Annotated in this window: 60 protein-coding genes (1 of these 60 only partly in view); 20 read left to right on the top strand and 40 right to left on the bottom strand. The window is 62.5% G+C overall.

Annotation, left to right across the window (positions count from 1 at the left end; translation table 11 throughout):
- Positions 1-360 precede the first annotated feature (360 nt).
- Together CO671_RS16030 and CO671_RS16035 are read right to left on the bottom strand one after the other, a co-directional pair.
- Positions 361-960, bottom strand: a complete 600-nt coding sequence (locus CO671_RS16030; RefSeq protein WP_097606756.1) for a transglutaminase-like cysteine peptidase — start codon at positions 958-960, stop codon at positions 361-363.
- 148 nt (positions 961-1,108) lie between these two features.
- Entirely contained in the window at positions 1,109-1,951 is an 843-nt protein-coding gene (locus CO671_RS16035) for an alpha/beta hydrolase (protein ID WP_097606757.1), read from the bottom strand.
- A gap of 178 nt (positions 1,952-2,129) precedes the next feature.
- On the opposite strand from CO671_RS16035, the gene infC reads away from it, so the two are divergent.
- From infC to pheT, 5 genes are all read left to right on the top strand, one after another.
- On the top strand, positions 2,130-2,666 hold the full coding sequence (infC, locus tag CO671_RS16040) for a translation initiation factor IF-3 (RefSeq protein ID WP_082928759.1): 537 nt from the start codon (positions 2,130-2,132) through the stop codon (positions 2,664-2,666).
- A 310-nt stretch (positions 2,667-2,976) separates the two neighbouring features.
- Positions 2,977-3,180 (top strand): 50S ribosomal protein L35, encoded by a 204-nt coding sequence (rpmI, locus tag CO671_RS16045; protein ID WP_003570998.1) that lies wholly within the window; start codon positions 2,977-2,979, stop codon positions 3,178-3,180.
- 38 nt (positions 3,181-3,218) lie between these two features.
- Positions 3,219-3,623 carry a 50S ribosomal protein L20 gene (gene rplT, locus CO671_RS16050; RefSeq protein ID WP_064681475.1) on the top strand — a complete coding sequence of 135 codons (405 nt, stop codon included), beginning with the start codon at positions 3,219-3,221 and terminating at the stop codon, positions 3,621-3,623.
- A 248-nt stretch (positions 3,624-3,871) separates the two neighbouring features.
- A complete protein-coding gene (gene pheS, locus CO671_RS16055; protein WP_097606758.1) occupies positions 3,872-4,954 on the top strand; it encodes a phenylalanine--tRNA ligase subunit alpha in 1,083 nt (360 codons plus the stop codon).
- Positions 4,955-4,970: 16 nt separating this feature from the next.
- Positions 4,971-7,394 carry a phenylalanine--tRNA ligase subunit beta gene (pheT, locus tag CO671_RS16060; RefSeq protein ID WP_097606759.1) on the top strand — a complete coding sequence of 808 codons (2,424 nt, stop codon included), beginning with the start codon at positions 4,971-4,973 and terminating at the stop codon, positions 7,392-7,394.
- A 54-nt stretch (positions 7,395-7,448) separates the two neighbouring features.
- Here the strand turns inward: pheT and CO671_RS16065 are convergent, their stop codons facing one another.
- The gene (locus CO671_RS16065; protein ID WP_064681472.1) at positions 7,449-7,808 is read right to left on the bottom strand and encodes a nuclear transport factor 2 family protein; all 360 of its coding nucleotides are present in this window, start codon (positions 7,806-7,808) and stop codon (positions 7,449-7,451) included.
- Between the two features lie 90 nt (positions 7,809-7,898).
- Positions 7,899-8,894 carry an aldo/keto reductase gene (locus CO671_RS16070; RefSeq protein ID WP_097606760.1) on the bottom strand — a complete coding sequence of 332 codons (996 nt, stop codon included), beginning with the start codon at positions 8,892-8,894 and terminating at the stop codon, positions 7,899-7,901.
- 130 nt (positions 8,895-9,024) lie between these two features.
- On the opposite strand from CO671_RS16070, the gene CO671_RS16075 reads away from it, so the two are divergent.
- On the top strand, positions 9,025-9,921 hold the full coding sequence (locus CO671_RS16075; protein WP_097606761.1) for a LysR family transcriptional regulator: 897 nt from the start codon (positions 9,025-9,027) through the stop codon (positions 9,919-9,921).
- Between the two features lie 39 nt (positions 9,922-9,960).
- On the opposite strand, the gene CO671_RS16080 is transcribed toward CO671_RS16075, so the two are convergent.
- Positions 9,961-10,458: a ferritin-like domain-containing protein gene (locus CO671_RS16080; protein WP_097606762.1), complete on the bottom strand. Its 498-nt coding sequence runs from the start codon at positions 10,456-10,458 to the stop codon at positions 9,961-9,963.
- A gap of 146 nt (positions 10,459-10,604) precedes the next feature.
- On the opposite strand from CO671_RS16080, the gene CO671_RS16085 reads away from it, so the two are divergent.
- Complete coding sequence (locus tag CO671_RS16085) at positions 10,605-11,222, top strand: hypothetical protein (protein WP_097606955.1); 618 nt, start codon at positions 10,605-10,607, stop codon at positions 11,220-11,222.
- Here CO671_RS16085 and CO671_RS16090 read toward each other — a convergent pair.
- Positions 11,212-11,655 (bottom strand): GNAT family N-acetyltransferase, encoded by a 444-nt coding sequence (locus tag CO671_RS16090; protein WP_097606763.1) that lies wholly within the window; start codon positions 11,653-11,655, stop codon positions 11,212-11,214. The two genes, CO671_RS16085 and CO671_RS16090, sit on opposite strands and share 11 nt — an antisense overlap.
- A 12-nt stretch (positions 11,656-11,667) precedes the next feature.
- Positions 11,668-12,615, bottom strand: coding sequence for an aldo/keto reductase (locus tag CO671_RS16095; RefSeq protein WP_097606764.1), 948 nt, complete (start codon positions 12,613-12,615; stop codon positions 11,668-11,670).
- A gap of 237 nt (positions 12,616-12,852) precedes the next feature.
- Here CO671_RS16095 and CO671_RS16100 point away from each other — a divergent pair, with 237 nt between their 5' ends.
- A complete protein-coding gene (locus CO671_RS16100; RefSeq protein ID WP_097606765.1) occupies positions 12,853-13,839 on the top strand; it encodes a Gfo/Idh/MocA family oxidoreductase in 987 nt (328 codons plus the stop codon).
- A 3-nt stretch (positions 13,840-13,842) separates the two neighbouring features.
- Here the strand turns inward: CO671_RS16100 and CO671_RS16105 are convergent, their stop codons facing one another.
- Positions 13,843-14,217 carry a GtrA family protein gene (locus tag CO671_RS16105; RefSeq protein WP_097606766.1) on the bottom strand — a complete coding sequence of 125 codons (375 nt, stop codon included), beginning with the start codon at positions 14,215-14,217 and terminating at the stop codon, positions 13,843-13,845.
- Positions 14,214-15,221, bottom strand: coding sequence for a glycosyltransferase (locus tag CO671_RS16110; RefSeq protein WP_097606767.1), 1,008 nt, complete (start codon positions 15,219-15,221; stop codon positions 14,214-14,216). The genes CO671_RS16105 and CO671_RS16110 overlap by 4 nt, the downstream gene beginning before the upstream one ends.
- Before the next feature lie 161 nt (positions 15,222-15,382).
- Here CO671_RS16110 and CO671_RS16115 point away from each other — a divergent pair, with 161 nt between their 5' ends.
- Positions 15,383-17,230, top strand: a complete 1,848-nt coding sequence (locus CO671_RS16115) for a hypothetical protein (protein WP_097606768.1) — start codon at positions 15,383-15,385, stop codon at positions 17,228-17,230.
- A 382-nt stretch (positions 17,231-17,612) separates the two neighbouring features.
- Here the strand turns inward: CO671_RS16115 and CO671_RS16130 are convergent, their stop codons facing one another.
- Entirely contained in the window at positions 17,613-17,855 is a 243-nt protein-coding gene (locus tag CO671_RS16130; protein ID WP_038686303.1) for a hypothetical protein, read from the bottom strand.
- 328 nt (positions 17,856-18,183) lie between these two features.
- Here CO671_RS16130 and xseA point away from each other — a divergent pair, with 328 nt between their 5' ends.
- Positions 18,184-19,764, top strand: coding sequence for an exodeoxyribonuclease VII large subunit (gene xseA / locus CO671_RS16135; protein WP_097606769.1), 1,581 nt, complete (start codon positions 18,184-18,186; stop codon positions 19,762-19,764).
- A 2-nt stretch (positions 19,765-19,766) separates the two neighbouring features.
- Positions 19,767-20,357, top strand: coding sequence for an NAD(P)H-dependent oxidoreductase (locus CO671_RS16140; protein ID WP_097606770.1), 591 nt, complete (start codon positions 19,767-19,769; stop codon positions 20,355-20,357).
- On the opposite strand, the gene CO671_RS16145 is transcribed toward CO671_RS16140, so the two are convergent.
- Positions 20,358-20,855 (bottom strand): MarR family transcriptional regulator, encoded by a 498-nt coding sequence (locus CO671_RS16145; RefSeq protein ID WP_097606771.1) that lies wholly within the window; start codon positions 20,853-20,855, stop codon positions 20,358-20,360.
- 81 nt (positions 20,856-20,936) lie between these two features.
- Between CO671_RS16145 and CO671_RS16150 the strand changes: the two genes are divergently transcribed.
- Positions 20,937-21,848 carry an EamA family transporter gene (locus CO671_RS16150; protein ID WP_097606772.1) on the top strand — a complete coding sequence of 304 codons (912 nt, stop codon included), beginning with the start codon at positions 20,937-20,939 and terminating at the stop codon, positions 21,846-21,848.
- Here the strand turns inward: CO671_RS16150 and CO671_RS16155 are convergent.
- A complete protein-coding gene (locus CO671_RS16155; RefSeq protein WP_097606773.1) occupies positions 21,796-23,049 on the bottom strand; it encodes an aminopeptidase in 1,254 nt (417 codons plus the stop codon). The genes CO671_RS16150 and CO671_RS16155 overlap by 53 nt on opposite strands.
- A gap of 122 nt (positions 23,050-23,171) precedes the next feature.
- Positions 23,172-23,855, bottom strand: a complete 684-nt coding sequence (locus CO671_RS16160; RefSeq protein ID WP_097606774.1) for a glutathione S-transferase family protein — start codon at positions 23,853-23,855, stop codon at positions 23,172-23,174.
- Positions 23,856-23,934: 79 nt separating this feature from the next.
- Here CO671_RS16160 and CO671_RS16165 point away from each other — a divergent pair, with 79 nt between their 5' ends.
- Positions 23,935-24,378 carry a MarR family transcriptional regulator gene (locus tag CO671_RS16165; RefSeq protein ID WP_097606956.1) on the top strand — a complete coding sequence of 148 codons (444 nt, stop codon included), beginning with the start codon at positions 23,935-23,937 and terminating at the stop codon, positions 24,376-24,378.
- On the opposite strand, the gene ybaK is transcribed toward CO671_RS16165, so the two are convergent.
- The 3 genes from ybaK to CO671_RS16180 all read right to left on the bottom strand — a co-directional run bounded on the left by ybaK (position 24,379) and on the right by CO671_RS16180 (position 26,365).
- Positions 24,379-24,852, bottom strand: a complete 474-nt coding sequence (ybaK, locus tag CO671_RS16170) for a Cys-tRNA(Pro) deacylase (RefSeq protein WP_010030733.1) — start codon at positions 24,850-24,852, stop codon at positions 24,379-24,381.
- A 10-nt stretch (positions 24,853-24,862) separates the two neighbouring features.
- Complete coding sequence (locus CO671_RS16175; protein WP_097606775.1) at positions 24,863-25,213, bottom strand: ArsC family reductase; 351 nt, start codon at positions 25,211-25,213, stop codon at positions 24,863-24,865.
- Between the two features lie 90 nt (positions 25,214-25,303).
- On the bottom strand, positions 25,304-26,365 hold the full coding sequence (locus tag CO671_RS16180) for a succinylglutamate desuccinylase/aspartoacylase family protein (RefSeq protein WP_097606776.1): 1,062 nt from the start codon (positions 26,363-26,365) through the stop codon (positions 25,304-25,306).
- Positions 26,366-26,704: 339 nt separating this feature from the next.
- Here CO671_RS16180 and CO671_RS16185 point away from each other — a divergent pair, with 339 nt between their 5' ends.
- Positions 26,705-27,268 (top strand): methylated-DNA--[protein]-cysteine S-methyltransferase, encoded by a 564-nt coding sequence (locus CO671_RS16185; RefSeq protein ID WP_097606777.1) that lies wholly within the window; start codon positions 26,705-26,707, stop codon positions 27,266-27,268.
- A gap of 32 nt (positions 27,269-27,300) precedes the next feature.
- Here CO671_RS16185 and CO671_RS16190 read toward each other — a convergent pair whose 3' ends face one another.
- Genes CO671_RS16190 through CO671_RS16200 form a run of 3 tightly spaced genes read right to left on the bottom strand, consistent with a single transcriptional unit; the run spans position 27,301 to position 29,341 of the window.
- A complete protein-coding gene (locus tag CO671_RS16190; RefSeq protein WP_097606957.1) occupies positions 27,301-28,035 on the bottom strand; it encodes an SDR family oxidoreductase in 735 nt (244 codons plus the stop codon).
- 42 nt (positions 28,036-28,077) lie between these two features.
- Positions 28,078-28,929, bottom strand: coding sequence for an oxidoreductase (locus CO671_RS16195; RefSeq protein WP_170964992.1), 852 nt, complete (start codon positions 28,927-28,929; stop codon positions 28,078-28,080).
- 37 nt (positions 28,930-28,966) lie between these two features.
- On the bottom strand, positions 28,967-29,341 hold the full coding sequence (locus CO671_RS16200; protein WP_097606778.1) for an Atu4866 domain-containing protein: 375 nt from the start codon (positions 29,339-29,341) through the stop codon (positions 28,967-28,969).
- A gap of 118 nt (positions 29,342-29,459) precedes the next feature.
- On the opposite strand from CO671_RS16200, the gene CO671_RS16205 reads away from it, so the two are divergent.
- The 3 genes from CO671_RS16205 to CO671_RS16215 all read left to right on the top strand — a co-directional run bounded on the left by CO671_RS16205 (position 29,460) and on the right by CO671_RS16215 (position 31,936).
- Positions 29,460-30,356 carry a LysR family transcriptional regulator gene (locus tag CO671_RS16205; RefSeq protein ID WP_097606779.1) on the top strand — a complete coding sequence of 299 codons (897 nt, stop codon included), beginning with the start codon at positions 29,460-29,462 and terminating at the stop codon, positions 30,354-30,356.
- A 141-nt stretch (positions 30,357-30,497) separates the two neighbouring features.
- A complete protein-coding gene (locus tag CO671_RS16210; RefSeq protein WP_010034350.1) occupies positions 30,498-31,349 on the top strand; it encodes a helix-turn-helix domain-containing protein in 852 nt (283 codons plus the stop codon).
- A gap of 41 nt (positions 31,350-31,390) precedes the next feature.
- Positions 31,391-31,936 (top strand): YbhB/YbcL family Raf kinase inhibitor-like protein, encoded by a 546-nt coding sequence (locus tag CO671_RS16215; protein ID WP_097606780.1) that lies wholly within the window; start codon positions 31,391-31,393, stop codon positions 31,934-31,936.
- 78 nt (positions 31,937-32,014) lie between these two features.
- Here the strand turns inward: CO671_RS16215 and CO671_RS16220 are convergent, their stop codons facing one another.
- Both CO671_RS16220 and CO671_RS16225 read right to left on the bottom strand, forming a co-directional pair.
- Positions 32,015-32,545 (bottom strand): dihydrofolate reductase family protein, encoded by a 531-nt coding sequence (locus tag CO671_RS16220; RefSeq protein WP_097606781.1) that lies wholly within the window; start codon positions 32,543-32,545, stop codon positions 32,015-32,017.
- A gap of 139 nt (positions 32,546-32,684) precedes the next feature.
- Entirely contained in the window at positions 32,685-33,083 is a 399-nt protein-coding gene (locus tag CO671_RS16225) for a VOC family protein (protein ID WP_097606782.1), read from the bottom strand.
- 102 nt (positions 33,084-33,185) lie between these two features.
- On the opposite strand from CO671_RS16225, the gene CO671_RS16230 reads away from it, so the two are divergent.
- Positions 33,186-33,887 carry a YafY family protein gene (locus tag CO671_RS16230; RefSeq protein WP_097606783.1) on the top strand — a complete coding sequence of 234 codons (702 nt, stop codon included), beginning with the start codon at positions 33,186-33,188 and terminating at the stop codon, positions 33,885-33,887.
- 49 nt (positions 33,888-33,936) lie between these two features.
- Here CO671_RS16230 and guaA read toward each other — a convergent pair whose 3' ends face one another.
- From guaA to CO671_RS16245, 3 genes are all read right to left on the bottom strand, one after another.
- Positions 33,937-35,499: a glutamine-hydrolyzing GMP synthase gene (gene guaA / locus CO671_RS16235; protein WP_038686329.1), complete on the bottom strand. Its 1,563-nt coding sequence runs from the start codon at positions 35,497-35,499 to the stop codon at positions 33,937-33,939.
- A gap of 113 nt (positions 35,500-35,612) precedes the next feature.
- Positions 35,613-36,251: a 5'-methylthioadenosine/S-adenosylhomocysteine nucleosidase gene (locus CO671_RS16240; protein ID WP_010028224.1), complete on the bottom strand. Its 639-nt coding sequence runs from the start codon at positions 36,249-36,251 to the stop codon at positions 35,613-35,615.
- Entirely contained in the window at positions 36,248-36,697 is a 450-nt protein-coding gene (locus CO671_RS16245; RefSeq protein WP_010028223.1) for a PaaI family thioesterase, read from the bottom strand. Before CO671_RS16245 ends, CO671_RS16240 begins: the two co-directional genes overlap by 4 nt.
- 221 nt (positions 36,698-36,918) lie before the next feature.
- On the opposite strand from CO671_RS16245, the gene CO671_RS16250 reads away from it, so the two are divergent.
- Entirely contained in the window at positions 36,919-37,995 is a 1,077-nt protein-coding gene (locus tag CO671_RS16250) for a DUF2252 family protein (protein ID WP_097606784.1), read from the top strand.
- On the opposite strand, the gene CO671_RS16255 is transcribed toward CO671_RS16250, so the two are convergent.
- From CO671_RS16255 to CO671_RS16305, 9 genes are all read right to left on the bottom strand, one after another.
- The gene (locus CO671_RS16255; RefSeq protein ID WP_097606785.1) at positions 37,977-39,074 is read right to left on the bottom strand and encodes a DUF1513 domain-containing protein; all 1,098 of its coding nucleotides are present in this window, start codon (positions 39,072-39,074) and stop codon (positions 37,977-37,979) included. The two genes, CO671_RS16250 and CO671_RS16255, sit on opposite strands and share 19 nt — an antisense overlap.
- Before the next feature lie 4 nt (positions 39,075-39,078).
- The gene (locus CO671_RS16260) at positions 39,079-40,179 is read right to left on the bottom strand and encodes an imelysin family protein (RefSeq protein ID WP_097606786.1); all 1,101 of its coding nucleotides are present in this window, start codon (positions 40,177-40,179) and stop codon (positions 39,079-39,081) included.
- Positions 40,179-41,912 (bottom strand): di-heme oxidoredictase family protein, encoded by a 1,734-nt coding sequence (locus tag CO671_RS16265; RefSeq protein ID WP_245424988.1) that lies wholly within the window; start codon positions 41,910-41,912, stop codon positions 40,179-40,181. Before CO671_RS16265 ends, CO671_RS16260 begins: the two co-directional genes overlap by 1 nt.
- A 47-nt stretch (positions 41,913-41,959) precedes the next feature.
- A complete protein-coding gene (locus CO671_RS16270; protein WP_097606960.1) occupies positions 41,960-43,234 on the bottom strand; it encodes an imelysin family protein in 1,275 nt (424 codons plus the stop codon).
- Positions 43,235-43,506: 272 nt separating this feature from the next.
- Positions 43,507-44,796 (bottom strand): RsmB/NOP family class I SAM-dependent RNA methyltransferase, encoded by a 1,290-nt coding sequence (locus tag CO671_RS16275; RefSeq protein ID WP_097606787.1) that lies wholly within the window; start codon positions 44,794-44,796, stop codon positions 43,507-43,509.
- A gap of 224 nt (positions 44,797-45,020) precedes the next feature.
- Positions 45,021-45,383 carry a septal ring lytic transglycosylase RlpA family protein gene (locus CO671_RS16280; protein WP_010029847.1) on the bottom strand — a complete coding sequence of 121 codons (363 nt, stop codon included), beginning with the start codon at positions 45,381-45,383 and terminating at the stop codon, positions 45,021-45,023.
- A 751-nt stretch (positions 45,384-46,134) separates the two neighbouring features.
- Positions 46,135-47,004, bottom strand: coding sequence for an SDR family oxidoreductase (locus tag CO671_RS16295; protein ID WP_097606788.1), 870 nt, complete (start codon positions 47,002-47,004; stop codon positions 46,135-46,137).
- The gene (gene queG / locus CO671_RS16300) at positions 46,995-48,155 is read right to left on the bottom strand and encodes a tRNA epoxyqueuosine(34) reductase QueG (RefSeq protein ID WP_097606789.1); all 1,161 of its coding nucleotides are present in this window, start codon (positions 48,153-48,155) and stop codon (positions 46,995-46,997) included. The genes CO671_RS16295 and queG overlap by 10 nt, the downstream gene beginning before the upstream one ends.
- A 12-nt stretch (positions 48,156-48,167) precedes the next feature.
- Positions 48,168-48,860, bottom strand: a complete 693-nt coding sequence (locus tag CO671_RS16305) for a glutathione S-transferase family protein (RefSeq protein ID WP_097579452.1) — start codon at positions 48,858-48,860, stop codon at positions 48,168-48,170.
- A gap of 235 nt (positions 48,861-49,095) precedes the next feature.
- Between CO671_RS16305 and CO671_RS16310 the strand changes: the two genes are divergently transcribed.
- The gene (locus CO671_RS16310) at positions 49,096-49,893 is read left to right on the top strand and encodes an undecaprenyl-diphosphate phosphatase (protein ID WP_097606790.1); all 798 of its coding nucleotides are present in this window, start codon (positions 49,096-49,098) and stop codon (positions 49,891-49,893) included.
- Positions 49,894-50,126: 233 nt separating this feature from the next.
- Here the strand turns inward: CO671_RS16310 and CO671_RS33760 are convergent, their stop codons facing one another.
- The 7 genes from CO671_RS33760 to CO671_RS16345 all read right to left on the bottom strand — a co-directional run.
- On the bottom strand, positions 50,127-50,279 hold the full coding sequence (locus CO671_RS33760) for a hypothetical protein (protein WP_096771293.1): 153 nt from the start codon (positions 50,277-50,279) through the stop codon (positions 50,127-50,129).
- 281 nt (positions 50,280-50,560) lie between these two features.
- Positions 50,561-51,541 carry a complex I NDUFA9 subunit family protein gene (locus CO671_RS16320; protein ID WP_097606791.1) on the bottom strand — a complete coding sequence of 327 codons (981 nt, stop codon included), beginning with the start codon at positions 51,539-51,541 and terminating at the stop codon, positions 50,561-50,563.
- 111 nt (positions 51,542-51,652) lie between these two features.
- A complete protein-coding gene (locus CO671_RS16325; protein WP_097606792.1) occupies positions 51,653-51,940 on the bottom strand; it encodes a DUF1330 domain-containing protein in 288 nt (95 codons plus the stop codon).
- Positions 51,941-51,962: 22 nt separating this feature from the next.
- The gene (gene pyrF, locus CO671_RS16330) at positions 51,963-52,670 is read right to left on the bottom strand and encodes an orotidine-5'-phosphate decarboxylase (RefSeq protein ID WP_097606793.1); all 708 of its coding nucleotides are present in this window, start codon (positions 52,668-52,670) and stop codon (positions 51,963-51,965) included.
- Positions 52,671-52,676: 6 nt separating this feature from the next.
- A complete protein-coding gene (locus CO671_RS16335; protein WP_097606794.1) occupies positions 52,677-53,258 on the bottom strand; it encodes a histidine phosphatase family protein in 582 nt (193 codons plus the stop codon).
- A gap of 1 nt (position 53,259) precedes the next feature.
- On the bottom strand, positions 53,260-53,859 hold the full coding sequence (pmtA, locus tag CO671_RS16340; RefSeq protein ID WP_064681431.1) for a phospholipid N-methyltransferase PmtA: 600 nt from the start codon (positions 53,857-53,859) through the stop codon (positions 53,260-53,262).
- 95 nt (positions 53,860-53,954) lie between these two features.
- A protein-coding gene (locus tag CO671_RS16345) for a DUF72 domain-containing protein (protein WP_170964995.1) crosses the window boundary here: on the bottom strand, positions 53,955-54,090 show its 3' end. Its footprint extends 776 nt past the window's final position; only the last 136 of its 912 coding nucleotides appear in the window; its start codon lies off the right edge, out of view — the gene reads right to left on this strand; its stop codon occupies positions 53,955-53,957.

Consider the following 54,090-nt stretch of genomic DNA (forward strand, 5'->3'; position numbering starts at 1 on the left):
AACTGTCTTCTCTCTCAGGATCGACTCTGGACCCCAAATCCACCTTGACAACCAACACAGATTCTCATCTGCCTGCCGGCATCAGCCTGGGCGAGCCACGGGTCTCGCCCGTCCTTCGGACCTCCGCTGGGGAGAAGGGGAATCGTGGCAGCCTCTGGCTCTTGCGGAAAATGAGAGCATGCGGCTTGCTCCCGCTTCTCCCCAGCGGGGAGAAGATGCCTGAAGGGCAGATGAGGGGTGAGGAGCGTGAGCGACGAACAGCTTGAGCGGAAGCGAAAGGTGGCGGTTGACGCGGTTCCAATTCCCCCAAAAGCAAAAGGCCGGCTTTCGCCGGCCTTTTTCCCGCATCCCCTGAAATCCTCAGCGCAGTGCGCCGACCAGAACGTCGCGGCCGTTCTCGATGGTGACCCAGCGGCCGGCATTGTAGCTCGACTGGCGCTTGACGAAAGAATAGGGCGTTCCGAACCACGGCTTGACGTCGGCGGCGAGGTTGTCGAGCACGAAGTCGCCCTCGGCGGTGCGCAGCGTCAGGACGGCATGGCCCTCGCCATCGGGCTTGCGCACGACGGTCATCAGCAGGTCGGCGGCCGGAACGCCGCGCTGGATCAGGATGCGGCGCTTCAGGAGCGCGAAATCCTCGCAGTCGCCGGCGGTGGTCGGATAGGCCCAGACTTCATCCTTGCCGTAGATTTCCTTGTCGGTCATCGGCGTGATCGTGCGGTTGATGGTTGCGTTGACCGAACGGACGAGCGACCACTTGGCCGGGGTCATCTCGACAGGGCCTGCATTGCGGTTTGCGCCGCATTCACTGCTGTGGGTCTGACAGAAATCATAATGGCCGATCGGCTGCGAAGTGGCGTTGCCTGTTACCATGGAAGCATTTCTGCTTGGAGCTGGGATGGCGGCAGTCGCCATCGCAAACACGGCCATCATGGCCACAAAGATACCTTTGATCCGCACGCCCGCTCTTTCCTCGATCGCCCCTTAATTATTAACAAACTGTTAATGGAGAGGGCCGAGAAGAGTCAATCGTTACTTCTTGTAAGGACGTTGCGACCCGCCGACATGGTTAAAATGCAACAAGACGGCGAGCTTGTTCAGCAGGTTATTACCCGGCCATGGAGGTGCGGATGATGCCTTTGACGGCGCTCAGAATAAGAGCGATATCGCTTGGGCGGGACAGGCGATGGTCGCCGTCGCGGATGAAGGTCAGCACCACGTCGTCGGCAGGAAGGTGCTCGACAAGTTTCATCGCATGCGCATGCGGCACGTCGGGATCCTTCATGCCCTGGAGAATATGCACCGGGCAACCCGTTTCGATCATGCCGTCGAGCACGCGGTTCTTGCGGCCATCCTCGATCAGCGCCCTGGTATAGATGTCCGGCTCCGGGCTGTATTGCGAGCGCTCTTCGAAATAGCCGCGCTCCGCCAGTGACTTACGCTCCTTGGCCGTCAGGTTCGGCTCGATCAGTTCGGAGGTGAAATCGGGCGCCGGCGCGATCAGCACCATTCCTTCGAGTTTTGGGCCTTCGAGTTTTGGGCCGGCGAACTTCGGGCCGTCCTGTCGCGCGAGCTCCTGCGCCAGCCGCAGCGCGATCCAGCCTCCCATCGAGGAGCCGACGAGAATGACCCGGTCGGGCGCGACGTGGCGGATCACGGCCAGCGCCTCCTCCAGCCAGCGTGAGATCGTGCCGTCGCGAAAGCTGCCGCCGGAAAGCCCGTGGCCGGAATAGTCGAGGCGGATGCAGGCAGTACCGAGTTCGCCCGCCAGTCCGTCGAGCTCCAATGCCTTGGTACCGCACATGTCGGAACGGTAGCCGGATAGCCAAACGAGCGTCGGGGCATTATTGCCGGCTTGCGCCGGGCGCACCAGCATGGCGATCTCACGCGCCGCCTCGCCTTCGCCGACCGTCAGGAACTGCGGCTGGACATTTGGCATCTGATCGGACATCGGGGAAACTCCTGTTGTTTTGGCCTATAAAACAGATTCTTGGCAGGCTGACAGCGGGTGATTTTTCCGCTAAAGGATGATATTGACTCCGTTGCAGCGATAACGAGATACGTTTGTGCACCCTGGTCGGGAGCGCGCGGCTGCAACATTCCGGAAACAACGCGAGGAGAATACGACCATTCGCAGACCTTTTAAGACCGATGCGCCCGTGAAGGACGGCCCGCGCTCGAACCGTGAAATCCGCATTCCCAAAGTTCAGCTGATCGCGGCTGACGGACAGAATATGGGCATCGTGCCCACCGACCAGGCCTTGAGAATGGCAGAAGAAGCCGGCCTCGATCTTGTCGAAATTTCCCCCAATGCCGAACCGCCGGTGTGCAAGATCCTCGATCTGGGCAAGCTGAAATACGCCAACCAGAAGAAGGCGGCCGAGGCGCGCAAGAAGCAGAAGATCGTCGAAGTCAAAGAAATCAAGATGCGCCCGAATATCGACACCCATGATTATGAGGTGAAGATGAAGGCGATGGGCCGCTTCTTCGACGAGGGTGACAAGGTCAAGGTGACGCTGAAGTTCCGCGGCCGTGAAATGGCCCACCAGGAGCTCGGCATGAAGCTTCTGCAGCAGGTCAAGGCCGACACGCTTGAGATCGCCAAGGTCGAAGCCGAGCCCAAGCTCGAAGGCCGTCAGATGATGATGGTGCTGGCGCCGAAGTAAGCGCCAGACACCTTTTTGCCCAAGGCCGTCCGCAAGGGCGGCTTTTGTGCTTTCGGCCCTCCCGATTTTGGGCTGGCGAAGATTCCTCCGCGGCCCCGTTGCACTTTCATGACGCTGCGGTTATAAGCGCGCGTCCGAACTGACCGGCAGGGCATGCCGTGGCAGTTTCGAATGCTTGCGGAACGGTTCGTCGCCGAAGCCGCAGATCAACAACAAACGCTCCCGCACCTTGTTGCGACGGCCGGAGAACCGGACTTCGCGAGAGGGCTTTTTTGATGAAGCGCGCAGGGAGGACAGAAGGAGTAGCAAAATGCCCAAGATGAAGACGAAGTCCTCTGCCAAGAAGCGGTTCAAGATCACCGCGACGGGCAAGGTCAAGGCTGCCGCTGCCGGCAAGCGCCATGGCATGATCAAGCGTACCAACAAGTTCATTCGCGATGCACGTGGCACGATGGTTCTTGCAGAACCGGATGGCCGCAAGGTTATCAAGAATTACCTGCCGAACGGTCTCTGAGACTCGTCCGCGAACGCTAGATTTAAGGAGATCATGATATGGCACGTGTAAAAAGAGGCGTCACCTCTCACGCCAAGCACAAGAAGGTTCTGAAGGCCGCTAAGGGCTTTTACGGCCGCCGCAAGAACACCATCCGCGCCGCCAAGGCCGCTGTCGACCGGTCGAAGCAGTACGCTTACCGCGACCGCAAGGTCAACAAGCGCAACTTCCGCGCGCTCTGGATCCAGCGCATCAACGCCGCTGTCCGCGAATTCGGCCTGACCTACGGCCGCTTCATCGACGGCCTGAACAAGGCCGGCATCGAAGTCGACCGCAAGGTTCTCTCCGACATGGCGATCCACGAGCCGGAAGCGTTCGGCGCGCTCGTCAATGCTGCCAAGAAGGCCCTTGAATACCTCAAGGAAACCGGTACGGCCAACGAGTTTGAAGGCGCGGTTCGTTGAGCCGCGCGCGTTCTTAAGAACGCGCAAAGCTGGCTCAACTGCTTAAAGTGGCGCATGTACCTTTCGAGCGGGCTTCGCCCGCACGGGACATGCGCTGCCAGCGCTTCCCAAGCTTGACGCTTTTTTGAATTTTGGGAAACCCGCGCTGGTTTGGGCTAGCGCGGGTTTTTCTTTCTTTATATCCCTTGCGCCGGTCGGCGCCGCCTGCCTCCCGATCCCCGCCTGATACTGGACGGAAAGAAGTGACAATGTCAGATATCGACCAGCTCAACTCATCGCTGCTCGCGGAAATCGCCGCCGCCAATGACGAGGCCGCCCTGGAAGCCGTGCGCGTCTCCGCGCTCGGCAAGAAGGGCTCGGTCTCGGAACTCCTGAAGACGCTCGGCGCGATGACGCCGGAGGAGCGCCAGACCCGGGGTGCTGCGATCAACGCCCTGAAGAATGCGGTGACGGATGCCGTCGCCGAACGCAAGTCGGTGCTGAAAATGGCGGCGGTCAACGCCCGCCTGAAGGCCGAAACCGTCGATGTCAGCCTGCCGGTGCGCTCCTCACCGGCCGAGCGCGGCCGCATCCATCCGATCAGCCAGATCGTCGATGAGATCACCGCGATCTTCGCCGACATGGGGTTCTCGATCGCCGAAGGTCCCGATATCGAGACCGATTATTACAATTTCACCGCGCTGAATTTTCCCGAAGGCCATCCGGCCCGCGAGATGCACGACACGTTCTTCTTCAATCCTGATGAAAACGGTGAGCGCAAGGTGCTGCGCACACACACCTCGCCGGTGCAGGTGCGCACCATGGAAGCGCAGAAGCCGCCGATCCGCATCATCATTCCCGGCAAGACCTATCGCCAGGACAGCGACGCCACGCATTCGCCGATGTTCCACCAGGTCGAGGGCTTGGTCATCGACAAGAAGGCCAATGTCGCCAATATCCGCTGGGTGCTCGAGGAGTTCTGCAAGACCTTCTTCGAGGTCGACAGCGTGACGATGCGTTTCCGCCCGTCCTTCTTCCCCTTCACCGAGCCCTCCTTCGAGGTCGATATCCAGTGCGACCGCTCTGGCCCGATCGTCAAGTTCGGCGAAGGCACCGATTGGATGGAGATTCTCGGCTGCGGCATGGTGCATCCGAACGTGCTGCGTTATGGCGGCCTCGATCCGGACGAGTATCAGGGTTTTGCCTGGGGCATGGGCCTCGATCGCATCGCCATGCTGAAATACGGCATGCCCGACCTGCGCGACTTCTTCAATGCCGACGTCCGCTGGATGACGCATTACGGCTTCCGCCCGCTCGACATGCCGACATTGTTCGGCGGCCTCAGCGCTTGAACGGAGAATTGAGACGATGAAATTCACGCTCTCCTGGCTGAAAGAGCATCTGGAAACGGATGCCACGCTCGATGAAATCTGCACCCGCCTGACCGAGATCGGGCTGGAAGTGGAGGATGTCGACGACAAGGCAGCATTCAAGCCCTTCGTCATCGCAAGAGTTGTCTCGGCGGAAAAACATCCGCAGGCCGATCGCCTGAAGGTGCTGATGGTCGACACCGGCACCGGTGCGCCGGTCCAGGTCGTCTGCGGCGCTCCCAATGCGCGCGCCGGCCTCGTCGGCGCCTTCGCCGCACCCGGAACCTATGTTCCTGGAATCGATGCGACACTTGCCGTCGGCAATATCCGCGGCGTCGAAAGCCGCGGCATGATGTGCTCCGAAAAGGAAATGCAGATCTCCGACAGTCACGACGGCATCATCGATCTGCCCGACGACGCGCCGGTCGGAAAGAGTTATGCCGCCTATGCGCATCTCGACGACCCGGTCATCGAGATCAACCTGACGCCGAACAGGCCGGACTGCACGTCGATCCACGGCATCGCCCGTGATCTCGCTGCCTCCGGCCTCGGCACGCTGAAGACCCGGGCGGCGCCGTCCTTTTCCGTCGAAGGCGAAACGCCGGTCAGGCTGACGCTCGATCTCGACGATGCCAAGCTCTGCCCCGGCTTTTCGCTCCGCCTCGTGCGCGGCGTCAGGAACGGCCCGAGCCCGCGCTGGATGCAGCAGCGGCTGACCGCGATCGGCCTGCGCCCCATCAACGCGCTGGTCGACATCACCAATTACATGACCTTCGATCAGGGCCGGCCGATGCACGTCTTCGACGCCGCCAAGGTCACGGGCAATCTCACCGTTCGCCGCGCCAGGGAAGGCGAGACCGTGCTGGCGCTCGACCAGCGCGAATACAAGCTTGGTCCGAGCAACGTCGTCATATCCGATGAAGACGGGATCGAATCGATCGGCGGCATCATGGGCGGCGAACACTCCGGCTGCGACGAGAACACCGTCGACGTGCTGATCGAATCGGCCCTCTGGGACCCGATGAACATCGCCAAATCGGGCCGCAGCCTGGGTATTATCACCGATGCCCGCTACCGTTTCGAGCGCGGCGTCGATCCGGAATATATGGTTCCCGGTCTCGAACGCACGACGGAACTGGTGCTTGAGCTCTGCGGCGGCACGGCCGCACGGGCCGAGGTCGTCGGCTACAAGTCTCACGAGCCGAAGGTCGTCGATTTCCCCTATTCGGAGGTCAAGCGCCTGACCGGCCTGGAAGTCTCGACGGAGGAAAGCAACGCGATCCTCGCCCGCCTCGGCTTCACGGTTTCCGGCTCCGGCGAACGCGTTTCCGTCTCCGTTCCGTCGTGGCGCCCCGATGTCGACGGCAAGGCCGATCTCGTCGAGGAGGTCATGCGCATCCACGGCGTCGACAAGATCAAGCCGGCGCCGCTCGAAAGCCATGCCGCCGTTAACGGCAGGATCCTGACGACGCTGCAGATCCGCACCCGCGCGGCCAAGCGCGCGCTTGCCTCGCGCGGCATGCTGGAGGCCGTCACCTGGTCCTTCATTCCGGAAGATCAGGCGAAGCTCTTCGGCGGCGGTTCGCCGGCCCTCAAGCTTGCCAATCCGATCGCCGCCGAAATGTCGGATATGCGCCCCTCGCTGCTGCCGGGCCTGCTGACGGCTGCCCAGCGCAATGCCGACAAAGGCTATGGCGACGTGGCGATTTTCGAGGTCTCGGGCACCTATGAGAATGACAGGCCGGACGGTCAGCGCCGCGTTGCCGGCGGCATCCGCCGCGGCACTGCCTCGCTCACCGGCGGAGGCCGCATGTGGTCGAATGCGGTGAAGGGCGGCGGCAAACCGGTCGACGTCTTCGACGCAAAGGCTGATGCGCTCGCCGTCATCGAAGCCTGCGGCTTGCCGATGGGCAATATCCAGATCGAGCAGGGCGGCCCGGAATGGTATCATCCCGGCCGCTCCGGCACGATCAAGATGGGGCCGAAGGTGGTGCTCGGTTACTTCGGCGAATTCCACCCGCTGACCCTGGAAGCGCTCGATGTCTCCGGCGCCCTCTGTGGCTTCGAGGTCTATCTCGACGCGATGGCCGAGCCGAAGAAGAAGGCGACCCGCACCAAGCCGGCGCTGGAACTGTCACCCTTCCAGGCGGTCAAGCGCGACTTCGCCTTCGTCGTCGACAAGACGGTGGAATCGGGCGCCATCATCAAGGCTGCGACCGGGGCAGACCGCAAGCTCGTCACCGGCGTCAACGTCTTCGATATCTTCGAAGGTGCGTCTGTCGGCGAAGGCAAGAAGTCGGTGGCGATCGAGGTTCAGATCCAGCCGGTCGAGCGCACGCTGACGGATGAGGATTTCGAAGCGCTGACGCAGAAGATCGTCGCCAGCGTCGCGAAATTCACCGGCGGCGTCCTCAGAAGCTGATCCCGCCAGTCTTCGCCAAAAACAAAGAACCGGTCGTTGCGGCGGCCGATTCGTTCACGTGTGAAGATGGTAGAGCTTGCTGACGATCACCCATCGGCCGTCGATCTTCAGCAATGAGAGATAGTCGGTAAAGCGCATTCCGGCGAAATCGTCGGTGACCTTGACGCTCGCCGCCTCACCCTCGACATCGACGCTTTGTATGTCCATGAAGGGCTGCGTGCCGGGCGGCGCCGGCTCCTCCGCCAGGATCGCGGTGATGAATTCGTCCCGGGTCAGCCATTCGACGGCGTTCTGGTAGTAGCCGATGATCGAGCTTTGCGGGTGAAAGGCCTTCTTCAAGGCTGCCGCATTGGCGAAGGCCATGCCTTCGACATAGAGATGAACCGTCTGTTCGACTGCCTGCCTGTCCGACATGTTTCCATCCCGTTCTCCGAGATGGCGTTAGATAGTTTCGCCGGCGGCGAAGGCAAGCCCGGCCGAGTGCATCAGGTCGGGCTTCTTCGATTACAGATTCGTCATCGCAAGCGAGGCGTCCGAATAGCGTTTTCCCGCCACCTGTGCGGCGGGGATCGCTTCGCCGAGCCGCTGCAGTTCGGCTGCGCTCAGCGTGATATCGGCAGCGGCGGCGTTCTGTTCGAGATGGTGAAGCTTGCGGGCGCCGGGGATCGGCACGATGTCGTCGCCCTGGCTCAGCACCCAGGCCAGCGCCAGTTGCGCGGCCGTCACGCCCTTTTCGGCTGCAAGCTCTTCGAGCGCTGCGACGAGGGCGACGTTGGCATCGAAATTTTCCGCCTGGAAACGCGGCACCTGCCGGCGGAAATCGTCGGCGGCGAGATCGTCGGCCTTGCGGATCGCTCCCGTCAGGAAGCCGCGGCCGAGCGGGCTGTAGGGCACGAAGCCAATGCCGAGTTCACGGCAGGTGGCAAGCACGTCCTCTTCGGGATCGCGGGTCCAGAGCGAATATTCGCTCTGAAGCGCCGCGATCGGATGGACCGCATGCGCCCGGCGGATGGTGGCGCTGCCGGCTTCCGAAAGGCCGAGCGCGCGGACCTTGCCTTCCCTCACCAGCTCGGCCATGACCCCGACCGTCTCCTCGATCGGCACGTTGGGGTCGACCCGGTGCTGGTAGAGCAGGTCGATGGTCTCGATGCCGAGACGTTTCAGGGAAACCTCGGCAACCGCCCTGACATGTTCGGGGCGGCTGTCGACGCCGGCGATGGCGGCAGCGCCCGCCTTACTGGTATCGATCTTGAAGCCGAATTTGGTGGCGATCACCACGCGGTCGCGAAACGGCTTCAGCGCTTTTCCGAGGAGGACTTCGTTGGTGAAAGGACCGTAGACTTCGGCAGTGTCGAAGAAGGTGACGCCGAGATCGACGGCGCGATTGAGCGTCCGGATCGATTCCGCTTCATCGCTGGCGCCATAGGCAAAGCTCATGCCCATGCAGCCGAGGCCAACGGCTGAGACGGTGAGGTCGTTTCCGAGTTTCCGGGTTTTCATGATGCGCTCCTTGTTCTGAGCTGATTGTGAACCGCTGAGGATATCGTTGCGGTACGGGCAGATGATATCGGCGGCGCATCGATCAGAAAATGCATGCAGTTTCTAACGGCCTGTTCTATCATTTCGATCAATGAACAGAACTCAGCTCTCGCAACTCGCCGTTCTCGCCGCCGTTTCCGAGCATCGCAGCTTTCGTGCGGCGGCCAGGGACCTCCTCGTCGCGCCGTCGGCCATCAGCCATGCGATCTCGAGCCTTGAGGAAAGCCTGGGCGTCAGACTTCTGGCGCGCACCACCCGCAGCGTCGCGCCGACGGAGGAGGGCCGCCTGCTCCTCGAAAGGCTCCGCCCGGCGCTGGAGGAGATCGATGTTGCCTTGGAGGCCGTCAGAGATACGCGCGGCAAGCCCGCGGGAAATCTGCGCATCACCGCGCCGCGTTTCGCCTCCGATATTTTGCTCGCCCCGCGCCTCGGCGATTTTCTCAATCTCTACCCCGACATCACTCTGGAGATCGCCAATGAGGACGGTTTCACCGATATTGTCAGGGAGGGTTTCGACGCCGGCATCCGCCTGGAGGAGAGCCTCGAGGCCGATATGATCGCCGTCAGGATCTCGCCCAAGCTGACGACTGTCATCGCGGCCTCGCCGGATTATTTCGAGCGTTACCCGAAGCCGGAGCATCCGCGCGATCTTGTCCATCACCGCTGCATCAAACGGCGCTTCACCAACGGCTCCATCTATCGCTGGGAATTCGAAAAGGACGGTCAGGAACTGATCGTTGCAGTCGATGGGCCGCTTGTTGTCAGCGAAGACCGGCTGGCCCTGCTCGCGGCGCTGAACGGTGCCGGCCTCGCCTATCTCTTCGACATGCGGGCTCATGCCGAACTGGCAGCCGGCAGACTGGTGCGGGTGCTGGAAGATTGGTGCGCGCCCTATCCCGGCCCATTCGTCTATTATCCGAGCCGGCGGCAGATGCGGCCGGCGCTGCGCGCCTTCATAGACTTCTTCAAATATGCGGGAGACGGATAAGGGTGGCCGGTCGAAATGACGGCCACCCTTCCATATGGGTCAGGCGGCCTTCGCCTTCTGGTTCGCCGCGGTGGTGGCGAGCTGCGAGAGTTTCTTGTCGGTGGCCGTCTCTTCCTGCAGCGTCTGATCGAGCAGGCTGACGACATCCTTGAGGCCGAGCGTTGCAGCCCAGGTTTTCAGCGTGCCGTAACGGGCGATCTCATAGTGTTCGACGGACTGCGCGGCCGAAATCAGACCGGCATCCAGCGCCGGCGTGCCCTTGAATTCTTCCATGATCTCTTCGCCCTCGGCGATAATGCCCTGGATCGCCTCGCAGGTCTTGCCCTGGGCGCGCTTGCCGATCTTTTCGAACACCTGCTGCAGGCGCTCGACCTGGGCTTCGGTTTCCTCGAGATGCTTCTGGAAGCCCGCCTTCAGGTCGGAGGACTGGGCGGCCCGCGCCATCTTCGGCAGGGCGCGCAATATCTGCCGCTCGGCGAAGTAAATATCCTTGAGCGTGTCGTAGAAGAGATCTTCCAACGTCTTTTCCTTGGCCATTTTCTCGATCCTTGTTTTGGGAAAGGCCGCGAACGCGGCGACACATTAAGAAGCAAGGATTGCGCAAATTGTTCCCGAGCGATTTCGGGTGGACTGGAAATCTTCGCCGGGCAATCATCCCGCCGTTGATGTCGGGAGGAAAAATGATGCGGAAGCCGGGTTCGATGAAAGGTCTGGAGGATCTGGGCCGCGTGCGGCTGTCGCAAAACTTCTTCTTCCGCGATTTCCTGCATTCCGAAATCGCCGATTTCTACCGCATCCCCAACATTCCCGTGGATCCCGACCTGGCAATCGAGGCCGGCAAAAGGCTGTGCGAGGAATTGCTGGAGCCGCTGGAGGCAACGTTCGGGCGCCTGCACATTCGCTCCGGCTATCGCTCGCCTGACGTCAACAGGTTTGGCAACGAGAACAAGCTGAACTGCTCGACCAATGCCGCCACATCAGCCCATCACATCTGGGATATCAGGGATTTCGACGGCTGCTTGGGCGCAGCCGTCTGTATTGCCGTACCGTGGATGATCGACCGCTATCGCGATGAAAGCGACTGGCAGCGGCTCGCCTGGTGGATCCACGACCACCTGCCTTATGCCTCGCTCTGTTTCTTCCCCAAGCTCTGGGCCTTCAATATCCAGTGGCACGAACGGCCGAAGCGGATCATCCAGAGCTATGTCAGCCCGCGCGGCATCCTTACCAAGCCGGGCATGGCGAACTGGGAGGGCGATCATGGCGCTTTCTACGAGGGATTTCCCGCGCTCAGAAGCTGATGCGATAGCGGATGTGGCCGTCGCTCTCGACATAGCTGTCATAGAGCGCCCGGGCGGTCTTGTTGTTTTCGCTCGTATGCCAATAAAGCCGCGACCAGCCCTTCGCCTTGCCGAGCGCGACGAGATCGTCCATCAGCGCCCGGCCGACGCCCTTGCCGCGCGCCTCGGGATCGACGAACAGGTCTTCGAGATAGCAGTCCCTGCCGCGAATCCACGTGCCCTCATGGGTGAGATAGAGCGCAAAGCCCATGATCCTGCCGTCGATCTCGGCGACGCGCATGGTGATCGCCGAGGCCGGATCGAAGACCCGGCGCCAGGTCTGGTCGGTGATATCGGCATCGACGGTCACCTGGTAAAAGGCGAGATAGGCCGCCCAGAGTTGGCGCCAGCGGGTTTCGTCTTCGGGGCGGGCATCGCGTATCGTCATGGTCATCGTCCTGTTCTCTCAGCGCCCGGCTTCGTCGAGCAACGCCATCGCGTCATCGGAAAGCGAAAGTGTCGCCGCTTTCACCAGGCTCTCGAGTTGCGAAAGGCTGGTGGCGCTGGCGATCGGCGCCGTCACGCCCTTCTTGCGCAAGAGCCAGGCAAGCGAGATTTCCGCCGGCTTGGCGCCGGTCTCGGCAGACACCTTGTCGAGCGCGGCGAGAATGCGAAGGCCCTTTTCGTCGAGATATTGCGAAACCCGGCCCTCGCGGGCGCGGCCCTGGGTATCGGCCTTGCTGCGGTATTTGCCGGTGAGGAAGCCGGCGGCGAGGCTGAAATAGGTGATGACACCGATATCTTCCTTGACGCAAAGCTCGGCGAGCGGCCCCTCGAAGCTCGCACGTGCGTAGAGATTATATTCCGGCTGCAGCACGTCGTAACGCGGCAGACCGGCCTTTTCGGCAGCGTCGAAGGAAGCCTGCAGCAGCCCCGCGTCATAATTCGAGCAGCCGATGGCGCGGATCTTGCCCTGCGCTTTCAGCTTGGCATAGGCGCCGAGCGTTTCCTCGTGCGGCGTATCGGCGTCCGGCCAATGCGAGAGATAGAGGTCGATGTAGTCGGTCTGCAGCCGGCTGAGCGACGCTTCGACCGCTTGCAGAATATAGCTCGCCTTCAGCGTCTTTCCCCGCCCCATGTCCGAGCCGACCTTGGTGATGATGACGGCTTGGTCGCGCGAAATCCTCGCCTGCTTCAGCCAGCGCCCGATGATCTCCTCGGAATCGCCGCCCTTGTTGCCGGGAGCCCAGGCGGAATAGACATCCGCCGTATCGATCGCGTTCAGGCCCGCATCGAAAAAGGCGTCGAGAATGGCGAAGGATGTTTTCTCGTCGGCCGTCCAGCCGAAGACATTGCCGCCGATGACGATCGGCGCGACCGAAAGACCTGTTTTTCCAAGCCTGCGCATTTCCATGACGCTCTCCAAAATCGTTAGGTAAGTGAAATCGCGGATACGGCAGAACGCCGCCCCGGAGCATGACGCCGAAAAGTGTAAGCGGTTTTCGGACGACATCATGCTCTAACGATCTGAGGTAAACTAGCGCGTTCTCTGCATCCGGAAAACCAAACTTCCGTGATTTCATGTCGCACCATTGCGCCGCAGCGAAGCCCTGAATATGGTTCGCGGACATCAGTTCCGGGAGGTTTGGACATGCTGCGTTTCGGTATCATTTCGACGGCGAAGATCGGTCGCGACAATGTCGTTCCCGCTATCCAGGACGCGGAAAATTGTGTCGTCACGGCGATTGCGAGCCGGGATCTCGCGCGCGCAAGGGAGATGGCCGACCGCTTCTCCGTGCCGCATGCCTTCGGCTCCTATGAGGAGATGCTGGCCTCCGATGTCATCGACGCCGTCTATATCCCGCTGCCGACCTCGCAGCATATCGAATGGTCGATCAAAGCAGCCGATGCCGGCAAGCATGTGCTCTGCGAAAAGCCCTTGGCGCTGAAGGCCGACGATATCGACGCGGTGATCGCCGCTCGCGACCGCAATAAGGTGGTGGTCACGGAAGCCTATATGATCACCTATTCGCCGGTCTGGCAGAAGGTGCGCTCGCTGATCGATGAGGGCGCGATCGGTTCGCTCCGGCATGTGCAGGGCGCGTTCACCTATTTCAACCGCGATCCCGCCAATATGCGCAACATCCCCGAGCTCGGCGGTGGCGGCCTTCCCGATATCGGCGTCTATCCCGTCATGAGCACGCGATTTTCGACCGGCAAGGAGCCGCTCCGGATCCAGGCGATTACCGAGCGCGATCCGGATTTCGGCACCGATATCTATTCGAGCGTCAAGGCTGACTTCGACGATTTCGAGCTGAGCTTCTATGTCTCGACGCAGATGGCCAACCGCCAGATCATGGTCTTCCATGGCACCGACGGTTACATCGAGGTCAAGTCGCCGTTCAACGCCAATCGCTGGGGGCCGGAAGAGATCGAACTTGCCGATCGCAGCCACAATGAATCGCGTATCTTCCGCTTCCAGGACAACCGCCAGTACAGGCGCGAGGTCGAGGCTTTCGCTCGGGCGGTAAAGAACGGCAAGGAAGAGATCGTCACGCTGGAAAATTCGAAGCTGAACCAGAAGGTCATCGATGCGATCTATCGCGCCAGCGAGAAGGACGGCTGGGAGGCGGTCTGATGATCACGCGCGGAAGACGAAGCGCGAATAGCCGAAGAAGCTGAAGACCATCGCGGCGACGCTGGCAACCACCATCGCCGCAAGCGGCTGAAGCCCGGGCAGAGAAAGCAGCAGCGCGGAATAAAGCCCGTAATTGACGAACGCCGCCGTGACGCCGACCGAGCCGTAGCGGAAGCCTTCGGCGGCGAGCGAGCGGCCGGAGCGATCGAAGGTGAAGTTCCGGTTGAAAGCCCAGGTCGCCGCCATTGCGAGGGCGATCGCGATCAGCCGCGCCAGGAAGGGCCCGAGCGGCGTCAGATCGAGCAGCGCCGACAGCACACCTGCATCGACGAGAAAGCCGATGCCGCCGGCAATCGCGAAACGGATGAGCTTCTTCACGCTGCATCCGCCTTGCCGCGGCCGGCGCGCAGCGCCGGTGCCGGCTCGCGATCAGGCAGCTTGGCAGCGCTCAGCGTTTCCAGGCTCATATAGTGGATACGCAGCTGCTCGGCGCGGGCGCGGGCGACGGAATCCAGGATGACGCCGGCGGTGAACAGCATGAAGGAGATCATCATCAGCGCCGTCGACAGAACCCAGGTCGGCATGCGGCTGACAAGACCCGTCTCGAAATATTCCGCCAGCACCGGCGTCATGAAGCCGAGGCTCGCCAGCATGAAGAGGCCGCTGATCGCGCTGAAGAAGGCGAAGGGCCGGGTCTCCTTCATCAGCATCGCAAACATCCAGAGAATCTTGGCGCCGTCGCGGAACGTCGAAAGCTTGGAGTGCGAGCCTTCCGGCCGCCGGCCATAGTCGAGTTCAAGTTCGCTGACCGGCAGCTTCAGCCGTGAGGCATGCACCGACATCTCGGTTTCGATCTCGAAGCCGCCCGATACGGCCGGGAAGCTCTTGACGAAACGGCGCGAGAAGGCGCGGTAGCCGGAAAAGATATCGGTGAAATCAGGGCCGAAGATCGTCCGGTAGAGCAGGTTGAAAAGCCGGTTGCCGACCGCGTGGCCCTGACGGCCGGCATCGGCATGCACGCCGCGCCGGGTTCCGACAACCATGTCGGCGCGCTCGGTCAGAAGTGTGCGCACCAACTCCTCGGCATCGCCTGGCGCATAAGTTCCGTCGCCGTCCGCGATGATGTAGATGTCGGCCTCGATGTCGGCGAACATCCGGCGCACGACATGACCCTTGCCCTGCCGCCGCTCGCGCACGACATGCGCACCGGCCAGCATCGCCTTCAGCGCGGTTCCGTCGGTGGAATTGTTGTCGTAGACGTGGATCGCGGCATCCGGCAGCGTTGCCCGGAAGCCCTGCACCACAGAGCCGATCGTTGCGGCTTCATTATAACAGGGAAGCAGGACGGCAATGTCCGGGTGATGGGTACGCGATCGGGCCATGACTCTACTCGTTACACTGAAAGCCGCCATCAGCCTAAATCATGCAGCGTTAATAAGACCCTATAACGCAGGCAGAATCGGCCGCGCCGGCAGCCGGCTTTACACTTTCTTGATCGGCGGCGGCTAAGGTTCGGCCATCCGGAAACGAACCGCTAACCACGATGAACGCCGTACAGCCGATCACCAACACATCATCCGCGACCGATATCCCGAGCGGCGGCATCCGCGGCCTTCTGATGCGTCTGTGGCCGACCGTCATCGCCTATAGCGTCATTCTCGCCGCCGTCATCGTCGTCACCAAGCTCTATGGCGCTACCGATTACGTCGGCCCCGACAATGACGATGGCATGCGCCTCGTCGAGGTGCGCGATTTTCTCGCCGGCCAGGGCTGGTTCGATCTGATGCAATATCGTCTCGGCCTCAATGGCGGCACGCTGATGCACTGGTCGCGGTTGATCGACCTGCCGATCGCTTCGCTGATCTGGTTCTTCGGCCTGTTTGCGCCGCGTGAGACGGCCGAGGCGATCGCGCTCGGCATCTGGCCCGTATCGCTCATCCTGCCCGCCATGCTCGCCATGGCCGTTGCCGGCCGGCGCATCGGCGGCGCTGCCGGCATGCATATCAGTCTCGGGCTGACCGCGCTCGCGATCTATACCGGCAACCGGTTCGCGCCGGGCGCCATCGATCATCACAATGCGCAACTGGCGCTGGTCGCGACAATGACGGCGATGCTGCTGGATCCGAAGCGTCGCGGCTGGAGCTATGCGGTTGCCGGCATTGCGGCCGCCATCGCCATCGCCATCGGCGCCGAGACGACGCCCTTCGTTGCCGCCGTCTGCCTGACGGTCGCCGTTCTCTGGGCATGGGAGGGCAAAGATTTTGCCGTCGCCGCCCAGTCCTTCGGGCTCGCGCTGGCGATGATGATCAGCATCCTCTTCTTCGCAACGGTGCCGCCGCGGCTCTATTCGATGGTCACCTGCGACAATCTCTCGCTCGGTTATTACAGCCTGGCGGCGATCGGCGGCGGGCTTCTGCTGTTTTGCGCGGTGTTTGCGAGCGGACTCACCAGGCCGCTGCGCTTTGCGGCGCTCGCCGTCGTCGGCGCCGGCGTCCTCGGTTCGGCTGTCGTGATCGCGCCGCAGTGCCTGAGCGATCCGCTGGCCGGTCTCGATCCCATGCTCGTCGAACTCTGGCTGCGGAATGTTTCCGAGGCGAGGTCGATCTTCGCTTTGGCGCGCAGCGAAGCTTTCGATATCGGCGCCTTCTATGCGGCCGGTCTTTTCGGCATCGCCGTCTGCATCTTCCGCATCGTTCAGCGCGACCGCGTGCAGATTCACCTTGTTCTGCTGTTCCTGCTTGCAATCAGCTGGGCGATCGCGCTCGTCCAGGTGCGCGGCTCGACCTTCTCGAACCTCATCTCCATCCTGCCGCTTGCCCTGCTGATCATCGATATCAGGCGCATCTCCAACAGTGACAGCGAAAATATCGCCGTCGCCTTCGTCTATGTGGTGACGGTGCTTGCAGGCGTCCCCGCCGCCTGGGCCGTCGGTGGTGGGCTCATCTCGCTGCAGATGCAGAATGAGGCGCAGAAGAAGGCGTCGGAACCGGCAAAGGAAAAGGCCTGTGCATCGCGAGAGGCACTGGCGCCGCTTTCCGGGCTTCCGGTCGGCCTCGTCTCCGCGCCATCGGAAATGGGCGTCGCAATTCTCCGATTTACGCCAAACCGAGTTCTTTCGGCCCCCTATCACCGCAATCAGGGCGGCATGCTGACGGAGTTGCATATCGGCATGGCTGAGCCGCAGCAGGCGGAAGCTTTTCTGAAGGGGGCAGGCGTCACGACGCTTGCCTTCTGCCCCGGTGATCCGCAGACACGGCAGCTCGCGAAACTAAAGCCGGACGGCCTCTATGCGCAGCTCGGCAAAGGAAATATTCCGCCCTATCTGGAGCCGGTTTCGAAAGCGGCGGATGCGGCTGTGCAGTTCTTTCACTATCGGCCGGCGACGAATTGACGCCGGCGATCATCGTGATGGCAAATCGTTAGAGCCTTTCCTGGTTAGATTGAAGCATTCTGCCGGAGCAGATTTTCGTCAGGGCAGAGGCGATTGGCGATGGGCATACCCCTTGGTACGTCCGAGCCGATCGCCTCTGATCCTGGCGAAAACATGCCCGGCCCACCGGCCGCATCGCTTCGCCGCGGCGAAGCGATCAGTGCGTCCGGCGCTTTTGAGTCTTGCAGATTTGCCTAGCAAATCTGCGGGAGGGTTGGCTGAAACGGGCCGTCTGATCGACCGGCCGGCTTGGCCGTAGAGCTGGGCTACGACGCGCCCCGGCCGGTCGACCATCCGACTCCGTTTGAGCCAACAGAATGCTTCAATCTAACCAGGAAAGGCTCTAATGGGAAACACGCGGCGCGCGAAAGCGTGCATGGGCATAGAGGCCGAGCACGTAAAGGATCAGGCCGCCATTGTAGCCGAGAATGGCATAGAGGAGCGCCAGGAGCGACACCGGCCCTGGCGAGGTTATCGCCGCCAGCGCGAAGGTGATTCCGATCAGCGCGGCGATCAATGCGATCGCTGCGGCCGAGCGCATTTGCGCGGCGCTGATGCCTAATGCTGCTGCTGTGAGAATAATCATTTCAGCACCTTCCCGAAGAGAACGAGGGGAAGCATAGGAAGCGCCACCTAACAAAGATTTACCGGTCATATCGGCCGAAAAGCCTTTGCATTGCGGTGGTTAGCAATCCCTTTCGACTGAAACGCACAGTCTAACTAAGCGTTCCCCCGCAAAACAGATTTACTCGATTTTGTTGCGTTTTTTTTGCGCACAACGACCGCCTGTAGGAGGGACGTAGATCAGCGCCCGCCCTGCGAAGTCATTTCACCATCGGCTCGACTGCCGGGGAAACCGGCCTTGGCGCGATCGCGACCTTCCTGTTTGCCGCCGATCGACATAGAAAGAAGGGATGAGCAACCTCTTCGACAGCGATTCGCCGACCAACCTTGCCGAATATTCGGTTTCGGAGCTTTCCGGCTCGATCAAGCGTACCGTCGAAACGGCCTTCGATCAGGTTCGCGTGCGCGGCGAAATATCAGGCTATCGTGGGCCGCACTCCTCGGGTCATGCCTATTTCGCGCTGAAGGACGATCGCGCCCGCATCGACGCCGTCATCTGGAAGACCACCTTCTCGCGGCTGAAGTTCCGTCCGGAAGAGGGCATGGAGGTGATCGCCACCGGCAAGGTCACCACCTTTCCCGGCTCTTCGAAATATCAGATCGTCATCGAGACGCTGGAGCCGGCCGGCGCCGGCGCGCTGATGGCGCTGATCGAAGAGCGCAAACGCAAGCTCGGTGCCGAGGGCCTGTTCGATGCCGCCCGCAAGAAGCGGCTGCCCTTCATGCCCAAGGTGATCGGCGTCGTCACCTCGCCGACCGGCGCCGTGATCCGCGATATCCTGCACCGGATCTCCGACCGATTTCCCGTGCATGTCCTCGTCTGGCCGGTGAAGGTTCAGGGCGAGGGGGCCGGCGAGGAGGTGGCCAACGCCATCCGCGGCTTCAATGGGCTGGAGCCGGGAGGTGCGGTTGCCCGTCCCGATGTGCTGATCGTCGCGCGCGGCGGCGGCAGCCTGGAAGATCTCTGGAGTTTCAACGACGAGATCGTCGTGCGCGCGGCGGCCGAAAGCCGGATCCCGCTGATCTCGGCTGTCGGTCACGAGACCGATTGGACGCTGATCGATTATGCCGCCGATGTCCGCGCCCCGACGCCGACCGGAGCGGCGGAAATGGCCGTGCCCGTCAAGGCGGAGCTCGAGGCGCAGCTTGCGGCCCTTGCCGCCCGCCTGCAAGGCTGCATGAGCCGGCAGATGGATCAGCGCCGCCAGTCCGTCCGTGGTTTGATGCGGGCATTGCCCTCGCTCGACCAGCTTCTCGCCTTGCCGCGCCGTCGTTTCGACGAGGCGGCGGCCGGCCTTGGCCGTGGGCTCGAACTCAACACCGTCAACAAGCGCCGCGGCTTCGAGCGTGTCGCTGCGCATCTGCGCCCTGATGTTCTGTCCAATCGTATCGCCGAGCGGCGGCAGAGGCTGAATGAGCGGATGGTGCGGGCCGAGCGTATGGTCGAGCGGCTGATCGACCGTTCGACATCGCGCGTCCAGCGCGCCGAAGCAATCCTTGCCTCGCTGCCGGCACGGTTGAAGACGCAAACCGACCGCTCCCGCGAGCGCCTCGGCAATCTTTCGCGCCATGCCGACACGGCAATTCGCCACCAATTGACGCGTGCCCGGGCCGAGCTTTCCGCACAGGATCGGGTGCTGCAGTCGCTTTCCTACAAGAATGTGCTGAAGCGCGGCTACGCCGTTATCCGCGACGAGGAGGACAGGCCGGTCTCGCAGGCGGCAGGTCTTTCGGCCGGCGCTGTGGTCTCGATCGAATTCGCCGACGGCCGCATCGGCGCCGTCACCACCGAAGGCGGCATGCCGCCCGCCAGCGCCAAGAAGCGCAGCGCAAAGCCCGCCGAGCCGACGAAACAGGGAAGTCTGTTCTGACGATGCAGATCCTGTTGGTGCTTGCCCATCCGCTGCCGGAAAGTTTTGCCGCCTCGGTGGCGCGCACGGCTCGCGAAGCCTTGGAAGGCTCCGGCCATGTCGTCGATCTGCTTGACCTCTACGCCGAGGATTTCGATCCGCGCCTGTCCGAGGCCGATCGCCGCACTTATTTCGACACGCCCTACGATACGTCGGCCGTCGCCGATATCGTTGCCCGGCTGCAGTCGGCCGACGGTCTCATCCTCGTCTTTCCGCAGTGGTGGTTCAATTTCCCGGCCATTCTGAAGGGGTTCTTCGATCGCATCTTCGCGCCAGGTGTGGCCTTCACGCATGATGCCGCCGGCGGCCGCATCGTGCCGCGGCTCACCAATATCAGGCTGCTTTATGCGCTGACGACGACGGGCTCGCCCTGGTGGCTGGTTCATCTCTATATGGGCAACCCCGTCCGCCGCCTGCTGAAGCGGGGCATTGCCAACTTCTGTTCGAAGAAGCTCGTCTTCCGCATGCTGAGCCTGCACGACATGGACCGCGCCACGGAAGCCAGGCGCAAGGCGCATCTGGAGCGCGTCCGCAAGGCGCTCGCCGCCATCTGATTATTCGAAATCCGACAGAAACTTCTTGAGCAGCCGGTCGAACGCGGCCTTGTCCTCAGCGGTCAGGTTGCGCGTCAGCCGCTGCTGGTTGGCGACATGGGCGCCGACTGCCTCTTCGACGGTCGCGAACCCCTTATCCGTCAGTGCGATCAACACGCTGCGCCTGTCGTCGGGATTGACGATGCGTTCGACGAAGCCCGCCTTCTCCAACTGATCGATGCGGTTCGTCATCGTGCCGGAGCTGACCATCGTCATCTCCAGAAGCTCGCCGGGTGAGAGCCGATGAGGCGCGCCGGAGCGGCGAAGGGTGGCCAGCACGTCGAAGGACGAAGTGGAAAGCCCGTGCTTCAGCAGCACCGCCTCCACTTCGCGGCCGAGATGCGTGCCGAGGCGCTTCAGGCGTCCGAGGATGCCCATCGGCTCGACGTCGAGGTCCGGGCGCTCGCGCCGCCATTGCGCCAGGATTCTGTCGACGTGATCTTGCTTGTCTTCATCCATTCCCCATCGATACCAGTAGATATCTTGACGTCAAGATAAAATGGGCTATTCTGGATTTATCTTGATATAGAGATTCTTGAGATGAAGACAAATCCTCGATATTTGACCGATGTGCTGATGACCGCGCTCGCACCCGCCATCTGGGGCAGCACCTATATCGTCACCACTTCCTTCCTTCCGGCAGGATATCCGCTGGCAGTCGCAATGCTGAGAGCCCTGCCGGCCGGGCTGCTGCTTCTGCTCCTGGTAAGGAAGCTGCCTTTCGGCATCTGGTGGGGAAGGGCCTTCATTCTCGGCGCGCTGAACTTCTCGTTCTTCTGGGCGATGCTCTTCGTCTCGGCCTACAGGCTCCCGGGCGGCGTTGCCGCAACGGTCGGCGCGGTGCAGCCGCTGATCGTCATCGCCCTGTCGCGGTTTTTCCTCGGCAAGCCGGTTCGGCCGCTGGCCGTGCTGGCCGGTCTTGCCGGCATGGCCGGCGTCGGATTGCTGGTATTGACGCCGAAGGCGGCGCTTGATCCCGTCGGGATCGCTGCCGGTCTCGCCGGCGCCGTCTCGATGGCCTTCGGCACGGTGCTGACGCGGCGCTGGGCGCCGCCGGTATCGAACCTCACCTTCACCGCCTGGCAACTGACGGCAGGTGGCATCCTGCTGGTGCCTGTTGCGCTTTTCCTCGAGCCGGCGCTGCCGGCACTCAGCGCCGCAAACATTGCCGGTATCGCCTATCTCGGCCTGATCGGCGCAGCCTTCACCTATCTGCTCTGGTTCCGCGGCCTGTCGCGCATCGAACCCTCGGCGGCCGCCTCGCTCGGCTTTCTGAGCCCTGTCGTCGCGACCCTGCTCGGCTGGCTGGCGCTCGGCCAGAGCCTGGCGCCGGCGCAGGTCGCCGGCTTCGCCCTGGTGCTCGCCGGCGTCTGGCTCAGTCAGCGCGCGACGATGCCGGTCAGGCCCACTCGCCCTGCCGCATCACCGCAACCCGCGAACCATCCGGCCTGAGGCCGTCGATATCGACCTTGTCCGAGCCGATCATCCAGTCGATATGGATCAGGCTGGAATTGCCGCCCTGCGCCTTGATCTCCTCCTGGCTCAGCGTCGCGCCGTTCAGGAAGCACTTGGAATAGCACTGGCCGAGCGCGATATGGCAGGAGGCGTTTTCGTCGAACAGGGTATTGTAGAACAGGATGCCGCTCGCCGAGATCGGCGAGGAATGCGGCACCAGCGCCACTTCACCGAGCCGGCGCGCGCCCTCGTCGGTATCGAGCACCTTGTTCAACACCTCTTCGCCGCGCGACGCCTTTGCCTCGACGATCCGCCCGCCCTCGAAGCGTACCTGGATATTGTCGATCAGCGTGCCCTGGTGCGACAGCGGCTTGGTGCTGGAAACATGGCCTTCGACGCGCAGCGCATGCGGCGTGGTGAACACCTCCTCGGTCGGAATGTTCGGATTGCAGGTGATGCCGTTCTTGGCGGTGGAGGCGCCGCCATGCCATTCATGCCCGTCGGCAAGGCCGACCGTCAGATCGGTGCCCGGCCCCTTGAAATGCAGCGACGCGAAGCGCTCGCCGTTCAGCCAGGCGGAGCGCTTGGCGAGATTGGCATTGTGTTCCGCCCAGGCGGCGATGGGATCGTCCACATCGACGCGCGAGGCGGCAAAGATCGCCCTGGCGAGCTTGGCGATCGCGATCGGCTCCGGATCGTCGGGAAAGACCACCTTGGCCCAGGACGGATTGGGATAGGAAACGATGTTCCAGTTGATGTCGAAATTCGAAATCTTCTCCAGCGCCGGCTTGTAGGCCGTGGAAGTGGCGCGATTGGCGCGGCCGACCTTGCCGGCATCCTCCTCGGACAGCAGCAACGGGTTGTCGCCGGCAACCGCAAGGCGGGCCGCTCCATTGGCATAGGCCTTGGCCATGCCCTCATAGAGCCAGTCGGAGGCGCGGTCGAAGCTTTCGTCGCTGCCGTACTGATAGCGCGAAAGCGTCGTTTCCTCGTCGGAATAGAAGGCGCTCACCAATCCGGCGCCGGCCTGATAGGCCTGTTTGGTGATCAGCCGCACGAGCGGCAGCGCCACGACAGGCGCGGTGACGACCAGGTCCTGACCTCTCTGCAGCTGAAGGCCGACCTTGACGGCGACTTCCGCAAGCTTCTCCAGCTTGACGGGATCAACAGCGTTCTGGCTTTGGGGCATGAAAGTCATGGTTCGACCTGCTTTCTGTCATCGATGGTGGAAAGCTGGAAGACTTAGACCCGTTTGCGGCGAAAATGAAGTGCCGCTGCCGAATTGAAGCGGCCGGTCTTGTCCGGCCGCTTGCTAGGCCTTTACGCTGCGGCAGACTGCCTGAGCAGGATCGAGGAATGTTTTTCGAGGAATTCCATCAGCCGCTGCGGGTAATCAGGGCCGACAGCCGCCCGGACACTCGCCCGCGCGGAAAGAGCCTTGCGCCAGCGCTTCACCCGCTCCAATCCATCGAATATGCCGCTGTCGCCGAGCGTGTCGAAGAGGTCGAAATAACGAAAGACCGGCGCAAAGACGGCGTCGACGAGCCCGAAGCTGCTGCCCGCGAAATAAGGCCCGTCTGTCAGTGCGCTCTCGATCGTTGCGAATTTGGCGATGAGGGCTTTGCGCTTGGCGTCGAGCTGCAGCGCATCCTGCGCCGTTTCATAACCCCAGAGGTCGGAAAGCACGGACGAGCCGAATTCCATCCAGCCGCGGTGGCGGGCGCGGGTGAGCGGATCGGCCGGATGCAGGGCGGCGCCCGCCTGCGTTTCCTCCAGATATTCGCAGATGACGCTGCTTTCGAAGAGCACCGCCTCGCTGCCGTCCTCTTCCTCGATCCGCAGCAGCGGCACCTTGCCGAGCGGTGAAATCTTCAGGAACCAATCCGGCTTGTTGGCGAGATCGATGTTGATGCGCTCGAATGGCACGCCCTTTTCAAGCAGCGTGATCGCGGCGCGCTGCACATAGGGGCAGAGATGGTGGCTGATGAGGGTAAGCCTGCTCATGGAAATCTCCTGGTCACAATCCATGCAAATGCATCTAATATCGCTTGCGGCGGAATTCAAGATAGATGTAATTGCATTTATGTCCGAGAACATGCCGAAACCGAGCGAAGCCACCACCCGTGCCTGGACGAGCATCATGCGCGCCCGCGAGCGCTTGCTTGCAGCCATCGAAGCCGAGCTGAAAGCGGCCGGCATGCCGCCGCTTGCCTGGTATGACGTGCTGTGGGAACTGGCGCGCGCCGATGATGGCAGGTTGCGCCCCTATGAGATCGAAGAGCGGACTTTGCTTGCGCAGTATAATCTTTCCCGCCTTATCGACCGGCTGGAAGGAGAGGGGCTCGTCCGGCGCGAAGTCTTAGCGGAGGATGGACGCGGTCGCTGGGTTGTCATCACCGAAGCCGGCCGGCAGCTCCGCGAACGCATGTGGGTGGTCTATGCCAGATCGATCGAGAGCCATATCGCCTGCAGGCTCACCGAAAGCGAGGCAGAGAGCATCTCGGCCTTGCTCGCGCGTTTCCTGTGATCAGGCGATCAATGGCGCGCCGACGGCCTTCAACACCGCCAGCGCGTCCTTCGGGTCGAGCCGCACCTGCAGCCCGCGCTGCCCGCCATTGATATAGACGAGCGGTTCAATAAGGGCGGTCTCCTCGATCGCCGTCGGCACGGTCTTCTTCTGGCCGAAGGGGCTGATGCCGCCGACGTGATAGCCCGTCAGCCGCTCGGCATCGGCGGGTTTCATCATATTGGCCGACTTGCCGCCAAAGGCGCTGGCGAGTTTCTTCATGCTGACTTCGCGGTCCGACGGCACCACGACGCAGACCGGCTTGCCGTCGAGCTCCGCCATCAGCGTCTTCAACACCCGATGCGGTGCTTCGCCCAAAGCCTCGGCCGCCTGCAGCCCGACGCGCTCGGCGCCGGGATCGTAATCATAGGTGTGGATGGTGAAGGCGATGCCGGCCTTGGAAAGAACCTGTGTCGCGCGGGTGGTCTTGGACATAAGAAGCCTGTCAGCCGCCAAATGTGCCGGTGTAAATTTCCGGCTTGAAGCCGATTACCAGCTTGTCCTTCGCCTCCAGCACCGGCCGCTTGATCATCGACGGCTGGTCGAGCATCAGCGCGATGGCTTTCTCCCGGCTCAGGTTCTCGCGCTCGGCATCGGGCAGTTTGCGGAATGTCGTGCCGGCGCGGTTGAGCACCGTGTCGAGGCCGGCCTGGTCGATCCAGGCTTCGAGATGGGCGCGGTCGATGCCGAGCGCCTTGTAATCGTGAAATTCATAGGCGACGTCGTGGTCTTCCAGCCAGCTGCGGGCCTTCTTCATCGTGTCGCAATTCTTGATGCCATAGATGGTAACGGCCATACCCGATCGATCTCCGTGTGATGGCAGCGGGATAGCATGCGCGAAGGCCGGCGCAAACGCCATGTGAGCTTTATTCCCGGCAGCGCCTCCTCAGCTCTCCAGCGTGCCGGCCTCGCGCGACGTCTTGCTGGGCCCGGCGCAGACGATCTTCATCAGGTCGCCGCGCCGCCGCACCAGCCGGTCCGAGGTCCGGGTCAGGATCAGCCCGTCCTGCGGCGCCTGCACATCGATGCTGCCATCAACTTGCCCCGGCCGGGTGATGATCGTCGCCAGACGCTCGCCCTCCACAACCCTGTCGCCGATCGCGCGATGGAAGAGCACGGCGCCGCCTTCGGGAGCCCGGATGATCTCGACATTGTCGAGTGGCACGGCCGGGCCGGCAAACGCGGCCGGCGCCACCGGTTCGTCGCTGACGATCCCGCGTGATGTGAGGAAACGCCAGAGCCCGTCCGCATCCCGCTTCGCCAGCGCCGGATCGACATCGCGCTTGCCGCGCAGCTCGACCGTGACCGAAAGCTTGCCCGGCAGCATGGACCGTCGTTCGCCGGGGATTTCATATTTCCATGCAAAGCCGACGGCCTCCTCGAAGGCGGAGCTTTCGCCATCCGAAAGCAGCACGGCCTCCATGTCGAGCGCGGCGGCGAGATCGGCCGCCTCCGGCCAGAACGCCTCGTCGATATAGGCATATTGCAGCGATTCGTCGTCGCAATGCAGGTCGAGGACGAGATCGGCGCCGAGCGCCATATGCAGTAGCTGCCGCTTCAACCTGTCGGTAGCCGGGTAATCGTCGAGCTCTTCGATCAGCGTCGCCCGATCGGCAATGGAGATCAGCGGGAAATCCCGGTTGAAATTGGTGCGCGAGCCAAGGTCGAAACGGCCCTGCAAATCACCGAAATGCGACTGCGCCGCACCGATCGGATTGGCCTGCGGCACGATGGTGATGCGGCCGGTGATCCCGCCTTGGCTTTCCGCCTGCCGGAGCCGCTCGCAGAGGATATGCAGCAGCGCCGTTCCCGGCAGCTCGCCGGCATGCAGTGCCGCCTGGATATAGATTGTCGGCGCCTTCGGATCGCGACCCTTGAAGCGCAGCACTGGCAGCCGCCATTCCGTTCCCGGGGTGTCGCCCGGGATGATGATCTCTGAAACGTCCATGCTGTCGTGCTCCGCGTTTGCCGACCCAACGGTTCGTCCAGCTTTATGCGCGGATATCCGGCAAGCGCAAGCCTCACCGGGCACGGACTCTCAGCCGAAAAGCGGCCAGCGATCGATGATGTGGTATCCGGTTTTTCCGAGAACGCTGTGGATCAGCAGGAATTGGTTCATGGCCTGTCAGGTCGTCATGACCGCCTCGCGCTCCAAATACGGGGCGAAAGATACGCCTGCAAGGCAGAATAGCAAAGAACAAAAAAAGAACGAGATGGGCAAGAATCGGGTTGAAACAGCGCCTGTCCCATACGATTTTGGTGTAATCGAAAACGCGGAGGCTGTGTCATGGCCCAGACGATCCACCACTATCTCATCTTCGAAACCGCGGGTGGTTTCTGCGGCATTGCCTGGAGCGATGCCGGCATCGTCCGTTTCCAGCTGCCGACGAAAACCGCGGAGGCAACCGAGCGGCTCTTGCTGCGCCGGCTGCCCGATGGCTTGCCCGGTGCGCCGACGCCTGATGTGCTCGAGACCGTGGCGGCAGTGAAGCGCTACTTCCAGGGTGAGGAGACGGATTTTTCTGGCGTGGAACTCGATCTTGCCGGCCAGGATGCCTTTTTCAGGGAGATTTATGCGGCGGCAAGGCGCATCGGCTGGGGCCGGACGACCACCTACGGCGCGCTGGCGAAAGAGCTCGGCGCCGGGCCGGAAGCGGCCCGCGACGTCGGCCAGGCGATGGCGAAGAACCCTGTCGCGCTGATCATTCCCTGCCACCGGGTGCTGGCGGCCGGCGGCAAGATCGGCGGCTTCTCCGCTCCCGGCGGTTCGACCTCGAAGACCCGCATGCTGGAGCTCGAAGGCGTCAACCTCGCCCCGCCGCCGCCCGCCCAGCAGTCGCTGGGGTTTTAGGCGGCGGGCAATTTCAATTGGATATCGGCTGCTCAATGCGGGCTGGCCGTCGGCCGGATGATGATCTCGCTGACATCGACATCGTCAGGCTGGCTGACGGCATAAAGGATCGAATTGGCGATAGAATCGGGGCTGATCGTGATCGCCCTGAAGGCTTTCATGGCGTCGCGCGCGGTCGGGTCGGTGATCGTGTCGGCCAGTTCCGATGTCGTCGTGCCGGGAGAGATGACGGTCACGCGGATGCGATCGGTCTCTTGCCGCAGCCCGTCCGAGATTGCACGGACGGCGAATTTCGTCGCGCAATAGACGGCGGCCGTTGGCGAGACGCTGTGACCGCCGATCGAAGACAGGTTGATGATCTGTCCGGATCCCTGCGCCTTCATGATCGGCAGGGCCGCGGCGATGCCGTAGAGCACGCCCTTGATGTTGACGTCGATCATCCGGTCCCATTCATCGACCTTCAGGGCCTCGAGCGGCGAGAGCGGCATCAGGCCGGCATTGTTGACGATGACATCAAGCCGGCCGAACTCGGATCTGGCAAAGCCTGCGAAGGCCTCGACCTCGGAGCGGTCGGTGACGTCAAGCTTTCGCAGCCGTACCGTTCCGCCCCTGGCTTCGATGTCGCCGGCGAGCCTCTCCAGGCGCTCAGTGCGGCGAGCGCCGATCACGATGTGGGCGCCGGCCGCAGCCAGCACCTTTGCAGCAGCCTCGCCGATGCCGCTGCTGGCGCCGGTGATGGCAATGACCTTTCCTTCGATGTTCGACATTTCAAGCTCCATTTGTCTGTTGAGTGTTTTTTCGGGCGCGGCTCAGTCGGGGAAATCGGCGCTGAGCGTTGTCTGCGCCCAGGCGTCGAAATTTGCCCGCAGCGCATCGAGCCGTTCGCGGGCAATCTTCAGGGCGGGCGCGCCGAGGAGCAGGCGCAATGGCGGCTCCTCCGCCTCGAACGCCGATATGATGGCAGCGGCGGCACGCGTGGGATCACCGGGCTGTTTGCCGGAGATTGAACGGGTGGCCTGGCGCCGCTTGCCTGAGGTTTCGGCATAATCGTCGATAAGAGTCCTGGATTCGACCATCGACCGGCCCGCCCAATCCGTGCGGAAGGCACCGGGTTCGAGGATCGTCACCCTGATGCCGAGCGGCTTGACCTCATGGGAAAGCGATTCCGACAGGGCTTCGACTGCGAACTTGGTGGCGTGGTAGTAGCCGGTCGCGGCGAAGGCGACGAGCCCGCCGAGCGACGAGACGTTGAAGACATGCCCCCGCCGGCGCGCGCGCATGCCCGGCAGGACATGCTTGGTGACGGCAATCAGGCCGAAGACATTGGTCTCGAACTGGGCGCGTATCTCTGCGTCCTCGCCCTCTTCGATCGCCGAGAGGTAACCGTAGCCGGCATTGTTGACCGTGACGTCGATCGCGCCGAAATGCGCCTCGGCGTCGTGAACCGCGCGGGCGACGGAGTGGCCATCCGTCACATCGAGGGCGAGAGCAAGGGCGCGGGCGCCGTGTTCCGTTGCGAGATCCCGGAGGGTCTCGGGTCTGCGCGCCGTCATCGCGGCGCGCCAGCCACGGGCGAGAACCGCCTCGGCGAGCGCCCGGCCGAGGCCGGACGATGCGCCTGTTATGAACCAGATGGGTGTGGTGGAAGACATGATCCTCATCCTTTCCGGCCGGATAGAGCCTTATTGAGCGAGCTTGTCATTTGCGGCGAAGCACCATGCCGCCGTGATGGAGGGTGTTACCGTCAACGAAATCACCATCGGCCGTGAAGCCGGTATCGTCCCAGTATTCGATGTGGCTTCCGACCACTTCGTAACGGCCTCGATAGGCGCTCTCCCGGTTTCCTCGGGCCTCGTCATAGCGACCGTTGGGCAGAAGCTGGTGGCGGACCCGGCCGTCGTCGGTCACCCACATGCCGACATAGGGATGTTGCTGCATCGTATTCTCGCTTGCTTGCTGACGCGTGGATTGGCGGCCGCCGACGCTATCTCCGGCTGCCGGGCTGACCGCCGTACCGGCTAAGGTGGCGGCGGCGCAAAAATGCAGAACGGATCTCATGGCAATGTTTTGCATCCTTCTTCCTTTCGAGGTCAGGACCGCTGTTTTGGCGGGCCTCGACAGAAAAGATAGGCACACGAACTGAAGTGATTAAGTTGCCAATCCGCGATGACTTGGTTAGATTTTCTAACCAATGGTCGACGATCTAGAAGGCATCTCAGTCTTTCTCGCCGTGGCGGAGGCGCGGAGCTTTCGCCTTGCAGGCGAGCGTCTCGGCGTCACCCGTTCCGCCGTCAGTCAATCCCTGCAGCGTCTGGAGGATCGTCTTGGCGTCGCGCTCGTCCAGCGCACGACGCGCAGCGTCAGCCTGACCGAAGCCGGCGAAGTGTTCTTCGCGGCGGTTCGTCCATCGGTCCGGCAGGTCACGGATGCGATGCAGACGGTGCGGGACATGCAGGCGCGCCCGAGCGGCCTGCTGAGGATCACGGTGTCTTCGATCGCCGAGAGCTTTCTGTCCGGCACGTTGCTCGCCGGCTTCATGCAGGCCTGTCCCGAAATCAAACTGGATATCACCGTCACAGATGACGAATTCGATATCGTCGAAACCGGTTTCGATGCCGCTGTCCGTCTGGGCGAAGTGATCGAGCAGGATATGATCGCGGTCCCGGTCTCAGAGCCGCAGCGGCAATGCGCGGCCGCGTCCCCCGCCTACCTCGAGCGTCACGGCAGTCCCTGCCATCCAAGCGAACTCCAGGACCATGCCTGCATCGGATGGCGACCGCGCCCGGATACGGCGCCCTATCGCTGGGAATTCACCGAGAATGATCGTGATTTCGACGTCGCCGTCGATCCCGCAGTGACGACGAACGACATGGGCATGATGATCCGCATGGCCTGCGCCGGCGCCGGGATCACCTTCGGCATGGTGGAAACCTTCCAGCCCTATATCGACCGCGGCGAACTCATGCCGCTGCTCGAAGATTTCTGCCCGCCCTTTCCGGGCTTCTATCTCTATTATCCCAGGCGCCAGCGGCAGCCGCTGAAGCTGCGGGCCCTGGTCGATCATATCAGGAAGTCCGCGAGGGGTTAGATATGGTCGACCCCTGACCGAAGGGTGCGATGGCTCCTGTCGGCATACGCCCGCCCCGGCTCAAGGTTGCCCCTGTCACGCGGTTTTGCTATTTCCCCAACGCCAAGGATCAGGGAGGGGCTCCCTGTTGCCGGAGAAGCCATGCTGGACGACGTCTTTCGCATTCCAACCAGGGCTCTGATCCGTCAGGGTGGGCGGGCCTGCTTTTTTCGTCTCGTCAATACGAGCCCCTTGCTGATCCAGGTGCAATCGGGAACGAAGATCGTCATGGCGGATGACAAGGCTTTGCGCCTTGAGGCGGGCGATTATGCGCTGCTGCCCGACTATCGGCCGTTGACGATGGAGAACATTCCAAAGGCGCCGCAGAAGTATCAGACCCTGGCGCTGCCTGTTCCAAGACAGCTGTTCGAGGATGCCTATATCGCCATGGGTTCGATCGCCGTCCCCTCGCGGCCGCTCCCGGCAAGCGCCTCGAACCTGCCGGAGGAAGCGGCGGCATTGTTTGCCTATTGCTGTCAGCCCGGCAATCTGACGAGGCTTCCCGCTGCCATTGCCAAGGCGCGTTTGATGGAGCTGATCACCTGGTTTGCGCTCTGCGGCGCGGTGCTCGGCCGATGCGAAAGTCCTCGGCTCGAGGACCGGCTGAGGCAGATGATTGAAAGTGATACGGCCTTTGATTGGACGCTGGGGCACGCGGCGCGCGCCTTCAACATGAGCGAAGCGACGCTCCGGCGCAAGCTCGCCGCCGAAAAGACAAGTTTCAGCGAGATATTGAGCGACACAAGGATGAATCGCGCCCTCGCCCTCATCCAAACCACAACCCTGCCGATGGCACAGGTGGCGCTCGAAGTCGGTTACGATTCGCCGTCGCAATTTTCGGCACGGTTCAAAGAGCGGTTCGGCGTCAATCCGCGCCATGTGCGGGGCGGAACTGAGCGTTTTGAGCGGATCGGGGCAGAAGTTGAGCATAGCGGGGCAGATGCGCTGCCGTGACAACGGTAGTTTTCCCGCATCATCAACCGCAGGAAAACAACATGCGTCTCATAACAGCAGCACTTCTGGCCGCGTCCGTCTTTGGCGCCACGGCCGCCCAAGCCGAAATGAAGCTCACTTCGAAAGATCTGACATCCGGTAAGACCATGGCCGATGCGCAGGTCTTCAACAGCTTCGGCTGCACGGGCAAGAACATCTCGCCGGAACTCACCTGGTCGGGTGCTCCGGAGGGAACCAAGAGCTTCGCAGTCATGGTCTACGACCCGGATGCTCCGACCGGTTCGGGCTGGTGGCATTGGTCGGTGTTCAACATTCCGGCAGACGCCTCGAAGATTGCCACCGGTGCAAGCGGAGATAAGAAGCTTCCTGCGGGCGCCGTGGAAGGCCGTACGGATTTCGGTACATCAGGCTATGGCGGCGCATGCCCGCCGGTCGGCGATGCGCCGCACCATTACCAGTTCACCGTCTACGCGCTCTCGGTCGACAAGCTGCCGCTTCCCGATACGGCGCCGGGCGCGATGGTCGGCTATTATGTCCGGGCGAACACGCTCGACAAGGCCTCGCTTGAAGTCACCTACGGCCGCTGACGCCGTCGTCACAGCCATTGTCCCTATTGGAACGCGGCCGGCCGAGGAAATCTCGGCCGGCTGCTGGGATTTGGGAAATCAAGCAGGAACGTAGACCAGCCGGATCACATCCTCGCCAATCCGGTCATTGGCCATAAGGCGGAGCGGCGGTCGGGGTCCGGCGAAATAGGGCCTGCCGTGACCGAGCACGACGGGGTGCAGATAGATGACATATTCATCGATCAGGCCAAGATCGGTGAGGCTTCGCGCCAAATCCGGGCCGGCGACTTCGATCTCTCCGTCGCGTTCGGCCTTCAGCTTACGGATCGCGCCCTCGAGATCGCCGTCCACAAGGCTGGCGTTTGGACCGACCGATTTCAACGAGCGCGAGACGACCCATTTCGGCTGGTTCCGCCAGGCGGCCGCGAAGGCGCGTCTGTCCGCGTCCCATTCAGGATGGTCATCATCCCAGTAACGCATGATCTCGTACATCTGGCGACCGTACACACTGCCCGCCTGCCGCTGCGTCGCTTCGATGAAGTGACGGAAGAGTATGGGACCTGGCGCAAACGCCGTATGATCGACGTAGCCGTCCAGCGATTGGTTCATTCCGAACACGAGCTTGGCCATGCTCACTCCTTTCCTTCAAGGGTCCATCCGCATGAGGTCGGATTGCGTCTGCGCAATCGGTCATAAGTTAGATCGACTGATTGTATATTGCAATTGGTTTTTCGGAGGCGAACCGCTTGCTGCGCGTTGCGTGACGCGCCTATCGTGATGCAAAGCGCTTCTTTGCCGGATCGGTGAACGGCGTGAACAGCGCGACAAGCGTGCCTTCCGGATCGCGGAACTGCACCGACCGGTTGCCCCACGGCATCAGCTTGGGCTCATGAACAAGGTCGACTTTATCCTTCAGCCGGGCATATGCGGCATCGACGTCGTCCACCATGAACTCGATGATCGCCGTTCGGTTGGCGCCGGCCTCGGCGCTGCCTTCCCTAAAGAGCGAAACGGTTTCCAGGCTGCCGATGGCAAGTGTCGCCGAAGGGGTGACGATCTCGGCGAAGACCGGCGCCAACCACTCGGCCGATTGCAGGGTGACCATTTCGTAGAAGCCGACCATCGCCTTGATATCACCGGCGATCAGCCGGATTGAGGCAAATTTCATAACGTTGTCCTTTCGAGAAGGCCGCAGACGTGCGCGCGGCATCGCTGCGGGCCTTGTCGCACAGGCCTGTTGCCAGCATTATGGCAACAGGAGTCAGCAGCAATGCGCAAAGCCGATCGTCTATTTCAGATCATTCAGATCCTGCGCCGTACGACCCGGCCGGTGACGGCCGCGGCAATCGCCGAGGAGATCGAAGTGTCGAGGCGCTCGGTGTACCGCGATATCACCGACCTGATCGGCCAAGGGGTTCCGATCGTCGGAGAGGCCGGCTTCGGCTATTTGCTCGACCCTGCCTACGACATGCCGCCCTTGATGCTGACGCCCGACGAGATCGAGGCGATCGTGCTTGGGACGCAATGGGTCGCAACACGCGGCGATAAGGTGTTATCCGCAGCGGCACAGGACGTGTTGAGCAAGATCGCTGCCGTTATCCCCGAAAGGCTGCGTCCATACATCGCCGAACCAAGCGTTGGAGCAAAGCCTGGCAGGATCATTCCGACGGACATCGTCGACACGAGCGAACTGCGGCGCGCGATCCGCGAAGATCGGAAGCTTCGCCTGCGCTATCGGTCCGATACCGGGGAGGAGACCGAGCGGGTCGTGTGGCCGGTCATCCTCGGGTACGGTGAAGCAACGCGCTTGATTGTTGCCTGGTGCGAATTGAGGCAGGACTTCCGTCACTTCCGTACCGATCGCATGATCAAGATCGAGGTGCTGGAGGCGACCAACGGCCTGCGGAAGGGCGACCTGCGTCGCCGCTGGGAGAGATGGCGCGGGGAGCAACGCTCCCGGTCCGAGCACTGATCGCCGGGCGGCAATAATCGCGAACGACGCTATTGCCGCCTTGTATTCCTCATTCCCACTCGATTGTGCCGGGCGGCTTCGAGGTGACGTCATAGACGACGCGGTTGATGCCGCGCACCTCGTTGATGATGCGGGTGGCGGCGCGGCCGAGGAATTCCATGTCGTAGTGGTAAAAATCGGCGGTCATGCCGTCGACTGAGGTGACGGCGCGCAGCGCGCAGACGAATTCATAGGTGCGCCCGTCGCCCATGACGCCGACGGTCTGGACCGGGAGCAGCACGGCGAAGGCCTGCCAGATGGCGTCGTAGAGGCCGGCCTTGCGGATTTCGTCGAGATAGATCGCATCGGCCTCGCGCAGGATCTCCAGCTTTTCGCGGCTGATGCCGCCGGGGCAGCGGATGGCAAGGCCGGGGCCGGGGAAGGGGTGGCGGCCGATGAAGCTGTCGGGCAGGCCGAGTTCGCGGCCGAGCGCGCGCACCTCGTCCTTGAAGAGTTCGCGCAGCGGCTCGACGAGCTGCATCTTCATGCGCTCCGGCAGGCCGCCGACATTGTGGTGCGACTTGATCGTCACCGACGGGCCGCCAGTGAAGGAAACGCTTTCGATCACGTCGGGATAGAGCGTGCCCTGGCCGAGGAAATCGGCGCCGCCGAGTTTCTTTGCTTCTTCCTCGAAGGTTTCGATGAACAGCCGGCCGATGATCTTGCGCTTGGTTTCCGGGTCGCTGACGCCTTCGAGCTCGCCGATGAAGCGATCGGAGGCGTCGACGTGCAGCAGATGCAGATTGTAGTGCTCGCGGAACATGGCGACGACGTTTGCCGCCTCGTCCTTGCGCATCAGGCCATGGTCGACGAGGATGCAGGTCAGCTGGTCGCCGACCGCCTCGTGGATCAGCAGCGCGGCGACCGAACTGTCGACGCCACCGGAAAGGGCGCAGATGACGCGCTTGTCGCCTACCTGCTTGCGGATCTCGTCGACCGCCTTCTGGCGATAGGCCGACATCGACCAGTCGCCCTTGATGCCGGCGATGTTGTGAATGAAGTTGCCGATCAGCTTGGCGCCGTCGGGCGTATGCACGACCTCGGGGTGGAACTGCACGCCGTAATATTTGCGCTTCTCGTCGGCGATGAAGGCATAGGGCGCGTTGGAGGAGGTGGCGACCACCTCGAAACCATCGGGCAGCGCCGTGACGCGATCGCCGTGGCTCATCCAGACCTGATGGCGCGAGCCGGAGGACCACAGGCCCTCGAACAGCTGGCAGTCCTTGTCGACATCGAGGAAGGCGCGGCCGAATTCGCGGTGATGGCCGCTTTCGACCTTGCCGCCGAGCTGCATGCACATCGTCTGCTGGCCATAGCATATGCCGAAGACCGGCAGGCCGCTGTCGAAGATGATCTGAGGCGCCCGCGGCGATCCCTCGTCCACCGTCGAAGCCGGGCTGCCGGACAGGATCACGGCCTTCGGCTGCAGGCGCTTGAAGCCCTCTTCGGCCGATTGGAAGGGAACGATTTCGCAATAGACGCCGGCCTCGCGCACGCGTCGTGCGATGAGCTGGGTCACCTGGCTGCCGAAATCGACGATGAGAACGGAGTCGGGATGTGCTGTCTGGGTCATGTCGAGGCTTTAATGAAAAGCGCTTCGCCTGGCAATCCGGGAAATCGGCGGCATCCGGTTTTTATTGTTCCGATTGTCCCCGCGTCCGATAAGACGCGCGGCACTTTGCCCGCTTAGAACCAGAAAACCCCGTCTTCCAGCGCCGTAAACAGGCTGTCGACGCCGTAGGAGAGCTTGCGGTCGACGATATGCAGATATTCGGTCCAGCCGGAGATGTGCTGCAGCTCGACAGCGCCGTCGGAAATGCCGCGCAGGCCGATCAGCGGCAGCTTGTAGCCCTGGCAGGCGCGCAGCACCGCATAGGTCTCCATATCGACCATGTCGGCGTCGATGTCGGTATAGGCAGCACCCGAGATGACATTGCCGCCCGTGGAAAGGCTTGCCTCGGCAATGCCGGGAATGCGCAGCGGCAGCTCGAGCGTCGCCGGCAGGTCGAGGAAGGGAGTCCTGCCCTTTTCGAAGCCGAGCGCCGAGGCGTCCATGTCGCGGTAGGAAACCGAGGTTACCTGATAGATTTCGGTCTGTTCCAGTTTCGCCGAGCCGGCCGAGCCGAGGGAAACAACGAGATCAGGCAGCTCGTCGGCGGCATCGAGCCGCGCCAGCGTCTTGGTCAGCGCGACCGCCGCCTCGACCGGGCCGACGCCGGTCATCAAGGGTTCGATGCGCGAACGCAGGAAGGGGCCGTATTCGGCCTCCGCCGCCATGACGAACAGCATGGATTTTCCCGCGACCGATTTCAGTTCGAACTTCATCCCGTAATTCCTTCTCTGCCGCGGATGACCATCATCGTTCCGGTCATGGAGGCGATAAGTTTCGCCGGCCCGTCGCTGATCGCGTAGCCTCGCCCGTCGGCGACGATGATGGTGGAGCCCGGCTTGGTGATTTCGCCGCGAAACAGGAAGCGCTCGCCGCGTCCCGGCGACATGAGATTGACCTTGAATTCGATCGTCAGGATCGAGGCTTCGGGGTCGATGACGCTGTAGGCGGCAAAGCCGCAGGCCGAATCGAGCGCGGCGGAAATGATGCCGGCGTGCAGGATGCCGTGCTGCTGCGTCAGCTTGATGTCGAAGGGAAGCTCGATTTCGACGACGCCATGCTCGACGCGCGTCAGCTCCGCGCCGATCGTCTGCATCGCCGCCTGGCGCGCAAAGTTGCGGCGGATTCGCGCGCGGAAATCGCCCCTGTCAGTCTCGCTCATGGCTACCCCTCTCGAAGCCGGGAAAGTGGCATGGCGGGCCGGATTCGACAAGCTGGACATTGCTGAAATCGATCCGGACGGCGATGGAAACGTTAAGGCGTGTCGCCAGCGCAACCCTTCGCCATGCTATTGCCCCGCATGCCCTGCGAAGACGATTGCAGCTTCGCGCTCAGCGGGTATTCTCCGGCATCCTATCTCGAAATTGAGGGAGCGCCGGCGCCATGACGACGATATCGCAATCGGTTCGGAATTTCGAGACCTGGCTGGCCGGCGAGCTTGGCGGCGATCTCGTCAAGGACGATCTTAAGGAAAAGCACGGGAAGATGCGCAGCGACGATTTCGGCTTCCTGCGTGCCACCTATTGGCGCTGGTGCGAGGTCATCCTCGATGTCTGCCCGGAGCTCGGCCGCGCGCCCGAAGTGCTGGCGATCGGCGATACGCATCTGGAGAATTTCGGCACCTGGCGCGATAGCGAGGGCAGGCTCGTCTGGGGCGTCAATGATTTCGACGATGCGGCGGTCATGCCCTATGCGCTGGATCTCGTTCGCCTTGCGGCAAGCGCCATCCTGGCGCGCAACGGCAACGGTCCCTCGGTTCGGATGATCGGCGAGCTGATCCTCGGCGGTTATCGCAGAGGCCTTGAAAATCCGCTGCCGGTCATCCTCGAACGCGATCACAAATGGCTGCGCAAGGCGCTGATGCTGCCGAATTCCGAACGCCGGGAATTCTGGGAAAAATACGAGATGCTGCCTGCAGGCAAGAAGAAGGCGCCGTCAGTCTATACCGAGGCGCTTGCGGGCGCATTGCCGCCCGGGGCAGGCTCCTTCACGGCCAAGCTGCGCAGCGCCGGTACCGGCAGCCTCGGCCGCCCGCGTTTCGTCGCCTATGCCGAATGGCAGGGCGGGCCGGTCTTGCGCGAGGCGAAGGCGCTGGTGCGGTCGGCCTGGTCGCTTCACCACAGGCCGCTTGATGTGGCGATCCGTGCGGGCGAAATCGCCGCCGGGCGGGCGCGCTCGGCCGATCCTCATTATCGCGTCTGCGGCCGCATCCTCGTGCGCCGGCTTTCGCCAAACAGCCGCAAGATCGAGATCGACAAGCATGCGGAGATCCTGCTTTCGCCGACAATGCTCGAATTGATGGGCTTCGAGATCGCCAATTGCCATTCCGATGATGCGGCGGCCGCCGCAGCGATCCTGCAGGATTTGCAGGCCCGGGGACCCGAATGGCTGCATGAGGCGGCAAGAGCCGCGGCATCGAGCGTCAGCGCCGAGCAGAAGGCCTATGCGCGCGCCCGCTGAGAGACCCGGACGATGTGTTGATCCCAGGCGACATCGCTGCGCCTCGACAGGAAATCGCCGTCATAGGAGGAGACGGCAAAGCCCTCTCTTGCCGGCGCGATGCCGGCGGCCTCCGGAACGGCGCTCTCGGCCAGCACCTTGCCCGTTTTTGCGTCGATGGTCACCGAGGCGCCGCCTTTCGGCGAGGTGATGCCGACGAGACCTTCGCTGCGGTTGACGGCGATCGCCCCGACATAGTTGGCGAGCCTGCGCGTCGTCTCCTCCGGCAGCGCGACGAAGGAAAGATCCTCCCCCTTGGCGAAATGGCCGACGAGCGGCGGCAGGTCCTTGCGGCGGCCTTCGTACTGGCAGGCGAACCAGATGCGGCCGTCGCCGTCGAGGTCGACATGGCGGGTCGACAGCTGCGACCATTCGGCCGGCAGCACGTGTTTTTCGATCAACGCGCCGGTTGCCGCATCGATCAGCGCCAGCGACGGCTGCATCGCCCCGAGATTGAGCTTGGTGCGGCCGAAATCCGGATGTGTCTCGATGCCGCCATTGGCGACGATCAGAAGGCGGCCGTCATCGGAAACCGTCATATCGTGCGGACCGATGCCATAGGTTTCGTATTCGCCGATGCGAGTGAAGCGATCGGTTGCGTCGTAGAGACCGATCATGCCGCGATTGCCGTCGAAATCATTCTCGCTGGCGTAGAGGATCCGGCCATCGGGCGAGAAGGCGCCGTGCCCGTAGAAATGGCGGTCGTCGCGGGAACTGATGACGATCGGCTCGCCCCTATCTCGTGGATCGAAGATCATCGCATAGGTGCCCGGCCGGCGCGCGAAGGCGACGGTCTTGCCGGTGGCGGCGCTGAAGGCCATGCCGTGGGCGCGGGCGGGAAGCGCCACCTGATCGATGATCTCGCCGCGCTCGGTCACGGTCGCGATGGCAAAGGAACCGTTTGCCGTGCGAATGCCCGAGGCATAGACCGCATCGGCCCGTTCGAGCGCCATCAGCGACCTTGGCGCCAAGCTCGCCAGGAAGCCGATTCCTGCCGCCTTGACGAAACTGCGTCGGTTGATCGGGGCGCTTTGCATCATCGCTTCAGTCTCCGTCGGAAAAGGAAAAGCCGGCCGAAAGGCCGATGGCCGCGCCATATTCGTCGCTGATCCGGGTGATCAGATCACGGCTTTCGGCCAAAAGCGTGTCGAGCTTGGCCTTCTCGGCATCGCTGACGGCGGCGTCGATGTCGGGATTGAGCTTCGGCACGCTGTCGAGCAGCGATTTGAAGTCCTCGTCGATCGAGACGGCGATCGCCTTTTTGTCCGGCGGCAGGAGCTCGGCCATGCCGGCCTTCTGCCACAGCGTGCGCAGGCCGTCGATATTGGCCGCCATCGATTTCCAGGTGTTCTTGGAGCGCCAGTAGATCGCCATGCGCGGACGCGGCGAGGTGTCCTTGCCCTTGTAGAACTGCTCCAGCCGCTGATCGCGGACATTCTCGGCGCCGTGGACGAGAATGCCGAGCAGCGCGGTCACGGCTTCCTTGTTGTCCATGAAATCATTGCTCTGCGGGCCGGGATGTTTCCAGCTCGCCTGCACCCCGTCCGGCTTTTCCCAGGCAGCGACGACTTCGCCGGCCTCACGCTGGATATTGCCGGCGACGGCGGCCCCGTATAGGCAGCGGAAGCCGCCCTTCTGCCCGACCAGATTTTCCGAGCCGTTGCCGTAAAGCACGTATTCCAGCGCCGTCAGGCCCTGCAGCGCCACGCTCTTGCCGGCGATCGCATCGACCGTCGCGTCCTTCGGATCGGCCTTGGCGATCAGCGCCTGCACCTGCTTCAGGCCGACGCCCTTGCGGTCGGGATAAAACAGGATGTGCTCGAAGAGATTGTCCTGGATGACGGGCCCGGTCTGCACGATCTCGATGATCGACCAGTAGCGGATCGTATCGTCGAAGGCCGATTTCGCCTTGTCGAGCGTCTGCTGCGTGCCGCCGTCGCAGAGATCCTTCATCGCCGTCGTCAGCCGGGCGGCCGATTGCTGCATGTTGCGATAGCCGGGGCGGATCACTTCGTCGACGGCGCGCTGCATGACGGCGGGAACGGCATCCTCGTTCAGCCCTGCCGGAGGAGCGGCGGTCTGGGCGGCGGCCGATGTGGCGAGGCCGATCAGAGTGAGGCAGAGCAGGGGGTGCCAAAGGCGCATCAAAGTGACTCCAGGAATGTAATCAGGGCCGCTCTGTCGTCTCTCGACAGGGCGGAGAAAGCGTTGCGGGCCTTTTCAGCTTCGCCGCCATGCCAGAGGATCGCCTCGGTGAGATCCCGCGCACGGCCGTCATGCAGGAAAAAGCTGTGTCCGCTGACAGTCCGGGTCAGTCCTATACCCCATAGCGGTGGCGTGCGCCATTCACGTCCGCTTGCAAGGCCGACCTGTTGCCCGTCGGCAAGCCCGTCACCCATATCGTGCAAGAGAAAGTCGGAATAGGGCCAGATCAACTGGAAGGATTGCGCCTTCCCGGGCGAATCCCGGCGCGTGACGAATTTCGGCACATGGCAGGAAATGCAGCCGCTTTCGTAGAAAATCCGTTTGCCCTTCAGCGTCTCGGGGAAGCTCGCCTTGCGGCGCGCCGGAACGGCAAGATTTTCCGAATAGAAGGTCACGAGGTCGAGAATGGGCCCCGGCGCTTCTTCCGCGCCCAGCCGTTTCTGCACGCCGGTCGGCATTTCGAGACATTTCTCCTCCGCCTTGGTGCAATCGCCATGCGCGTCGGGGTGGTCGGGCGTGGAGATGCCGATATCATTGGCGAAGGCGTCGGCATTCTGGTCGCGCACCGTGGCGTTCTGCGCCTTCCAGCCGAACCGGCCGAGCGCGATTTTGCCGCTGCGATGATGGCGGACGATCGCCGCCTTGCCGGAGACGCCGTCGCCATCGGCATCGTCGGGGTCGGCACGGGCAAGGATATCGGCCTCGGGGATCGCCTCGATCAGCCCGAGGCCGATCATGGCGGGGGCGACGCGTGCCGAGATCGTCGTCGAAGCATCGAGCGGTCCATAGGCCAGATTGGTCGCCGCATAATGCGGCCGGCGCAGCGACACGATCTCGCCGTCGCCAAGCTTTACCGTCTCCTCATCATAGCGGATCGCCATCCGGCCTTCGGTGGCAAGGCCGGGAACGGCAAGATCCTGCAGCTGATGGCCATAGACCGGATCGGGGAAGTTGAGGATGTCAGCGCCCGCGATCGCCTTTTCCTCTTCCGGCGTCCCGGCTGCGCGGGAGAGCCGCAGGAACATCGAGACGGCGCTCGGACCGCCCTCCGGCGGTTTGCCCCGGCCGTCATTAACATGGCAGCTCATGCAGGAGCGGGCGTTGAAGAGCGGCCCGAGGCCATCGGAGGCCTGCGTCGAGGAGGGTGAGGAAACCCAGAGCTTGCGGAAGAGCGCATTGCCGAGCTTGAAGTTCTGCTCTTCCTCGAAGGGAATATTGGCCGAAATATGCGAGAAGCTGTCTTCGGTGACCGGGTCGACCGAGGTCGCGCCGCCCGCCTGCATCGCTTCATATTGTTCGGCCTTGGAAAAATCGCTGGTCGGCCGGGTGACGTCGGCGACGCGCTTCAGGTCGGCTTCGGAGAGGTCGGTGCGTTTCGCCGGCAGATCGAAACCGGCGGCAAGAGCCACAGGCGCGCCTGCAAGCGCGGCGAAGGCAGCGATGCGGAGGGCGATGCGGAGTTTCGAGAAGAGGCGACTTTTCCGAGCGGCAAGCTCGACGCTGCTGACGCGCGCTTCCCTTTCCACTCCCTCATTCCTGTGCTCGTCACAGGAATCCAGTGCGCCCAAGTCCTTGGGCGCGGAAGACTCCCCCCTGACCAGGTCATTCACGACGCGGACGCGCCGTGGCTGGATTCCTGAGGGCACAGGAATGAGGGAGGCGATAAAGGGCATTTCAGAGTTCGGGCCGCCTCAAAAGCCGAAGCGGCCCGCCTTTTTGCTTATTTGAAGACGGCGTTAGGATTATCCAAGCTGTCGGAACCTTCAAGCTGAACCGTGCCGAGATCGAGTGCGGCAATAACGCGCTGGATCGACTTCGTCTGGTCGATCAGCCCCTCGATGGCGGCCTGGACGACGGCGTTGCCTTCCTTGTTGCCCTCACCGATCATCTGGTCGTACTTCTCGACCGTCTCGCCGCGCTTGGCCATGGCGTTCATCGCATCGAGCGTCTTGTTGAGCTTGCCTTCCATCTCGGCATCGAGCGCCTTGTCCTTGGCGGCCACGAGGTCATGCAGCGAGGGGCCCGTGAGCTTGGTGCCGTCGACGCGGGTATAGTTGCCGGTATAGGCAGCGGCGATGCCGATCGCGTCGTTGAGATGCGAGTTGTAGGTATTGTCGGAGAAGCAATCATGCTCTTCCTCAGGATCGTGCAGCAGCAGGCCGAGCTTCATGCGCTCGCCGGCAAGCTCGCCGTAGGAGAGCGAACCCATGCCTGTCAGGATCGCGACGAGGCCGGCCTTCGGATCGGCTTCGACATTCTTCGTCGCAGCCCCGTCCGGCTTCCAGTTGTCGGTCATATCCTGCAGGTCGGAAACCAGCAGCGTGGAGGCGGACTTCAGATATTCGGCGCGGCGGTCGCAATTGCCGTGCGTGCAGTTCTTCAGGTCGTAATCGGTGGCCGGGCGGTTGCCGGCGCCGGGTCCCGTGCCGTTCAGATCCTGGCCCCAGAGCAGGAATTCGATGGCGTGGTAGCCGGTGGCGACATTGGCTTCGATGCCGCCGGCTTCCGCAAGCGTGCCGGAGAGGAATTCCGGCGTCAGCTTCGAGGCGTCGACATCCTTGCCGTCGATCTTGATCGTCTTGTTGGCAATGACATTGGCGACATAGAGGGAGTTTTCGTCGCTCTCGGTGCCGTAGGAGGGATCGACATAGTCGATCAGGCCTTCATCGAGCGGCCACGCGTTGACCTTGCCTTCCCACTCGTCGACAACAGGATTGCCGAAGCGATAGACTTCCGTCTGCTGGTAGGGGACGCGGGCCTTGATCCAGGCCTCCCGGGCCGCCTTGAGCGTCGCATCGCTCGGCGCCTTCAGAAAGGCGTCGATCGCGGCGTGGAGCGCCTTTGCCGTCGTCAGCGAGTCTTCGTATTTCGCATGCGCCACATCGGCATAATGTTTCACCACGGCCGCCGCATCGGTCGCGGCATGCGCGGGAAGGGCGAGCAGGGCTGCGGGGGCGATCGCCAGCACGGCTGCACGGATTTTATTGAGCTTCATGATCCTCTCCTGTGACGGATCCTCCGTCGAGCGCATCGGCCCGAAATCGGAATCGATTTCGGAAAGCACGATGCGCCAATCCAAAAAATGTTACAGCGTCCTTTGCGCGTCTGAAGACGCGCGGCGCTGTAATCGGCTCCGTCTCTTCGCGCAAAAGTAAACTGGTGTCAAACGCTCTAGTTTGGAATGATTTTAAGATAGGCGATTGCTGCAAAATCGGCTTTTTGCAGCACGTTTGCCTGAAAAACAGCCTGTGTACGAGGGCGGCCGCGTCAGCCCTTCCGCTGCATACGGCAGAAGAAGAAGCCGTCCGTGTCGGTGGAAGCAGGCGTCAGCGTCACCGTCAAGCCGTCGGAGGAATGCGGACGCGGCGCATCTCTTCCAAAGAGCGCGTCCCAGGCGGGCAAGGCGCCGACAATCTGGAAATCAGGATTGTCAGCCGCGAAGCGGCGCACCTGTTCCTCGTTTTCCTGAGGCAGAACCGAGCAGGTGACATAGATCAGCTCGCCGCCCGGCTTGACGAAGCCGCCCGCCTGCGCCAGCGCGTCCTGTTGCTGGGCGGTGCGCTCGTCGAGGTTCTTCGCCGTCAGCCGCCACTTCGTATCGGGGCGGCGGCGCCATGTGCCGGTGCCGGTGCAGGGCGCGTCGACGAGCACCTTGTCGCAGCGCCCGGCAAGGCCGGAAAGGCCCCTGGCGTCATCGTGCACCTGGACATTGCGCGTGCCCGCCCGCTTCAGCCGTTCGATGATCGGCGCCAGCCGTTTGCGGTCGGCGTCGTAGGCGTGGACCTGTCCCTTGTTCTGCATGGCGGCCGCCATGGCGAGCGTCTTGCCGCCGCCGCCGGCGCAATAGTCGAGAATCTGTTCGCCGTCTTTGGCGAGCACCAGATCGGCGACGATCTGCGAACCCTCGTCCTGAACTTCGAACCAGCCTTTCTGGAACGAAAGCTCGGCTGTCACGTTGGGAAGGCGCGAGGCGCCCTCGCCGGCAGCAATCCGGATGCCGTAGCGGGCGATCTTCGCAGCATGTGCCCCGGCGCGTTCGAGCGCCTTGACGGCCTTGTCGCGGGAGGACTTCAGGATATTGGCGCGCAGATCGAGTGTCGGGCGCGCCGCGAGCGCCTGCGCCTCGGCGAGCCAGCCGGCGCCGAAGGCCCGTTCGAAGGAGGGTTGGATCCATTCGGGAATATCGCCGCGTATATGTGGCGGCGCGTCGTCGAGCGAGCGGCTTGCGAAAGCGGCGACGGCGTCTGCCGAAAGCGGCGGCGGCGCAAATTTGTCGTCCGCCAGTTCGGCGGCAAGGCGATCGGGCGTGAAGCCCCATTGACGGAACATGACGGCGTGGGCGATGGCCGCAGCGCTGTCGTCATCCATCAGCCAGGCATGGGAAAGTCGCATGCGCAAGGCGTCGTAGACGATGTTGCCGATCGCCGCACGATCGCCGGAACCGGCAAAGCGGTGCGCGAGGCCCCAGTCCTTGAGCGCGTCGGCGACGGGCCGCTTGCGGGCATCGATATCCGCGAGCACAGAAATCGCCCCTTCGAGGCGGCCGCCCAGACGCATTCACATATCTCCTGTTGCCATGACGTGTGAACGATCCGCGCACAGGCCGGGCGGATTGTTTACAAGTTTCAACCGCGTGGTAACCGCGATTGGCGGCAAGAGCAAGCGCCGGTCAGGGCGCAGCCGGTTGTACGGCGCTGTCAGCTTTAGCTGATCACTTCGGCTGTCAGCCTTAGCTGATCACCTCGAGTGTCAGCCTTAGCTGATCACTTCGAGTGTCAGCCTTAGCTGATCACTTGGTAGCAGACCTTCGCGGTGCCGGAGCTCACCATGCCGATATTCTGTGCGGCGGCGCGCGACAGATCGAGGACGCGTCCACGAATGAACGGTCCGCGATCATTGATGCGGACGACGACGGTGCGGCCATTGTTGCGGTTGGTGACCTTCACCTTGGTGCCGAACTTGAGCGAACGATGTGCGGCAGTCAAGATGGCGGGGTTCATACGTTCCCCGGAAGCAGTTTTGGAGCGAAGCGCGTACCATGAAGCACCGCCGCAGCCATTGCCAGCAAAACTCTCCGCCGGAAGCATGGAAGAGCAGGCTGCAATAGTTACGGCAGCGATAATAGAACGACGTATGTTCTTCAAAACAGAGTATCCCTCAACTATTGAACTCACGCCCTTGCAGGCGGCGGGGCTTAAATCTGTTAAAAAGTGGCGAAAAAGTGCCGCGTCAGTTCACGGAATGTTACAGACTGAAATATTTGTGAGCGCATTGATATAATGACGGAAATCGCTGACATCAGCCATGTGTGGAAAAAACATAATGAAATCAGTTAAAATCCGAATGAATTTTCCGGAGCGGCGGTCGCCGTTCCGTCGTTCACAAAAATCGCGAAAATTTTTTTCTGGCTTCGCCATATTTATTGCCACATTTGGGCAAATTCAAAGGCCGTTAACCATAATATAAGGCGAAATTTTCCCGCCCGATGATGGAAAGTAGGAATTTCCTACTCCTTTTGGGTGAGCGCACGAGCCGCCGGCGCTAGAGCCTTTCCTGGTTAGATTGAGGCATTCTGCCGGAGCAGGTTTTCGTCAGGGCAGAGGCGATTGGCGATGGGCATACCCCAAGGTACGTCCGAGCCAATCGCCTCTGATCCTGGCGAAAAGATGCCCGGCCCACCGGCCGCACCGCTTCGCTATGGCGAAGCGATAAGTGCGTCCGGCGCTTTTGAACCTTGCAGATTTGCCTGGCAAATCTGCGGGAGGGTTGGCTGAAACGGCCCGGCTGATCGACCGGCCGGCTTGGCCGTAGAGCTTGGCTACGACACGCGCAGGCCGGTCGACCATCCGACTCCGTTTGAGCCAACAGAATGCTTCAATCTAACCAGGAAAGGCTCTAGCCGCGCCAGCGTCCGTCCTGCCACAATTGCGCAAGCGACATCGGGTAGGTCGGGAAAGAGAATCCGAAGCCCGCCTTCTTGAGTTTCGCGTTCGAAACGCGCTTGTTCTCACCGTAGAAGGTGCGTGCCATCGGCGTCAGTTCTGCGGTTTCGAACGCCTGTTCCGGCGGCGGTTCGACGCCCATCAGGCGTGCCGCCTCGACGATCACATCCTGCGGCGGGCCGGGCCGGTCGTCGGTGACATTATAGATGCCGCCGAGACCGCGTTCCGACAGGAAGCGGGTCGCCGCGCCGATATCTTCGACGCGGATGCGGTTGAAAACCTGGTCCTTCTTGATCAGGCGTCGCGCCGTGCCCTTGTCGAGATTGCAGAAGGCGTTGCGCCCGGGCCCGTAAATGCCGGAAAGACGCAGCACCGCCGCCGGCACACCGCGCTCCCGGCCCATCGCCAGCCAGCCCTGTTCGGCCTCGAGCCGCTCTTTTGATCGTCCGGAAACGGGCACGCAGGGCGTTTCCTCGCTCACCCACGCGCCCCTGTGATCGCCATAGACGCCGACCGTCGAGAGATAGCCGATCCATTCGAGCCGGGGCAGGAGACGGGCGCTGTCTTCGCCCAACAGTCGCAGCAGCGGGTCGGCCTTTCCGGGCGCGATCGACTGCACGAGATGGGTGACGCTCTCCAGCGCGCGGCCTAAGTCCTCGTCCATGGTCTCGCCGTCGAACAGGAACGCGTCGATGCCGCCAGCGCGCAACCCCTCCATCTTGTCGGCCGAGCGCGTGGTTCCGGACACGCGCACATCCTGGCCCGCGAAGGCCTTTGCGATCGCCGTGCCGGAATAGCCGCAGCCAAAGATCATCACATGCATCGGTCCACTCCTGCCAGCCGCCATTCGGTCAATACGTCGTCGTCGCGCTCATCGACCCTTTGTGCGGCAAAGGCCGAGAATTCGCCAGCCTCCAGCAGCTGGGAAAGTGCCCAGACCGCCATGCCGCGCACCACCGGCGAGGGATCGCCGGCGAGGAGGCGGCATTGTGCGATGAGCGCCCTCTCGCCGGAATTGCCGGCGGCGATCAGCACGTTGCGGATGAAGCGGTCGCGGCCGATCCGCTTCACCGGCGAACCGCTGAAGAAGGTACGGAAGGCGGCATCGTCGAGCGTCAGCAGAAAGCTGATCGACGGTTCCTTCATATCTTCCCGGGCCCTGAGCTTCATTTCGGAGGCGGAGGCTGCGAACTTGTTCCAGGGACAGGCGGCAAGACAGTCGTCGCAGCCATAGATGCGATTGCCGATCAGCGGCCTGAGATCGGGGTCGATCGGCCCCTTGTGCTCGATGGTGAGATAGGAGATGCAGCGGCGCGCATCGATCTGGTAAGGTGCGGGAAAGGCAGCCGTCGGACAGATGTCGAGGCAGGCGCGGCAGGAGCCGCAATGATCGGCCTCCGGCGCGTCGAGCGCAAGATCGGCCGTGGTGAACATGCTGCCGAGAAACAGCCAGGACCCATGCGTGCGGCTGACGAGATTGGTATGTTTGCCCTGCCAGCCGAGGCCGGCGGCCGCCGCCAGCGGTTTTTCCATAACCGGCGCGGTATCGACGAACACTTTCACGTCAGCGCCGGCCCGCGCCGCAAAACGCGTGGCGATCTCCTTCAGCCGGCCCTTGATGATGTCGTGATAATCGCGGTTGCGGGCATAGACGGAGATTGCCGCCTTGTCCGGCTTGCCGAGGATGCCGCGCGGATCCTCCTCGGGCGCGTAGTTGAGGCCGAAGACGACGACGGACCGCACCTCGCTCCAGAGCGTCAGCGGATCACCGCGCCGCTCGCGCGTCTCCGCCATCCACTCCATCGTTCCGTGGCGTCCGGCATCGATGAACTCGCCGAGGCGCTGCTTCGCTTCAGGGATGGCGTCCGGGCGGGTGATGCGGCAGAGATCGAAGCCCTTGGCGGCGGATTCCGCCCGGACGAACTCGGTCAAATTGTCGCGGCGGCGGCGCTCTTTGTCATCATTTTCGGGCATGAAAAGCCCTCGTCAGAAATCCAGATCGGCATAGTGCGAAACCGGGGTCAGGCCGCGCACGCGCTCGGTCAGCATCGGCCGGAAGGAGGGGCGCGACTTCAGCCGCTGATACCATTCCTTGACGACAGGGGCGTCGGCCCAGTCGATTTCGCCGAGATAATCGAGGATCGAGATCGAGGCGGCGGCGGCGAGATCGGCATAGCTCATCCGTTCGCCCGCCAGCCATTGGCGCGACCCGGCGAGCCAGGTCAGATAACGCATATGCTGGCGGATATTCGCGCGGGCCGTGCGCAAAATCTTCGAATCCGGTGCTCCGCCGCCCTGATCGGCGGTCATCTGCAACTTGTAGACACGCTCGCGCGCGAGCGGCTTGGTCACGTCGTTTTCCATTTTCTGCATGAACCATTCGGCCAGCCGGCGAATTTCCGCCCGCTGGAAAGGGTCCTCGGCGAGCAGCCGCCGGTCGCGCTTCAACACGCCGTGCGTCTCGTCCAGATATTCGGAAATGACGCTCGCGCCGCAGAGCGCGCGCATGCTGTCGTCGACATAGACCGGCAGCGTGCCGGCCGGATTGAGCGCCAGGAAATCCCGGCGCTTCTCCCATGTCTGCTCCTCGATCAGATCCGCCTGATAGCCGTATTCCGCCAGGATCAGCCGGACGAAGCGAGATGCGGATGACATGGGATGATGATAAAGCGTGGGCATCGATACTCGGGCTTTATGATTGCTGTTACAGGACTGTGCGGCAGCTCGTTTATAGCGCCCTAGTCATGACTCATTGGTTGAAGCTATAGGAGCTTGGCCCGGCCAATACAAGCGAATCGGCTTTCACGCCATCTGACAAGGGACAAACAACCGTCTTGCGAATGAGGATAGATGCAGCGCCTGATCGGCTCAAGCGCTGTTCAAGTCCGACTGACCTTTAAACCGGAGACAATTTATGGATTATATCAATGCCGCCATTCTTGGGGTCGTCGAGGGGATCACCGAGTTTCTGCCGATCTCGAGCACCGGCCATCTCATCATTGTGGAGCAATGGCTTGGCCACCGGTCGGACATGTTCAACATCGTCATCCAGGCCGGCGCCATCCTGGCCGTCACCATCATTTACTGGCGCCGCCTGCTGGATCTGGTGCTGGGCTGGCGGGAGCCGGCGAACCGCGACTATGCCGCCAAGCTGATCGTCGCCTTTCTCATCACCGCAATCCTCGGCTTCGTCGTCAAGAGACTCGGCTACGAATTGCCGGAGACCGCGACGCCGATCGCCTGGGCGTTGATCATCGGCGGCATCTGGATGATTTTTGCCGAATGGGCCGCTGCCCGTAAGCCGCCTCATAAAGAGGTCACCTGGCTCGTCGCCATCCTGGTCGGCATCGCCCAGATCGTTGCCGGCGTCTTCCCGGGAACCTCGCGCTCAGGCGCTACGATTTTCGTCGCCATGCTGGCCGGTACCGGCAATCGCGCCGCAGCGACCGAATTCGCCTTTCTCGTCGGCATCCCGACCATGTATGCCGCAAGCGGCTATGAACTGCTGAAGACCTTCAAGGACGGCGGCGCGGCAGGCGAAGACTGGACGGCGCTCGCCATCGCCTTCATCGTCTCGACGATCGTCGCCTTCATCGCCGTCAAATGGCTGCTCGCCTATATCAGGAGCAACCGTTTCACGCTGTTCGCTATCTACCGCATCATTCTCGGCGTGCTGCTGCTCGGCATGGCCGCAACCGGCTTGATCGCCTGAGCCATCTCCACCGCATTGCATTCGCGCATCTCCCAGGCGCGAATGCAATCGCCTGCCGGATGTCGCGAACTGAATTGAGCTCGGCAGGCGCAAACTTGCTGCTGGCAATATCTGAGAGTAGCGTCCGCTGCTTTTCAAGCGGGTAAGACGGGGCGGTCATCGGAAGCGTCCTGATTCAGACGCTCCGGCCGCTGTTTGTCTTTATGAGACCGGCGCCGAGGCCCGGCCTTTCGTCAATGATTGATCGAAGCCGTCGAGCAAGGATCGACGCCGTAGGCCGGCGAGCAGCCGCCCTTTACCGCTGCGACCGAACCGGACGCAACGAAGGAGCCTGCAAGGATAACCAGCGCCGCACACGCAAACAGGAGCGCGATTGACTTGCCCATCGAGTATTGCCTTTCACAGTGATTTCCGCACGCTTTCGCAGGCGTCGAGTCCATTGGAGACGCGCGGGGTTTGGTAGTCAGTGGAATGGCAAATAGCAATAAACGTTCCTGCTAAATTTGGCGTTAATTCCACAAAATTTCCGCTGCGTCTTTTATGCAACTGCACTTGATGTGACCGGCACAACAACATTTCAAACTTGCGCCGGCTTTGCTTCAAACAAGCACGAAAAAACGCCGTCCGCGGGATGCGCGAACGGCGTTGCGTCGAAGGCTCGAATTGCTCAGGCGGCCTTGCCGGAGCCGGTATATTGGCCGTGCGGGCGATACTGCACCAGATAGGAATCGAGCACCGACGCCGGCATGGTGGGTGCGATACCGAGACCCTGCAGGGTGCGGCCTTCCGCTTCGGCTTCTGCCGAGACGACGTTGTCGCGCTTGAGCAGGCGCACTTGGTCCGGCGTGATCGGCGGCGTCACGAAGGGGACCAGGGAAGCGATGCTGCCGATCAGCGACGCCACGCCGAAGGGCAGGGAGATGAACGAGTTCTTGCGGCTCGTGACCTTCAGCATCATCTCGAGACATTCGCGGAAGCTCAGCACCTCCGGCCCGCCAAGTTCATAGACCTTGCCGCAGGCGACCTTGCCGTCGACGGCGCGGGCGACGGCCTCGGCGACATCCTCAACATACACAGGCTGGAATTTCGTCTTGCCGCCGCCGACCAGCGGCAGGACCGGCGACATGCGGGCCATGTCGGCAAACTTGTTGAAGAAGCTGTCTTCCGGCCCGAAGACGATCGAGGGACGGAAGATCACCGCATCGGGCTTGATGGAAAGGATGGCGGTTTCGGCCCGGCCCTTGGTGCGGCCATAGTCCGAATCGGAATTGGCATTGGCGCCGATCGCCGAAATATGGGCGAGGCTCGCACCGGCATTGCGCGCCGCCTCGGCGACTGCGCGGCCGCCGAACTCCTGCACGGCGTCGAAGGTATTGCGGCCGGTCTCGTGCAGAATGCCGACGCAGTTGACGACGTGGCTTGCACCGTCGACGGCGCGGTCGATCGAGTTGCGATAACGCAGGTTCGCCTGCACGACGGAGATCTGGCCGACATTGCCGAGCGGCTGCAGGAAACCGGCGAGATCCGGGCGGCGCACGGCGACACGGATGCGATAACCGCGCTTGGCCAGCGCCCCAACCACGTGCCTGCCCACGAAGCCGGACCCTCCGAACACGGTGACGAGCGGCGGCAGGTTGGCAAGGGTCATGGCAGGCTCCTCGAAAGGCTGTGCGGGATGCTGTATCGGCACCGTCTTAGCCCAATCCCAGCGCTACGGGAAGGCCCATCGCGCGCCGAGTTTTGCGGATGCGAGGGTGCTTCAGACGCCTTCGACGACGACCATTTCCGCATCCGCCGCTTCCTGGCGGATTTTGGCGGCGATCTGGTATTCCGGCGAATTATAGCAGTCGACGGCATGCTGCATCGAGGGGAATTCGATCACGACATTGCGAGCGCGCGCCTTGCCTTCGAGCTCGGTGATCGCGCCGCCGCGCGCCAGGAAATTCGCGCCGTATTTTTCGAAGGCGGGCTTGGCCGCCGCCACATAATCCTTGTAGTGCTCGGCATCGCGAACATCGACGCGGGCAATCCAATATCCCTTGGCCATGATCTTCTCCCTTTGGTTCTTGTCAGCGGTTTGCCGGCCAGAGCGCGCCCACCATTTCGTTGAGGACGGCGCGGGCGGCCTCTCTGGGATCGGGCGCCTTGACGATCGGACGGGCAACGACGAGGTGGGTCGCCCCCGCCTTCAATGCGTCGAAAGGCGTCATCACCCGCTTCTGGTCGCCATGGTCGCTGCCGGTCGGGCGAATGCCGGGGGTGACGATTGCCATGTCAGGGCCGACGATCTCGCGCACTTCGGCCGCCTCCGCCGCCGAGCAGACGATGCCGCCCATGCCGGCGGCACGCGCCTGTGCGGCGCGGCGCAGCACCAGGCTGTGCGGATCCTGGCTGTAGCCGGCCTCGGCAAGATCCTCGGCATCCATCGACGTCAGTACCGTCACGCCGAGCAGGCAGAGGCCGGAGCCGGCCGCAGCCTCGACCGCCGCCCGCATCGCTTTGGGATAGGCATGCAGCGTCAGCATCGACATGCCCATCCTGGCGATGTTTTCGACGCCCGAGGCGACAGTGTTGTCGATGTCGAGCAGCTTCATGTCGAGAAAGATCTTCTTGCCGCTTGCGGCAAGGTCACGGGCGAATTCCAGCCCGCCGGCAAAGACCAGCTGATAGCCGATCTTGTAGAAGAGAATGTCGTCGCCGAGCGTGGAAACCAGTTTTTCCGCCTCACCGACCGTCGGAACATCAAGGCCGACGATCAACCGCTCGCGTGCGTCCATTGCAACTCACCCCCGCCAGTCTTCGATGGGTGTCCAGTCGCATGATAAGCGGCGGTCCGCAAGGCCGAAAGCATAGAGATTGCCGCCGCCGCCCGGCTGGTCGCGGTCACGGCCGATCGGCCGGCCGGCCAGACGGCATTTGAGCAGCGTGCCGACGCCGCCATGGCCGACGAAGGCGATCGGCGCTGCCGCATCATGGGTGGCGAGAACGGCGTCGACCGCCTCGACGATGCGGGCCTGCGCGTCGACGGCGCGCTCCCAGCCCTTGAAGCTTTCTTCCGGATGCGCGAAGAACCAGTTGGCCGCTTCTTCGAATTGCGGCGGCGGCAGGAAGCCGGTGGCCGAACGGTCGTTCTCATGCATGCCGTGGACGATCTCGATCGTCACGCCGGAGGCTTCCGCCAGGATTTCGGCCGTCTCGATCGCCTTGGTCTCGTCGCTGGAGACGATGCGCCGCAATTGCCTGGCCCAGCCGCTCTCGGCCGCTTTGCGCGCACGCGCCGCGCCGACATCGGAAAGACCCCATTTCGGCACCGGCACGTTGGCATCGATCTTGACTTGCGGATGGGTGATATAGAGCCCGAACATCTCAGCCGCGCTTATAGATCCAGAGCTGTGCCGGAGGAATGTTGCGCATGACGAAGTCGAAATGCTGGATATGGTAACGATCGGGATTGGCGGCGATCGGCGAGATCGCGCCATAGGAGATCTGCACCACCGGCCGGCCGGGCGGCAGGCGGTCGAGCAGGCTTTCCAGCAGCGCGACGCGCATCGCCATCGGAAAGTTCAGCATCGGAATGCAGGAGATGACGCAATCGAACGTCTGGTCGGCGAAGGCGCCAAGCGTCGTCTGGAGATCGAAGGCGTCGCCGTTGATGAAGTGCACGCCGGGATAGGTTCGCAGCAGGTGCTGGTGGAAATCCGTCGAATATTCGATCGCCACCAGATTGTCCGGCTTCACGCCGCGGCCGAGGATCGCTTTGGTGATAGCGCCTGTGCCCGGCCCGAGTTCGAGGACCGGCAGCCCCGAATGCATATCGATGACGCTGGCCATGCGCTTGGCGGTGATCGAGGAGGTCGGCACGATCGAGCCCACCGTCTTCGGCCCCTGCATCATGCCGCGGAAAAAGCGGATCTCCTCATCGAATCTCTTCCCGAAATGTTCCTTCACCTTGACCCTTAAACGCATTCTCCACCCATCCGCACGTTGATCGACTGTGTTAATATGCTGCTTGTCGCTGCCAGGACAAGGATTTTCGCAACGAGGACATCGGCATCAACAGCTCATGCCGCCCTTCGGTCGGAACGAGGCATGAGATCGGCAAGCCTTTCGCTGAGGCGAGCGGCGTCGACGGGCGCGCGCAGCTTCTTGTCGGTATTGTCGAAATAGAGATAGACGTCGCGGCCCTTCTTGCACGAC

This window comes from Rhizobium sp. M10 (assembly GCF_002531955.1).
Classification (GTDB): Bacteria; Pseudomonadota; Alphaproteobacteria; order Rhizobiales; family Rhizobiaceae; genus Rhizobium; species Rhizobium etli_C.

What these genes read in the sequence shown, in the direction of transcription:
- CO671_RS16035 (WP_097606757.1), bottom strand. Translation starts at nt 1,951, where the DNA reads ATGTCCGATCAGATGCCAAATGTCCAGCCGCAGTTCCTGACGGTCGGC.
- rpmI (WP_003570998.1), top strand. Translation starts at nt 2,977, where the DNA reads ATGCCCAAGATGAAGACGAAGTCCTCTGCCAAGAAGCGGTTCAAGATC.
- rplT (WP_064681475.1), top strand. Translation starts at nt 3,219, where the DNA reads ATGGCACGTGTAAAAAGAGGCGTCACCTCTCACGCCAAGCACAAGAAG.
- pheS (WP_097606758.1), top strand. Translation starts at nt 3,872, where the DNA reads ATGTCAGATATCGACCAGCTCAACTCATCGCTGCTCGCGGAAATCGCC.
- pheT (WP_097606759.1), top strand. Translation starts at nt 4,971, where the DNA reads ATGAAATTCACGCTCTCCTGGCTGAAAGAGCATCTGGAAACGGATGCC.
- CO671_RS16065 (WP_064681472.1), bottom strand. Translation starts at nt 7,808, where the DNA reads ATGTCGGACAGGCAGGCAGTCGAACAGACGGTTCATCTCTATGTCGAA.
- CO671_RS16070 (WP_097606760.1), bottom strand. Translation starts at nt 8,894, where the DNA reads ATGAAAACCCGGAAACTCGGAAACGACCTCACCGTCTCAGCCGTTGGC.
- CO671_RS16075 (WP_097606761.1), top strand. Translation starts at nt 9,025, where the DNA reads ATGAACAGAACTCAGCTCTCGCAACTCGCCGTTCTCGCCGCCGTTTCC.
- CO671_RS16080 (WP_097606762.1), bottom strand. Translation starts at nt 10,458, where the DNA reads ATGGCCAAGGAAAAGACGTTGGAAGATCTCTTCTACGACACGCTCAAG.
- CO671_RS16085 (WP_097606955.1), top strand. Translation starts at nt 10,605, where the DNA reads ATGCGGAAGCCGGGTTCGATGAAAGGTCTGGAGGATCTGGGCCGCGTG.
- CO671_RS16090 (WP_097606763.1), bottom strand. Translation starts at nt 11,655, where the DNA reads ATGACCATGACGATACGCGATGCCCGCCCCGAAGACGAAACCCGCTGG.
- CO671_RS16095 (WP_097606764.1), bottom strand. Translation starts at nt 12,615, where the DNA reads ATGGAAATGCGCAGGCTTGGAAAAACAGGTCTTTCGGTCGCGCCGATC.
- CO671_RS16100 (WP_097606765.1), top strand. Translation starts at nt 12,853, where the DNA reads ATGCTGCGTTTCGGTATCATTTCGACGGCGAAGATCGGTCGCGACAAT.
- CO671_RS16110 (WP_097606767.1), bottom strand. Translation starts at nt 15,221, where the DNA reads ATGGCCCGATCGCGTACCCATCACCCGGACATTGCCGTCCTGCTTCCC.
- CO671_RS16115 (WP_097606768.1), top strand. Translation starts at nt 15,383, where the DNA reads ATGAACGCCGTACAGCCGATCACCAACACATCATCCGCGACCGATATC.
- CO671_RS16130 (WP_038686303.1), bottom strand. Translation starts at nt 17,855, where the DNA reads ATGATTATTCTCACAGCAGCAGCATTAGGCATCAGCGCCGCGCAAATG.
- xseA (WP_097606769.1), top strand. Translation starts at nt 18,184, where the DNA reads ATGAGCAACCTCTTCGACAGCGATTCGCCGACCAACCTTGCCGAATAT.
- CO671_RS16140 (WP_097606770.1), top strand. Translation starts at nt 19,767, where the DNA reads ATGCAGATCCTGTTGGTGCTTGCCCATCCGCTGCCGGAAAGTTTTGCC.
- CO671_RS16145 (WP_097606771.1), bottom strand. Translation starts at nt 20,855, where the DNA reads ATGGATGAAGACAAGCAAGATCACGTCGACAGAATCCTGGCGCAATGG.
- CO671_RS16150 (WP_097606772.1), top strand. Translation starts at nt 20,937, where the DNA reads ATGAAGACAAATCCTCGATATTTGACCGATGTGCTGATGACCGCGCTC.
- CO671_RS16155 (WP_097606773.1), bottom strand. Translation starts at nt 23,049, where the DNA reads ATGACTTTCATGCCCCAAAGCCAGAACGCTGTTGATCCCGTCAAGCTG.
- CO671_RS16160 (WP_097606774.1), bottom strand. Translation starts at nt 23,855, where the DNA reads ATGAGCAGGCTTACCCTCATCAGCCACCATCTCTGCCCCTATGTGCAG.
- CO671_RS16165 (WP_097606956.1), top strand. Translation starts at nt 23,935, where the DNA reads ATGTCCGAGAACATGCCGAAACCGAGCGAAGCCACCACCCGTGCCTGG.
- ybaK (WP_010030733.1), bottom strand. Translation starts at nt 24,852, where the DNA reads ATGTCCAAGACCACCCGCGCGACACAGGTTCTTTCCAAGGCCGGCATC.
- CO671_RS16175 (WP_097606775.1), bottom strand. Translation starts at nt 25,213, where the DNA reads ATGGCCGTTACCATCTATGGCATCAAGAATTGCGACACGATGAAGAAG.
- CO671_RS16180 (WP_097606776.1), bottom strand. Translation starts at nt 26,365, where the DNA reads ATGGACGTTTCAGAGATCATCATCCCGGGCGACACCCCGGGAACGGAA.
- CO671_RS16185 (WP_097606777.1), top strand. Translation starts at nt 26,705, where the DNA reads ATGGCCCAGACGATCCACCACTATCTCATCTTCGAAACCGCGGGTGGT.
- CO671_RS16190 (WP_097606957.1), bottom strand. Translation starts at nt 28,035, where the DNA reads ATGTCGAACATCGAAGGAAAGGTCATTGCCATCACCGGCGCCAGCAGC.
- CO671_RS16195 (WP_170964992.1), bottom strand. Translation starts at nt 28,929, where the DNA reads ATGAGGATCATGTCTTCCACCACACCCATCTGGTTCATAACAGGCGCA.
- CO671_RS16200 (WP_097606778.1), bottom strand. Translation starts at nt 29,341, where the DNA reads ATGCAAAACATTGCCATGAGATCCGTTCTGCATTTTTGCGCCGCCGCC.
- CO671_RS16205 (WP_097606779.1), top strand. Translation starts at nt 29,460, where the DNA reads ATGGTCGACGATCTAGAAGGCATCTCAGTCTTTCTCGCCGTGGCGGAG.
- CO671_RS16210 (WP_010034350.1), top strand. Translation starts at nt 30,498, where the DNA reads ATGCTGGACGACGTCTTTCGCATTCCAACCAGGGCTCTGATCCGTCAG.
- CO671_RS16215 (WP_097606780.1), top strand. Translation starts at nt 31,391, where the DNA reads ATGCGTCTCATAACAGCAGCACTTCTGGCCGCGTCCGTCTTTGGCGCC.
- CO671_RS16220 (WP_097606781.1), bottom strand. Translation starts at nt 32,545, where the DNA reads ATGGCCAAGCTCGTGTTCGGAATGAACCAATCGCTGGACGGCTACGTC.
- CO671_RS16225 (WP_097606782.1), bottom strand. Translation starts at nt 33,083, where the DNA reads ATGAAATTTGCCTCAATCCGGCTGATCGCCGGTGATATCAAGGCGATG.
- CO671_RS16230 (WP_097606783.1), top strand. Translation starts at nt 33,186, where the DNA reads ATGCGCAAAGCCGATCGTCTATTTCAGATCATTCAGATCCTGCGCCGT.
- guaA (WP_038686329.1), bottom strand. Translation starts at nt 35,499, where the DNA reads ATGACCCAGACAGCACATCCCGACTCCGTTCTCATCGTCGATTTCGGC.
- CO671_RS16240 (WP_010028224.1), bottom strand. Translation starts at nt 36,251, where the DNA reads ATGAAGTTCGAACTGAAATCGGTCGCGGGAAAATCCATGCTGTTCGTC.
- CO671_RS16245 (WP_010028223.1), bottom strand. Translation starts at nt 36,697, where the DNA reads ATGAGCGAGACTGACAGGGGCGATTTCCGCGCGCGAATCCGCCGCAAC.
- CO671_RS16250 (WP_097606784.1), top strand. Translation starts at nt 36,919, where the DNA reads ATGACGACGATATCGCAATCGGTTCGGAATTTCGAGACCTGGCTGGCC.
- CO671_RS16255 (WP_097606785.1), bottom strand. Translation starts at nt 39,074, where the DNA reads ATGATGCAAAGCGCCCCGATCAACCGACGCAGTTTCGTCAAGGCGGCA.
- CO671_RS16260 (WP_097606786.1), bottom strand. Translation starts at nt 40,179, where the DNA reads ATGCGCCTTTGGCACCCCCTGCTCTGCCTCACTCTGATCGGCCTCGCC.
- CO671_RS16265 (WP_245424988.1), bottom strand. Translation starts at nt 41,912, where the DNA reads ATGCCCTTTATCGCCTCCCTCATTCCTGTGCCCTCAGGAATCCAGCCA.
- CO671_RS16270 (WP_097606960.1), bottom strand. Translation starts at nt 43,234, where the DNA reads ATGAAGCTCAATAAAATCCGTGCAGCCGTGCTGGCGATCGCCCCCGCA.
- CO671_RS16275 (WP_097606787.1), bottom strand. Translation starts at nt 44,796, where the DNA reads ATGCGTCTGGGCGGCCGCCTCGAAGGGGCGATTTCTGTGCTCGCGGAT.
- CO671_RS16295 (WP_097606788.1), bottom strand. Translation starts at nt 47,004, where the DNA reads ATGCATGTGATGATCTTTGGCTGCGGCTATTCCGGCACGGCGATCGCA.
- queG (WP_097606789.1), bottom strand. Translation starts at nt 48,155, where the DNA reads ATGCCCGAAAATGATGACAAAGAGCGCCGCCGCCGCGACAATTTGACC.
- CO671_RS16305 (WP_097579452.1), bottom strand. Translation starts at nt 48,860, where the DNA reads ATGCCCACGCTTTATCATCATCCCATGTCATCCGCATCTCGCTTCGTC.
- CO671_RS16310 (WP_097606790.1), top strand. Translation starts at nt 49,096, where the DNA reads ATGGATTATATCAATGCCGCCATTCTTGGGGTCGTCGAGGGGATCACC.
- CO671_RS33760 (WP_096771293.1), bottom strand. Translation starts at nt 50,279, where the DNA reads ATGGGCAAGTCAATCGCGCTCCTGTTTGCGTGTGCGGCGCTGGTTATC.
- CO671_RS16320 (WP_097606791.1), bottom strand. Translation starts at nt 51,541, where the DNA reads ATGACCCTTGCCAACCTGCCGCCGCTCGTCACCGTGTTCGGAGGGTCC.
- CO671_RS16325 (WP_097606792.1), bottom strand. Translation starts at nt 51,940, where the DNA reads ATGGCCAAGGGATATTGGATTGCCCGCGTCGATGTTCGCGATGCCGAG.
- pyrF (WP_097606793.1), bottom strand. Translation starts at nt 52,670, where the DNA reads ATGGACGCACGCGAGCGGTTGATCGTCGGCCTTGATGTTCCGACGGTC.
- CO671_RS16335 (WP_097606794.1), bottom strand. Translation starts at nt 53,258, where the DNA reads ATGTTCGGGCTCTATATCACCCATCCGCAAGTCAAGATCGATGCCAAC.
- pmtA (WP_064681431.1), bottom strand. Translation starts at nt 53,859, where the DNA reads ATGCGTTTAAGGGTCAAGGTGAAGGAACATTTCGGGAAGAGATTCGAT.